The sequence below is a fragment of the Promicromonospora sp. NPDC050880 genome, from assembly GCF_044456525.1.
GTDB lineage: Bacteria > Actinomycetota > Actinomycetes > Actinomycetales > Cellulomonadaceae > Promicromonospora.
The window spans coordinates 223,200-279,821 of sequence record NZ_JBITFV010000001.1; the positions used below are offsets into that span (position 1 = coordinate 223,200).

A 56,622-nucleotide genomic window follows, 5' to 3' on the forward strand; every position below is an offset into this window, starting at 1 on the left:
GCACTACCGGGGCTACCAGGGCGAGGGCAGCCTGAGCAACGACTACAACTGGTTCGACGCGGGCGGCTTCTGCGACGGCGCGCCCTGCGACGTCGATGCCCACGGCACCCACGTCATGGGCACCATGGTGGGCGACGACGGCGCGGGCAACCAGATCGGCGTCGCCCCGGACGCCGACTGGATCGCGGCCAACGGCTGCGCGAGCTGCTCCGACGCCGACCTGCTGGCCTCCGGCCAGTGGATCCTGGCGCCGACGCGCGCCGACGGCTCCGACCCGGACCCGTCCCAGCGACCCCACGTCGTGAACAACTCGTGGGGCCAGCAGGCGCCGGGCGCCATCGACGACTTCATGTCCGAGGAGATCGCCGCCTGGGAGGCCGCGGGCATCTTCGGGGCGTGGGCCGCCGGCAACGCGGGCGAGGCGGGCTGCCAGTCGACGTCGTCCCCCGGCGCGAACGTGGCCACCTACGCGGCGGGTGCGTTCGGCGAGGACGGCGAGATCGCTGTGTTCTCCTCGCGCGGCCCGGGTGCCGACGGGGAGACGAAGCCGAACCTCTCGGCCCCCGGCGACCTCGTGCGGTCGTCGGTCCCCGGTGGTGACTACGCCGAGTTCAGCGGTACCTCGATGGCGTCGCCGCACCTCGCGGGTGCCGTGGCGCTGCTGTGGAGCGCCGCCCCGGCGCTGGTCGGCGACATCGAGGGCACCAAGCAGCTCCTCGACCAGACCTCCGTCGACGTCGACGACGACTCCTGCGGCGGCACCGCCGAGGACAACAACGTGTGGGGCGAGGGCAAGCTCGACGTGGCGGCGCTGGTGCAGAACGCGCCGATCGACGGCTACGGCTTCCTGACCGGCACGGTCACGGGCCCGGACGGCGAGCCGGTCGCCGGCGCGCGCGTCGTCGCCGGCGAGCGGGCCGACACCACCGACGCTGCCGGCGCGTACCGCCTCGGCCTGGAGGAGGGTTCCTACGAGGTGAGCGTCTCCGCGTTCGGCTTCCTCGACGCGACCGGCACGGCCGACGTCGTGGAGGGCGAGGAGGTCACGCTGGACCTCACCCTGGAGGCCGCGCCCACCAGCACCGTGACCGGTACCGTCACCGACGGTGGCGGGCACGGCTGGCCCCTGGACGCGCGGGTCACGGTGCAGGGTGCGCCGAGCAGCGTCGTGGCGTGGACCGACCCGTTCACGGGCGAGTACTCGATCGAGCTGCCCCAGTCCACGACGCACACGCTCGTGGTGCGGCCGTCCCTGACGGGGTACGCGACCTTCACGCGGGACGTCGAGGTCGGCACCGGTCCGACGACGGCGGACGCCGCGCTGGACGTGCTCGCCGAGTGCACGGCGCCCGGGTACGCCCTGACCGGGGCAGGCGCTGTCGAGGAGTTCGAGTCGGGCGAGGTGCCCGAGGGCTGGACGGTCGAGGACCTGGCCGGCACCGAGCAGGTCTGGACGTTCGACGACCGCTTCGACGCGTCCAACCAGACCGGCGGCGAGGGCCTGTTCGCCGAGGTGAACAGCGACGCCTACGGCGAGGACGGCGCGCAGGACACCACGCTCACGTCGCCGTCCTACGACCTGACCGGGCTGGACGCGCCGCTGCTGACGTTCGACCAGGCGTACGGCGCCTGGGGGGACGACTTCGCCGACGTGGACCTCAGCCTCGACGGCGGCGAGACCTGGGAGACGGTGCTGCACCAGACGTCCGACGCGCTCGGGCACACGGCCGTGGCCCTGCCGGGTGCGGGCGGCCAGTCCGACGTGCGGGTCCGGTTCCACTACGGCGACGCCGTGTGGGCCCTGTTCTGGCAGGTCGACAACGTGGCGATCGGCTCGTGCGAGCCGGTCGACGGCGGCCTCGTGTCCGGGTTCGTCCAGGACCTCAACACCGGTGACGGCGTGGACCGCGCCACGGTGACCGCGGGCGAGGTGAGCACGACGAGTGCCGACCCCGAGAACCCGACGGTCGGCGCCGGGTACTACTCCCTGTTCACGGCACCCGGCGAGCAGCAGGTCGCCTACGCGGCCAAGGACTACGCCGGCCAGGAGGCCGCCGTGACGGTGACCGCCGACGCGGTGACGCGCCAGGACGTGGAGCTCGCCGCCCCGCTCCTGACGGTCTCGCCCGGTGAGCTGAACCGGGAGGTGCGGCTGGGCGGGACCAGGTCCGGCCGGTTCACGGTGACGAACGAGGGCACGGCGCCCGCGGACGTCGAGGTGGCGCCCGGGTCCTCGGACTTCGAGATCCTGGGTTCGGCGAACCGTACCGGCGTGATCCGGGGGGCCACCGCTGGGGTGACGGAGGTGAGCACCGTGGAGTCCGGCACGGCGTCGGGCACGGCGTCCGGCCGCTCGACGGCGGCCGCCGCCGACGACGGGTTCGCCCGGCACGGCAAGCCTGGCCGCGCGGTGACGCCGGCGGCCCCGCCGGCGCTCCTCGCGGAGGGGACCACCCTCACCCACTCCTCGTCGCAGGACGTCACCCCGGGCAACTCCGTGGGGTGCGTGGGTACCCAGACCCAGTGGCTGCGCACGTTCACGCTGGAGGACTTCGACATCCAGGGCGAGTTCGCCGTGACCGACGTGTCCTTCGGCGTGGAGACGGCCGCGGCCGGCTCCGCGGTCACGGTCAACCTGTACGAGCTCGACGGGGACTTCACCTACGCGAACATGACCCCGCTGGGCTCGGCCGACGTGACCCTGGAGGCACAGGAGCTCACGATGGTCGACGTGCCGGTCACGGGGACGGCGTCCGCGGGCAGCACGCTCGTGGTCGAGGTGGTCAGCGCCGACGAGTTCTTCATCGGCTCCAACGCCGAGCCGGAGACGGCGCCGTCGTACATCGCCTCGGACGACTGCGGTACGCCCGAGCCGAGCACGGTCGCGGACCTCGGGTTCCCCGACATGCACACGGTGCTCAACGTGACCGGCGAGACCACGGTGGACGTGCCGTGGCTCGACGTCCAGCCGCCGGCGTTCACGCTGGAGCCGGGCGAGTCGGCCACGGTGCTGCTGGACATGGACAGCAGCCGGGTGGACCAGCCGGGCACCTACACCTCCGCGGTGGTCGCCGACGGCGGCACGCCGTACGGCGAGCCGCGGGTGCAGGTGTCGCTGTCGGTCACGCCGCCGCCGAGCTGGGGCAAGATCACCGGCACGGTCACGGGCGCCACCTGTGACGGCGAGACCGTCCCGCTGGAGGGGGCGTTCGTCGTGATCGACGGGTCCGAGTACGACGTCACGCTCGTCACCGGGCCCGACGGCGGCTACGCCCGCTGGATGGGCGTGTCCAACAACCGGCTGAACCTGCTCAGCTCGGCGACGGGCTATCCGCCGGAGTCGAAGTCCGCGCGCATCATCAAGGGCCAGACGGTGGTGCACGACTTCGAGCTGGACGAGTACTGCGGCTGATCCTCGTGCTAGGCGTGCTGCCTGGTCTGGTCACCTTGACCAGACCAGGCAGCACCCGCGATGATCGGGACATGACTGTAGTGAACGTCCAGGAGGCGAAGACACACCTCTCCCGTCTGATCGCCCGTGCTCAGCACGGCGAGGAGGTCGTGGTCGCGCGCTCCGGGCGGCCTGCGGTCCGTCTGGTCCCGGTAGAACCGGTGGCCGAGCGCACGTTCGGCACGGTGCCGCTCTCCGTCCCCGACGGTTTCTTCTTCGACGAGCTCGACGAGGCGGAGCTCGCCACGTGGGAGTGACCTACCTTCTCGACACCCATGCGTTCGTCTGGCTGCTCAGCTCGCCCGAGCGCATGACGGAGACGCTCCGCGCACAGCTCGGGTCGACCGCGAACAGGCTCCTGGTCTCGGCCGTCTCGGCGATGGAGGTCGCCACCAAGGTGCGCCTCGGCAAGCTCGATGCGGCCGCCAGCCTGGTGAGCACCTGGGAACGCCGGGTCGATGATCTCGACGCGGAGACCCTGGACCTCACGACCGCGCACACGCTGCATGCCGGATCCATGCCGTGGGCTCACCGAGACCCGTTCGACCGGTTGCTCGCTGCTCAGGCGATCGTCGAGAACGTCGTACTCGTCACGACCGACGCCGCGTTCGACACGCTCCCGGACGTTCGCACCGCCTGGTAGAAGCCACGCCGGAGCGGTCCTTCCGAAGGGTTCAGACCGCGTCCCACGGCACCGCAGCGAGACGGTCCACGAGGGGCGTGAGCAGCGGGGACGCGTCGGGCAGCGGGACGTCGTCGATCGAGGCGACGGCGACCACGCCGATCGAGTTGACCAGGAAGGCGCCCGCGAACCCGCCGACCTCGGCGAGCGGGACGGGCCGGCTGACCGACGGCGTGGTCGCCTCGACCAGGCGCATCGCCGTGCCGTGGAGCTGCGGGGCGTCGGGCCACACGACTGAACCGTCCGGCTCCAGGAACCCGATGTTGGCGATCGACGACTCCGCGACGGCACCGTCCGGGGTGGTGAGCACGGCGTCGTCGTACCCCTGGCGCCGCACGCGGCGGGCCCACTCGATCTGGGCGAACCCGCCCAGGTGCTTGAGGTGCGCGAACGGGCGCACGTAGGGGACCGACCGCAGCCGTTGCGGCTGTGCCGGAGGACGGTTCGGGTCGGCCACGGACACCACCACGTGCTCCGCGTCGCGGAGCGTCACGCGCACGGAGGCGTCGGCGGTCCCGGCCAGGGCGTGGCGCACCAGGTCGCGGACCCGTTCGCCCGGCAGAGGCCGGTCGAACAGCTCCCGGTGCGCGGCATCGAGCCGGCCGAGGTGGTGCTCCAGCCCCTGGACGCCGCCGTCGCGCACCTGCATGGCGGTGAAGTGGCCGTACGTGCTGAACAGGTCGGACGGCGCGGCGGGGTGGCCATCGGTCTCGATACGCACCGTGCGACCTTATCCGGCGGCGCGGTGGCTCAGCCGGCCAGGTCCGCCAGCAGCGTGCGGGGCGGCACGAAGAAGGTGCTGCCGGTCAGCGGCGTCGAGAAGTCGAGGATGCGGTCGTGCAGGCCGGGCGGGTCCCCGACGAACATGCGCTCCAGCATCCGCTCGATCACCCACAGGCGTCGCGAGTACCCGATGAAGTAGGTGCCGAACTCACCGGCGCCGGGGCGGCCGAACGGCATGTTGTCGCGCAGGATCTCGTACTCGCTGCCGTCGTCGGCCGTGATCGTGGTCAGCGTCTTGTGCGACTTCTGCCCCGCGGTCGCGTCGTCCAGCTCGACGCCGTCGGCCTTGGTGCGCCCCACGATCTGCTCCTGCTGCTCGGTGCTCAGCGCCTGCCACGCCGCGAGCGGGTGCACGTACTTCTGCACCACCACGTAGCTGCCGCCCGCGAACTCCGGGTCCTCGTCGCCCACCAGCGTGGCCTCGGGAAGCTCGGCGCCCACGGGGTTGGCCGTGCCGTCCACGAAGCCGAGGAGGTCCCGCGTGTCGAAGTAGCGGAACCCCGACACCTCGTCGGCGGTGGTGACGGCGGTGCCGAGCGCGTCGAGCAGCAGGCGCTCCAGCTCGAAGCAGAGGTCCTGGCGGTCGGACCAGATGTGGAACAGCAGGTCACCGGGGGTGGCGACGGCGGTGTGCGCAGCGCCGGCGAACTCCCGGAACGGGTGGAGCTCCGCCGGGCGCCCGCGTCCGGTCAGCTCCGTCCAGACCCGGCTGCCGATGCCGGCCGTGCACGAGACCGGATGCTGCAGGTCGCGGAAGCCGACGGTCTTGACCAGGTCGTCGAGCCCGGCGAGGACCTCCCGGACGGTGCGCCGAGCCTCGTCGTCGTCGCGAACCTCCAGGACGAGGAAGACGGCGGACCGGGCCAGCGGCGCACCGACGGCCTGGGGTGCGACCGGCGCGCCGTGCGCGGCTGGTCGGTGGGGTGTGCTGTCCGGCATGTGCCGAACATTAACCGAGGATCCCCAGGTGGAGAGCGCGCAGGACGGCGTTGGTCCGGTCGCGCGCCGAGAGCTTGAGCAGGATCGCGGAGACGTGGTTCTTCACGGTGCCCTCGACCACGGACAGCCCTCGGGAGATCTCGCGGTTGGTCCAGCCCTCGGCCATCAGGCGAAGCACCTCCAGCTCCCGCTCGGTCAGCGGCTGAGCCGGTGGGGTGTCCGGACCGGCGACGTCCGGAACCGAGCGGATGCCGCGCAGCATGCGGCTCGTGATCGACGGCGCGACCAGGGTGCCGCCGTCGGCCAGGGTCCGCACCGCCCGCGTGAGCTGCTCCACGGTGACGTCCTTGAGGAGGTACCCGCGTGCGCCCGACCGCAGCGCGTCGAGGACCAGGGTGTCGTCGTCGAACGTCGTGAGCACGAGCACGGGGACCTCGATGCCCTGCTCACGCAGTGTGCGGAGCGTCCAGAGGCCGTCGTACCGGGGCATGCGCAGGTCGAGCAGGACCACGTCCGGTGCGGTGTCCGTGACGACCGCCAGTGCTGCCTGTCCGTCGTCGGCCTCGCCCACCACATCCACGTCGGCGATCTCCAGGAGCGAGCGGATGCCGTGCCGCACCAGGGTGTGGTCGTCGACGATCACCACCCGCGTCACGTGGGCACCCGCGCGGTGACCCGGAAGCCGTCGGCGCCGTCCAGCTCCACGTCGCCGCCCAGGGCCGCGAACCGTTCGGTCATGCCCCGCAGCCCGTTCCCGGGGACGAGCTCGTGGAACCCGCGACCGTCGTCCGCCGCGGTCAGGACGAGGCCCGGCGGCCGGGCGGCCACCTCGATCCGCAGCGCGCGGGCGTCCGCGTGCCGGAGGGTGTTGGTCACGATCTCCTGCACGGCGCGGACCACGGCGGAGGCCTGCTCCTCGTCGACCCGCACCCCGGGCTCCACCTCCACGCTCACCTCCAGGTCGGGCAGATCGCGCACCACGTCCCGCAACGCCTCGCTCAGGTCCGACGAGGCCGTGCGCAGCTCGCTGACCGTGCGCCGGACGTCGGTCAGGAGGTCACGCGCCACCTGGTTCGCCCGGTCCACGTGCTCGCGTGCCTGCTCCCCGTCCCGGTGCCGGGCGGCCTCCAGCTCCAGGGTGAGCACCGTGAGCTGGTGGCCGATCAGGTCGTGCAGATCGCGCGAGATGCGCAGCCGTTCCGCGGCACGGGCCGATTCCGCGAGCAGTACTGACGCTGCCCGCAGGTCGGCGTGTGCCTGGCTCAGCTCCCGCCGCAGCCGCTGCTCCCGGATGAGCGTGACGGAGCTCAGCATCGTCGCCACCTGGATGAGCAGGTAGAAGCCGACGGTGACCAGGATGTCGGCGGTTCCGCGGTCCTGCAGGACCATGGCCGTCGCGATGACCACCGTGTTCAGCGCCGCCAGCACGAAGCCGGCGCGCAGCGGCATGACGTACACGCTCAGCGCCGCGGTGATCACGAGCAGGATCGGCAGCAGGCCCACGCCCCGTGTCGTGAGCAGCACGGCCCAGGACGTCACGACGCCCGACGCGAAGACGACGTACCGCGCCCGGCCCGGCTCGAACACCAAGGCGACCAGCAGCGCGAGGATCAGCGCGGCGAACAGCACGACCCACCAGCCGCGCGGGATCGCGAGGTCCACCGCGCCGAACAGCGCCGGCGCGCCGACCCCGACCGAGACGGCGAGCATGGCCAGTCCCGACCACTCGTCCGTACCCAGTCGTCGCATACGAACCACCCTACGGTTGGTGGCGGCGCGGCGAAGGTGCCAGAAGTCATGGTCCACAACCCTGACGATCGGCACGCGCGGGTGTGCCTCCGTCGCGCCTAGCGTCGCTGCCATGAGTCCACGACCAGCACCGCACCAGTCCCGGAGCCGCCCTGCCCCGAGCCGGCCGCGGGCCGCGATAGTCGCCGAGCACCTGCACAAGCGGTACCGCAGCACCACTGCCCTCGCCGACGTGAGCCTGCACGTGGAGCAGGGCGAGGTGGTCGGGGTGCTCGGCGTCAACGGCGCGGGCAAGACCACCACCGTCGAGATGATCGCAGGCCTGCGGCGCCCGGACCGGGGAACCGTCCGGGTGCTGGGCCTGGACCCGCAGCGGGACAGGGGCCGCGTACGCCAGCTCCTGGGCGTGCAGCTCCAGGATGCCTTCCTGCACGGGGCGCTGACCGTCGCCGAGCTGGTCGGGCTCTACCGCAGCTTCTACCCCGACCCTCGGCCGGCCGGCGAGCTGCTGGACCTGGTCGGCCTGGCCGGGCAGCGTGACGTGCGGTTCGAGAGGCTGTCCGGCGGCCAGCAGCAGCGGCTCTCGATCGCCCTGGCGCTCGCCGGACGTCCGCGGGTGGTGGTCCTGGACGAGCTGACGACCGGCCTCGACCCCCGGGCCCGCCGCCGGATGTGGGCCACCGTGGAAGGCCTGCGGGACCACGGCGTCGCCGTCCTGCTGGTCAGCCACACGATGGAGGAGGTCGAACGCCTCTGCGACCGCGTGGTGCTCCTGGACGCAGGGCGGGTGGTCGCGGTCGACACGCCTGCCGGCCTGGTCGCGACCGCGGGCACGGACACGCTCGACGACGCGTTCGTCGCACTCACCGGAAAGCAGCTGGAGGCCGCCGAATGAGCACCCTCGTCGTCCCGGCCGTCCGCCGCCCGGGCGTCCGGTCCTGGCTGGTCCTGGTCGCGTGCGAGGGAAAGATGGTCGTGCGCGACACGGCCGGTCTCGTGGTCCCCATCGTGCTGCCGCTGCTGATCCTGGTGATGAGTGCCGGGTCGGCGGGCGACCAGCCCGTGGGCAACGGGTACACGGCACTGGACGTGTTCGTGCTTCCCCTCGTCCTGACCGTGGTGCTGGGCACGATCGGCGTCATCAACATGCCGAGCTTCCTGGCGTACTACCGGCGCACCGGGATCCTGCGGCGGCTCGCGGCCACCCCCGCATCTCCGGCGATGGTTCTGGTCGCCCAGGTGGTCGTGAGCGTGGCACAGGCCATGATCGGGCTCACCGGGGCGTTGGCTGTGGCGTTCGGGCTGTTCGATGCCCGGGTCCCCGCCGACCTCGGTGCGGCCGTCGGCGTGTACGCCCTGGCACTGGCGGCCATGTACGCCGTCGGCATGGTGGTCGCCGCCGTCGCTCCCACGCCGAACTCGGCCGTGGCGATCGGCCTGATCGCGTTCTTCGTCCTCGGTGCGCTGGGTGGCATGTTCGGCGGCCTCTCGACGGTGCCCGGCGTGCTCGCGACGGTCGGGGAGTGGCTGCCGTTCGGCGCCGCCGTGGCCGCGATGTCGGCGGCGTGGGTGGGAGCCGCGGTGGACCCGCTGCACCTGCTGGCCCTGGCGGCTGCCGTCATGGTGGGTGCGACCTTGTCGGCACTCTTCTTCCGCTGGACATGACGACGGGGCGTCGCCACGTGACGAGGTGTCGGAACGCTTCCCCCGAGCCGGTGGGAAGTAGGGTCTGGACCCATGGCCCGTCTGCCGCACCGCGTCGCTCGTGCTCGTGCCGTCCGGCAGCGCGGGCCGGTGGTGGGGTTGCCCGCGCAGCCGTTCGGCTACGCGATGCTCGCCACCCTCGGCGTCGGTGCCGGGCTCGGCGTTCTCGGCGCCCTGGCCGCGGTGGCGACGGTGCTCGTGTACGTCGGGCTCGCACTGTTCCTGGCGCTGGCCCTGGAGCCGGCCATCCGGTTCGTCGCGAGCCGTGGGCTGCCCCGCTGGGCCGCGGCGACCGTGGCGATCATCGGGTTCGTGCTGGTCATCGCGCTCTTCGTCGTCGCGGTGCTCCCGCTGGCCGTCCAGCAGGTCGGCATCTTCGTGGACCTGCTCGTGGATGCGCTCCGCGACCTGCCGAACCAGGCCTGGTACACGTGGACCACGCAGAACCTCGTGGCGCTGGACCTCAACGGCCTGCTGTCGTCCCTGACCGAGCTGCTCACCGACCCCCAGCAGCTCACGGCCATCGCGGGCGGCGTGCTGCAGGTCGGTACCGGGCTGGTCAACGGTGTCACGGCTGTCGTCGTCGTGACCGCGCTGACCATCTACTTCGCCGTCACGCTGCCGACGATGATCGCGGCGCTGCTCCGGCTCGTGCCGCGCTCCCGGCGGGCGCTGACGGGATCGCTGCTGACCGAGGTGCTCGACTCCGTGGGTCGGTACGTCTCCGGGCAGCTCGTCCTGGCGACGGTCAACGCCACCTTCACCCTGATCCTGACGTTGTTCGCGGGCAGCCCCGCGCCGATCCTGCTCGCCGTCATGGCCTTCGTCGCCGCCCTCATCCCGGTGGTCGGCACGGTGATCGGCTCGACCCTCGTGGTGCTGGCCACGCTGACGGTCAGCCCGTTCGCCGCCGTGGTCGTGGCGGTGCTCCTGCTCGTCTACATGCAGGTGGAGGCGTACGTGCTGGCGCCGCGGGTGATGAGCCGCGCCGTGGCACTGCCCGGCGCGCTGGTCATCGTGGCCGCCCTGGCCGGGGCGGCGCTCGGCGGGATCCTGGGCGCGCTGGTCGCCGTGCCGGTCGCGGCGGCCGGGCTGCTGATCGTGAACCGGGTGGTGCTCCCGTACCAGGAGGCTCGCTGAGCGAGCCCCCTGGAACGGCACGCCGTCACCCCTCGCCGGGGGTTCGCGCGGGGTCGGCGTCCGGTGCGGGCGGGGTCGCAGTCGGAGCCGACGCCGCAGGTGACCGGGTCGGTGCCGCGGGCGACGGGGACTGACCGGCGGGCGCCGACCGGGACGGAGCCGGCGACGACGGCGACGGGGCTGCCGTGGGTGCCGTAGAGGACGGGGACGGTGCCGGTGCGGACGTCGACGGTGTCGGTGTCGGTGCCGGTGCCGGTGAGGTCGGCGTGGGCGAAGGAGCAGGCAGGCTCGGCGTCGGCGTCGGCGTCGGCGTCGGCGTCGGGGACGGCTCGGGCGACGGCGACGGCGACGGGCCGGCCGCCGGCGGTGTCGGGTCCGGTTCCTCCGGCGTCGGCCTGGGAGCCGGCCTCACTGTGGGGTCGGCCGGCTTCGCCGCCGGGCCGCTCGGCGTGGGCGGGGCCGCGGGATCGCTCGGCCGCGGCCCGGGGGCGGGCCTGGCCGGCTGCGGCGCCCGCGGCGTCTCGCGCGCCTCGTCGGGCGCACCGGTCGCGGGGCGGCGCGCCTCGTGACCGTCCGGTCGGAGCTGTCGTACGGGCTCGGCGCCGCCGTCGGCGGAGACCGGTGCGCCGCCGTCCGCGGGGGACGGCGCCTCGTCCGCCGGGTCGCCCGGGGTCCCGGTGCCCACGTCGGACGGGTCGATCGCCCGCTGCGGGATCGCTCCCGCCGCGAAGAACTCGAAGTGCCACGGCTCCGGCTTCGTACCGTCCGGGCGCGCCCATGACGGGTTGTCCCAGCCGTACCGCGGGCCGTGCACCCGCAGCCACACGTACTCCGGCGAGGCGCCGCCTGAGATGGGCCGGCCCAGGTCGACCGCCAGGCCCCAGCCGTGGTTGGAGGTGCCGGGAACCGCCGCCAGGTGCGGCTTGGCGGCGGCCACGGCGATCTGCGCCGCGAACGACCGGTAGGAGTCCGTGATGGGGATCGGGTAGCCGAACTCCCGCTCGAACTCGTCGCTCAGTGCCATGAGCCGCTCCGCGGCGTCACAGCGCAGCAGGTGGCCGGGCGCGAAGTCCAGGGGGCACAGCACCGAGGCCGGGATCCGCCCGTTGGCGTACTCGACGGTGGACTCCCCGAAGGACGAGACCACGTCGAGCAGACTCTGCCGCAGGGTGAGGCCGGCGCCCGCTGTGTCGGCCCGCAGCAGCGCCGACTGGTCCCGGCTCTCGCCCGGCGCTCGCACCTCGACCGGCGCGCCTCCGAGCGCCAGGTCGAGCAGGCTCGCCAGCCGGACCGTGGCCAGCACGACCTGCCGGTACGTGACGGGCTCGGTGTCGTCCGCCGCCTCGTCCGACCCGAGATCGTGCGCGACCAGCCTGGTCGGCACCTCGTCGTCCTCGACCGACCCGTCCGCGACCGACCCGTCCGCGACCACCTCGGCCCGGCCCTCGCCGTCCCCCGCCCCGCGCGCGACCGGCGCGTCCTCGACCCGCAGCCCGCCGTTCCGCTCGCCGGTCACCAGCCGCTGCGTCCGGTACGTGGTGTACAGCATCCCGAGCTCGGCGGCCGCCTGTGCCACCGCCGGCCGGAGGTCCGGGCCGAGCTCCGGCACCTGCCGCTCGGCACGGGCCAGCACCGCTGTGACCTGCTCGAACGTCACGTCCCAGGGCGCGGACGACGTCTGTACGACCACCCTGTCACCCGAGGACCCGGCAAGGCTGTCTCCGCCGGACGACCCGGCGCTCCCCACCGCGCCGAACGCCCCGCGCGACATCCCCGCGAGCGGTGCCGTCCGGTCTCGTTCGGCACCGGCCAGGTGCATGCCCGGTGCCGCGGTGAACAACAGACCGCCTGCCGTCACCGTGGCGACGGCGCCCGCCCAGGCGGTGCGCAGCAACCTGCGGTTGCCGGGTCGGGTCGGGGGTGTCACGAGCTCGTTCGCCTGGTCCTGCACGCGTCGCTCCTTCTGTCGGTCCTGGTTTCGCGATGTGCGCTGCGGTGATCCGGATCGTTGGTTTGGTCAAGAAGTCCTTCGCGGCAGACAAAGGAGTATCACGAGTCGCTCCCGCCCACGCGCCGAGCGGAGCGTCGCGGGTGCGGTCGCGGGTGTTTCCGGCGGCGCACGCCTCCTTGTCGGGCGTCGGCGCCTCAGAGGCGCCATGGCCGACCGGCCGCTCACCTCGTCGTTTGGGCGCCGGACTGCTCGAAGGGGGTGAAAAACGTCCGGAAGTTGATGATCTAGTTGGTGATTTCTTGGGTCCTGGCTGGTGATCGGGCGCGAAGTGGATGGCATTGATTACGCCGTACTGGATGCGGACCGTTCGGTTCGCGAGCGAGGGGACAGCAGATGCGCGTACCAAGGCCGACGACGACGAAGACCCGCCGCGGGTTCTCTCTCGGTCGATACAGACGAGGCCCGGCGATCCTGATGACGCTCAGCCTGCTCGGGGCGGGCCTGGTGGCCACGTCGTTGACGTCGGGGACGTCGAGCGCGGTGGCCGCGCCGGGCAACCCGGGGGTGCCGGGTGACCCGCAGGTGCTCTTCGTCGAGGACTTCGAGAACCGGGCTGCCGGCTCGAACGTGCTCCTGACGGACTACACGGGCGCGGACGGCACCACCTACACGGCCGATCCGTTCTGGGTGGACCGCAACGACTGCAACGGCTTCATCATCAACCAGACCAGTACCCGCGTGGCCGGGGACTGCAGCGGGACGCAGCCCGACGCCTTCGGCGCAGCGACGTTCACCTCGCTGACGGCTCTGCCCTACACGCTCGGCGTCATCAACGGCACCGACCCGGCGGGCAACGCCGCGGCGTCGTCGTACACGTCGGGCAGCTCCGCGGACAACCAGGTCCAGTTCCGGACGGCCAGCCCGCTGGCGCTGACGACCGAGGGCCGGTTCGTCACGTTCTCGGTGGACGCGGTCGCGCAGAACTGTCAGGCCACGCACCCCGAGCTGCGGTTCTACCTCGTCGACGGCGAGGGGACGGAGATCCCGGTGTCCAGCACGGCGATCGACCCGTGCATCGATCCGCGGGGCACGCAGTACACCTCCCCGACCCAGGACGGCACGACCCGCGTGGTCACCGGCGGCCGCTTCCCGGCCGACGGCTCGACGCTCGTCACCGGCGGAGAGTTCGGCATCGTGATGCGCAACGAGAACGGCGACGGGACCGGCAACGACGGCGCGTACGACAACATCCGCGTGCTCGACGTGACGCCGCAGCTCGACAAGGCGTTCAGCCCGACCTCGGTCGCCACGGGCGGTGTCTCCACCCTGACGCTGACGATCACCAACACGAGCGACCTGGCCGCCAAGAACGGCTGGTCGTTCACCGACGACCTCCCCGCCGGCCTGGTCGTCGCCGACCCGTCCGCCGTCGCCACCACCTGCCCGGCCGGTGACGTGACCGCCGTGGCCGGGGCCGCGTCGGTCGCCGCCACGGGCAACCTGGACGCGGGCATGGCGTCGTGCACCATCACGGTGGACGTCACCGCCGACGAGGCGGGCAGCTACACCAACGGTCCCGACAACATCTCGGCGATCGGCCTCGACTACCCGGACCCCTCGACCGTCACGTTCGGCGACCCCAGCCTGGCGCTCGTCAAGACCGCGGGCGAGCCCGTGGACGTCAACGAGAACGGCATCACGGACACCGGTGACACCATCGCCTACACCTTCGAGGTGACCAACACGGGCGACGTCGCGATCGACGACCTGGCGATCGACGACCCCATGGTGGGCGCGATCACCTGCGAGGCGACCTCGGTCGAGCCGGGCGACACCGTCACCTGCACCACCGACGAGCCCTACGTGGTCACCGACGAGGACGTCGAGGCGGGTTCCGTCGACAACTCGGCGACCGCCACGGGCACCCCGCCCGGCACGGACACCCCGATCAGCTCGCCGCCCTCGGAGACGAGCACGCCCGTCGAGGCGCCGGACCCCGCCCTCACCGTCGTGAAGTCGGCGTCGCCGTCCGGCCCGGAGGCCTTCACGGTGGGGCAGGAGATCACGTACTCCTTCGAGGTGACCAACACCGGCAACCTGTCGCTGAGCGACATCACGATCGACGAGACGGAGTTCTCGGGCACGGGCGAGGTTCCGGTCGCGACCTGCCCGGCGGACGTCCTCGCCCCGGGTGACTCGCTGACCTGCACGGCCACCTACACGCTCACGCAGGCCGACGTCGACTCGGGCGAGGTGGCCAACACGGCCACGGCCACGGGCACGCCGCCGGGGGACACCCCGCCGCCCACGTCGCCGCCGTCGACCGTCGAGGTCCCCAGCACCCCGGCGCCCGGGCTCGAGGTGGTCAAGACCTCGGACACCGAGAAGATCACCGAGGTGGGCCAGGAGGTGGTCTACTCGTTCGAGGTGACCAACACCGGCAACGTCACGCTGACCGACGTCGAGGTCGACGACTCCGACTTCTCCGGCTCGGGGGAGCTGTCGCCGGTCGAGTGTCCCCAGGAGGCCGGCAGCCTCGCGCCGGGGGCGACGGTGACCTGCACCGCGAGCTACGTGGTCACCCAGGCCGACCTCGACTCCGGGGAGCTGACCAACACGGCCACGGCCACCGGCACCCCGCCGGGGGACACCCCGCCGCCCACGTCGCCGCCGTCGACCGTCGACATCCCCGGGACCCCGAAGCCCGGCCTCGAGGTGGTCAAGACCTCGGACACCGAGAAGATCACCGAGGTGGGCCAGGAGATCACCTACAGCTTCGAGGTGACCAACACCGGCAACGTGTCGCTGGCCGACGTCACGGTCGACGACTCCGACTTCTCCGGGACGGGTGAGCTGTCACCGGTGGAGTGCCCGCAGGAGGCGGCCGACCTGGCGCCGGGGGCGTCCGTGACCTGCACGGCGACCTACGAGGTGACCCGGGCCGATCTCGAGACCGGTGAGCTGACCAACACGGCCACGGCCACCGGCACCCCGCCGGGCGGCACGCCGCCGCCCACCTCGCCGCCCTCGACCGCGACGGTCCCGGTCACCCCGGACGACGCCGGCCCTCCGGCGCCCCCGGCACCCGGCCCGGCCGACGGTCCGGCCGACGGCCCGGACGGCGCGCTGGCCTCGACCGGTGCCGACATCGCCGGGGTGACCGGCCTGGCGGTGCTGTTCCTGCTGACCGGCGTGGCGGCCCTCGTGATCGCCCGACGCCGCACGGTGGGCTGACCCGCACCGTCCCCTCGCGCCGCCGTCGTACGTGGCGGCGCGAGGGGACGCCGGCGTGGCGCGCGACGGGGAGAAGAAACGGTCAATTGCCATCTGTGCGGCATATCTTGACCGCCGTTTCGAACGCCCTGTGAATCGGTTTATCGAATGTCTTATAGTGCCGTCGAATGGTTCGTCGGAAACGACGGACCACTCCTGCAGCACCCGTGCCGGTGCGCCCTTGAACAGGGAAGACGCCGGAGACGCCGCTCGTTCCGCCCCCGCCCGCGGGTCGTGGGGCCACACGGCGTCCCGGCGCCCGCACCCGGCATCGCGGAAGCGCGCCGACGGCACGGTGGAAAGGGGATGCACCCACTTTGTCCGACGATGTTGCGTGGGCGGAGCCGTCCGCACCGGTGTTCCGGGCAGGGACCGGCCGGACTCTTGACGACGGCGCTCTGCGGGCCTTCTCCGCGGGAGACCTGGACACGCTGGAGGACCTGGCGGACCGCTGGTGGTTCGAGCTGCCCGCCCGCTACGGCACGGAGCTGCTCGGCCTGCTCGAACGGCTGCCCGCCACGGTGACTGCCCGGCGTCCCCGGCTGCTCATGGCCGGCGTGCTGGCCTACCAGCTCGCCGAGGCGGGTGACGACGTCCGGCTCCGGGCCGCGATGCGCCTGTTCGAGCTGCACGGCGTGCGTCTGTCGAAGCGGCTCCGCTCGTTCACGCGCCCCGGCGACGCGGTCGCCGCCGGGGTGCTCGCGATGCACGCGGCGCGGGCCCGCGGCCAGTACCGCACGGCGGAGGGGATCGGCGCCTGGCTCGAGGAGCACCTGCTCCGGACGGACGCCACCGGTGCGCTGCCCTGGAGCGCGGACCGCCGCGTGGGGCGTCCGGGGCTGATCGCCCTGAACCGGGGCGTGACAGAGATGCTCGCGGGACGTCCCGCCGACGCGGTCGGGCACCTTCGGCGCGCCCACGAGCAGGCAGGCCCGCCCCCGTTCCAGCACTTCGCGGGCGCCTCGGCTGCCGCGAACCTCGCGCTGCTGGCCGCCGTGCGCGGGCACCACGGGATGGCCGGGGCCTGGCTGGAGCGCATCCGGCGCAGCGGGCCGGTGCCGGCCTGGCTCGAGGGGCACCTGCTCCTGGGTGCGACCATCGCCCAGGCCCTCCTGGCGATCGACCGGCTGGACCTCTCCACCGCGCGGCAGGCGCTCGACCGGGCGGGTTCCGCCGAGGAGCAGGGCGACCTGTGGCCGTTCCTCGCGGCCGCCCGGGCGGCGTACGCGGTGGCCTCCGGGGAGCCGGTGAGCGGTCTGCTCGGGCTGGACGCGGCCTGCTTCGCGCACGGGATGGCGGCCCGCCCGGGCCCTGGCGCGCACCCCGTGCTGCTGCGCGCGCACGCCGACCTGCTGGCCGCGAGCGGGGAGGGCAACCGGGTGGTGGCGCTTGCCGAGAGCGCCGGTGCCGGCGACCTGCTGCCGCCCGTCGCCCGGGTGCGGCTCCTGGCCGGCGACACGGACGGTGCGCTGGCGGTGGCCGGGCGGGCGGCGCGCGACGCCGCGGTGACCCCGCGCGACGCGCTGGAGCTCCAGCTCGTCATCGCCCTGGCGCACCTGCGCACGGGAGATCTCGACGGGGCCCGCGCGCGCTTCGAGCACGCGGTCGAGGTCGGGCGGCAGGGGCTGTACGCCCCGTTCGCGCTGTTCCCCCGCTCCGAGATGCTGGAGCTGTGCCGGCTGACCGGCACGGACCCCCGCGACGTGGGGGCCATGCGTTCCGCCGACGACGACCGGCACCCCACCTCCGGACCGATCGTGCTGCTCACCCGGCGGGAACGCGCGGTGCTGGCCGGGCTGGCCGCCGGTGACAGCGCTGTACGCATGGCGGCGGCCCACGGCGTCTCGGTCAACACCGTGCGCACCCAGGTGCGCAAGGTCTACCGCAAGCTCAACGCGTCGAGCCGCACCAGCGCCCTCGCGCGCGCCGGCCAGCTCGGCCTGATCCCGCCGGAGACACCCCGGAGCGCCTGACCGCGCGGGGCCGTGCGGCCCCGCGCGGCCCGGACCGTGTCAGCCCCAGAGCTCGCCCAGCCGCTCGGCGAGGGCCTTGCCCTGGTCCCGGCCGGCCCGGGCGGCGAGCGGCCGCAGGGTCCCGTCCATCGCGTTGACGCCGAACAGGTGCTCCGCACCGGGGCCCGGGACAACCGTCTCGACCCGGCTGCCGCCCGCCCGCAGTGCCTCGACCTGGGTGGCGAGGTCGAGCCCCCAGGCGGCCGGCGTGAGCGTCCGGCCGCCCAGTGGCGACAGCACGAGCACGCGCGCGTACCCGGCGGCCAGGTCGGCGTTCTCGGCGTTGGTGCGGTAGCCGCCGTCGATGTACCGGCCGTCGCCGATCGCGTAGGCGGCGCCGCTGGAGCAGCTCGCGGCCACGGCGTCGGCCAGGTCCACGCCGCTGGACCGGTCGAACACGACCGGGGCGCCCGTGCGGGCGTCCACGGCGGTGAGCAGCACCGTCCGCCGGGGCCAGGTCTGCACGGGCAGCCGGGCGGCGACGGTCGCCCGCCACCGCTCCTGCCGGTGCTCGCCCTGCGTCGCGGCCAGGTCGAGGGCCGCCGCGCCCACCCTGCGGCGCAGGTCGGCCGGGTCCGCGGCGGCGTCGATGATCGCGCGCATCCGCGCCAGGTGGTCGGTCACCAGCGCCGCGGGGTCGGTCCTGCCGGACGCCGCTGGGGCGGTCCGCCCGGGGCTCGCCGGAGCGGTCCGGGGCGGCGGGGCCGTCAGGGCGCCGTCGAGCAGCTCGGCCGGGCTCGCGCCCGCGAGCTGGGCCGCGGCGGTCGAGCCGGCCGACGTACCGACGGTGAGGTCGGCGGTGGTCACGTCCAGCCCGGCCTCGGCCAGACCGGCGACGACGCCGATCAGCCACGCGTTGCCGGTGGATCCGCCACCGCCCAGGACGAGCGCACGCTCGCCGGCGGGTATGCGCCCGGTGGCGTCGACGGACGGCACGGCGGGCAGGGCTGAAGAAGGTGTGGTGCTCATGGGAGTCGCCTCTCGCGTGGTGCGTGGGCGGGTGCTCCCGGAGGCGGCTAGCGCCGCCGCGCGATCGTGGGCTGCGGGGGAGCGCCCGGTACGGTCACTGCGTCCACGGGTCTCACCTCCTCGGCTCGGATCACGATCAGCGGCGACGCTAGCACACGTCGTCAGGCGCCGGTCTCGTCCGCCACCACCAGGGCGACCTCGCAGAACATCGAGTCGGCCCACGAGAACCACGGGCGGGAGTACGCGGTCGGGTCCGAGGCGTCGAACGACTCGTGCATGCGCCCCGTGCCGCCGTCGGTCCGGGCGAGGACGTCGAGGATCCGGACCCGGTCCTCGGGCGTCCCCGTGAGCGCCTCGACGGCCAGCGCGATGGGCCACACGCGGCCCGGCAGGGTGTGCGGGCTGCCGACGCCGCTCGCCGCCGTGCCCGTCATGTAGTACGGGTTGGCCGGGCTCAGCACGAACTCCCGGGTCGCGCGCCAGACGTCCGCGTCGAGCACGTCGGGGGCGATCAGCGGCAGCGACAGCAGCGACGGCGTGTTCGCGTCGTCCATCCGCAGCACCCCGCCGAGCCCGTCCACCTCGTAGGCGTACGTGCGGACGCCGGGTTCGTCGCCTGACGGACCGGGCTCCGTGACGATGCCGAACTGCTCGACACCCGTCACGAGCTCGCCCGACAGCGTCCGCGCGTCGTCGGCCAGCTCCTCGTCGCCGAGCACCCCGGCGGCGAGGTCGGCCACGGCGAGCAGGGCCTGTGCCGCGAACAGGTTCGCCGGGACGTTGTAGCCGTAGGTGCAGGCGTCGTCGGACGGGCGGAACCCGCTCCACGTCATGCCCGTGCGCCCGACCGCGGTGCCGCGTCCCTCGCGGGCCAGCGTCTCCGTCGGGATGGTGGTGTCGCGCTGGAACCGGTAGGCCGACGCGTCGTGGTCCTGCTCGGTCCGGAGCTGGTCCACGATCGTGCGCAGCACCCGGTGGGCCCGCTCGTCGAGAAAGTCCGTGCGGCCCGTGGCCCGCCACAGGGTGTGGGCGAGCGTCACGGGGTAGGCGAGGCTGTCGATCTCGTACTTCTGCTCCCAGACGTGCGGGTCGTCGCACACGTCCTCGGGGTCGTAGTGGGCGCCCGTCGGCCCGTCGTTGAACGCGTTCGCGTACGGGTCGTGGTCCAGGCAGGCGAGCTGACGGCGCACGACGGCGGCCACCAGGTCGGCCAGCGGCGGGCACGAGCCGAGGAACCGCAGGTAGGGCGTGAGCTGGGTCGTCGAGTCACGCAGCCACATCGCGGGGATGTCGCCGGTGATGACGAACGCGCTGCCGTCCTCGCCGAGGGTGATCGTGTCGGTGAGGGTACGCAGCAGCGCGGCCTCGACCATGTCCCCGACCCGGGCGCCCGAGGTGGCGCGGACCCGGTCGGCGGCGTCCCGCAGCGTCGTCGTGATCGCGGGGTCGAGGTGGGTGGACGTCATCGTTCCCAAGGAGTGGCTCCGTTCTCGTCGGTGACCCGGACCGTGACGGCGTCGGCCGGCGGGTCGGGCTCCGGTGTGCACCAGATGCTGAGCGTGACCGGGTCGGCCACGGGCTCGCCGCCCGCCCACGACCCGAGCTGGTCGAGGCCCAGGTCGAACGGCACCGTGGTGGTGCCGCCCGCGGGGACGACGGTACGCCGCACGGCGAGGAGCTGCCGACGCCGCGGCCGCACACCCGGCTCGTGCCGGCGGCCGTAGAGCGGCACGGAGAGGGACCGTTCGGCCGCGGCGGTGCTCGTGACCTCGACGGTCAGCCGCACCGCGCCGCCGTCGGCCAGGCCAGCCGCCGTGATCGCCGGCCCGTCCGCGGTCCCGGCCAGACGCGACGTCGTGCCGTCCACGTGCGCGGTGCCGAAGGGCAGCGCCCGGAGCACGTCCGTGTCGACGTAGCCCCGTGCGGTCTCGCGCCGCTCGTCGTGCGCCACGGGCAGCACCCCGTCGTCGGCGGGGAACGTCGCGGGCAGCCGGCCGGAGGCCGTCCCGCCGCACAGCGCGGCGGCGACCGCCTCCCCGCCGGCCGGGCCGGGGAACGGCACCACGAGCAGCGCGTCCACCAGGTCCCGGAGGGCGGTCAGCGCGCGGGGCCGTCCGTCGATCACGACGCCGACCACCGGCACCCCGGACTCGCGCGCGGCGCGGGCCACGGCGAGCTGCGCCTCGGGCAGCGCCACCGACGACAGGTCGACGCCCTCGCCGTTCGTCGTGTCACGGGCGGGGCCCGCGACGGCGCCGTTGTCGGCGAACTCGTCGTCGTAGGTGCGCCGGCTGGTGCCGCCGAGCACGACGACGCAGACGTCGGCGCCCGCGCAGGCGGCCCGCACGGCGTCGAGCGCGCCGGGATCGTCGAGCGGCCCGCGCAGGCGGCTGCCCTCGGCGTGCCGCACGCGCCCGGCGCCGAACCGGGCCGTGAGCGCGGAGCGCACGGTCGAGGCAGCGGGATCGGGCACGGGGCGCGGCGGCGTGTAGTCGCCGAGCTGCGCCTCCAGGTCGTCCGCGTTCGGCCCGACGACGGCCACCGTCGCGCCCGGGTGCAGGGGGAGCAGCCCGCCGTCGTCGACGAGGACCACGGACTGCCGGGCGGCCCGCTCCACGAGCGCCACCACGTCACGGCCGGCGGTCCCGTCGGCCTGCCCCGGGGCGTCGCGAGGTGCGTCGCCGAGCAGGCCCAGCCGCCGCTTCAGGCCGAGCACCCGGTCGACCGCGCGGTCCAGCGTCGCCTCCGCGACGAGCCCGCGGTCGATCGCGGTCTCCAGGTGCGTGAACGCCTCGTCCCACAGGCTCAGGTCGACGCCGGCCCGCAGGGCGAGGGCCGCGGCGGAGGCGGGGTCGGGCGAGCTGTCGCGGAGCCGGTCGACGGCGGTGCCGTCGGCCATGACGACGCCCTCCCAGCCCCACCGCTCACGGAGGGTGCCCGTGAGCAGGTCCTCGTTCGCGCTGCACGGCACCCCGTCGATGTCGTTGTAGGCAGCCATGAAGCCGGCGACGCCCACGCGTGCGGCGGCGTGCGCGGGCCGCAGGTGGATCTCGCCGAGCTCGCGCCGGCCGATCGGCGCACCCGAGCCGTTGCGCCCGCCCATGCCGGCCCCCTGGGCGGCGAGGTGCTTGGCCACGACGGCCACGTGCGCGCCGTCGATCGGGTCGCCGGCCGAGGCGGTGCCCTGCATGCCCCGCACCGTGGCCGTGACCAGCAGGGCGGCCAGCGCCGGGTCCTCCGAGAAGCACTCCTCGGCGCGGCCCCAGCGTGGGTCGCGCAGCACGTCCAGCCCGGAGACCAGCGCGACGTGGGTGCCGCGGGCCCGGGCCTCGGCGGCGACGGCGGCCGCGAGCTCCTCGGTCAGGTCGGCGTCCATGCCGGCGCCGAGCGCGAGGTTCACGGGCAGCGTGGTGCCGCCCAGCGCCATGAGGCCGTGGGGTGCCTCCTCGACGAACAGCACCGGGATGCCGTCGCCGTAGGCGGTCACGTGCTCCTGCACGGCGGCGTAGGCCTCGGCGCTGCGCTCGGGCGGTACGCCGTTGTCCCAGCGCACCGCGGACCACGGGTCCGCGCGGAGCACGCCGTAGACCGCGCCGAGCCCGCCCCAGCGGTCCACCTCGCGGCGCAGCACGTCGGTGACGCGGGGTGCGCCGTCGACCCAGCGGACCGCCTCCCAGCCCTTGAGACGCTGGTTGACCTGGCCGATCCGGGTGACGAGCGGCAGCGACGCCGCGCTCGTGCCGGACGTGCGGGTCACCGGGGTGGCCCGCACGTCCGACAGGTGGGGGTGCGTCATCCCTTGACCGCCCCCGACAGCAGCGCGCGCTGCATCTGGCGCTGGAGCACGGTGTAGACGAGGTACACGGGCAACAGTGTGAACAGGGTGCCGGCCATGAGCACGCCGTAGTCGGTGCCGGCGTCGACCTTGAGCGTGGGCAGCGCCACCTGGATGGTGCGCTGCGCGGTGTCGGGGCCGATCAGGATCAGCGGGTACAGGTACGCGTTCCAGAACGACAGGAAGTTCAGCAGCAGCACGGTCGCGATGCCCGGCACGCAGATGGGCAGGTAGACCTGCCGCAGCACCTGGAGCGACGACGCGCCGTCCATCGAGGCCGCCTCCTCCAGCTCACGCGGGATGGTGCGCATGAACGAGGTGAGGATGACGATCGACAGCGGCAGTGCCGTCGCCGGCAGCAGGAAGACCACGAACGTGCGGGTGTGGAACAGGCCGAGCGCGGCGGCCAGCAGGAACGTGGGGAACAGCGCCGCGAACGACGGGATGAGGAACCCGAGAGCGAAGACGCTCTCGACGATCTTGCCGGCCCGCCCGCGCGCCCGCGCCAGCGCGAACGACGCCGGCAGGGCGAGCAGCAGGGTCAGCACGAGCGCGGCGACCGTGGTCAGGGCGGAGTTGGCGACGGCGAGGCCGAGGTCGGCCTGCTGGATCGCCGTCGTGAAGTTGGAGAGGTCGAACGTCGTCGGCCACGCCAGCGGCGACTCGAAGATCTCCTCGTTCGTCTTGAAGGAGGAGACGATGAAGTAGTAGAAGGGGATGACCAGCAGTGCGGCATAGATCCACGCGAGCGTGCCGCTCGTGATCGAGCCGATGCGGTCGCGCAGGGGGAGTCGCCGGGCGACGGTGGCGCGCTGAGCCATGAGGGTCTCCAGGGCAGGTCGTGAGGCAGATCGGGCGGGGATCAGTGCGTGGCGCGGAGCGTGCGGCGGATCGCCCACATCCCGAGCAGCCCGATCACGAAGAGGACGACGCCGACGGCCTGGCTGTAGCCCAGGTCGGTCTCGACGAACGCCTTGCGGTAGATGAGGTACGCGAGCGTGGTGGTCGCGTTCTCGGGGCCGCCCTGCGTGAGCAGCAGCACGGTCTGCGCCGAGTTGAACAGCATGGACAGGAACTGGAGCATCGCGACCACTCCGATGAAGTCCTGGGCGATGGGCCAGTACATGCGCCAGGCCAGCCGCCAGTCGCCCGCTCCGTCCAGGCGCGCGGCCTGCACGATCTCGCTCTCGACGCCGTCGAGCCGCGACGCGATGAGCACCGCCGAGTAGCCGATGCCGCTCCACAGCTCGACGGCGATGATGGCGCCGAGCGCCGTGGCCGGGTCGGCGAGCCACTCGTTGCCCTCCAGGCCCAGCGGGCGCAGGAACCCGTTGACCAGGCCGTCCGGGTTGAGCATCGCGTAGAAGACCATCGCCGTCGCCGGGGCGGAGATGAGCGCCGGGATGAACAGCAGGTACCGCAGCACGCGGTGGCCGCGCGGCTTCTGCACCACGTAGAAGGCGAGCAGGAACGCGAGGCCGATCATGATCGGCAGGCCGACGACGATCTGCACCGCCGAGTTCGCGGTCGCCGTCCAGAAGGTCTCGTCGGCGAAGACGCGGGCGAAGTTGTCGAGGCCTGCGGGGGTGGGCGTGGTGAGCATGCCCGGCCACGAGAGGAACGCGATGACGAACATCGCGACCACGGGGCCGATCATGAACACCGCGTACCAGATCAGCGCGGGCAGGGCGAGGCCGGGGAACCGGTCGCGGAGCGTCCCGCGGCGGCGGGCGGGCGTGACGGCGGCGGTGCCGTCACCGGTGGTGTCGGGGCGGCCGGCGTCGAGGAGCGCGGTCATGGGTGGGGTCCTTTCCCAGCTCGAGCGGTCAGACCGCCTGGTACGACTTCTCGAAGGCGTCGATGATGCGGTCGGCCGGGGCGGACCCGTAGGCGAGCGCGGTCGCCTGGATCATCGGCTCGAACACGGCGTCGGGGATGAGCAGGTCGGGCAGCATCACGGGAGTCACGTCGTCGTCGGTGAGCCGCGAGCCCTGGGCGACCAGCGGGAAGTCCTGGCTGACCGTGTCGGTGATGCGGCTCATGTCGCGGCCGGACCCGAGGATGAACTGGTCCGTGACCTCGGGGGTGTACAGGTTCTGCACGAACGGCTTGATCAGGTCGAGCTTCTCGAGGCCGTTCTCGCTGATCCAGATGCCGTGGCCGTTGAAGCTCTTGATGACGCTCGGGCGCTCCAGCACGCCGCCGCTGGACGGCACGGGCCAGCCGCCCACGGTCACCTCGGCCGCGCGCTCGTTCGGCACCAGCGCGAGGGCCGACGACATCGCCGGGACGATGGCGGCCTTGCGGGTGTTGAACTGCGTGAGCTCGGAGTCGGACGTGTAGCCCTGGACGTTGTCGACGAAGACGCCGGCGTCGCGCAGCTCGACGAAGTGCTCGACGCCCTTGATCGCGCCCGGGCTCTCGGAGATCTTGCCGGTGGAGAACACGGTGCGTGCCTCGTCCTGGGTGATGAAGCCCTGGAGGATCTGCAGGAACATCTTCTGGCCGCTCCAGTCGGAGCCGCCCACGGTCACGGGGCCGATGCCCTTGGACCGCAGGGCGTCCGCGGCGGCGATCAGCTCGTCCGACGTCGTCGGGATCGCGCCGACGCCCGCCTCCTCCAGCAGCCCGGTGTTGAACGACACCGGCCAGTTGGTGCGGGTGAACGGGAAGGCGCGCAGGCGGCCCTCCTCGTCGGTCCACTCCGTCAGCGCCTCGGGGATGATCAGGTCCCGCAGGCCCCAGTCGTCGAGGTAGTCGTTCACCGGCACGGTGGCGCCCAGGCGGGTCCAGGACAGCGTGCGGCCCATCATGTTCACGATGGCGACGTCCGCCTCCTTGCCCGCCAGGGTGCTCGTCTCGAAGACGATCGGCAGGTCGGAGCCGTTCTTCAGCAGCGCGACCTGGCGCGCGGTGGCGCGCTGGTAGGCGGCGACGACGTCGGAGAACACCTGCGCGCCGGCGACGGCGCCACTGATCTGGGTGTGCACGGTCAGGGCGTTCGGGCCGCTGGACGCGGGCACGAGCGCCCCGCACCCGGACAGCAGCGGCGCGATGATGCCGCCGCTGAGCGCTGCACCGAGCAGCGTGCGTCTGGTGATGCCCTGTGTCACGGGACCTCCTGGAGCTTCGATCCGGAACTGCGATGTATCGGCCGAGACGGCGGGGCACGTCCGCGTGCCGGGCCTTGTAAAGCGGTACACAATCTGGCTGGCCGCGAATGTATACCGCTTTACTTTGGAGGGTCAACCCCCGTAGTGTCTGGCACGTGACCGAAACACCCCCGAAACGAGCAACGATCGCCGCGGTGGCCCGCCGTGCCGGCGTGTCGCCGTCCGCGGTGTCCCACGTCTTCAACGGGCGGCCCAACGTCTCGGCCGCCACCGCCGAGCGCATCCGGCAGGCCGCCGACGAGCTCAACTGGCGCCCCAACTACGCCAGCCGCAAGGTGTCCGGCCAGGGTGGGCGCAGCCTGGGGCTGGTGATCGCCCGCGCGAGCGACACCTTCGGTCGCGACCCCTTCTTCATGAGGCTGGTTGCCGGGCTCACCCAGCCCCTGGCCGACATCGGCTGGTCGCTCAGCCTCACGCTCGTCGGGGCGGACGACGAGGCGCGCGTCTACCGCGAGTGGTGGGCCGAGCAGCGCGTCGACGCGTTCCTGCTCGTCGACGCCCGCACCGACGACCCGCGGCTCGACCTCGTGGGGCAGCTCGGCGCGCCCGCCGTGGTGCTCGGTGCCCCCGTGGACGCCGCGGTCCCCGCGGTCACGGTGCGCGACGACGCCGCGTTCGCGGACGTGCTCGCCCACCTGACCGGCCTGGGGCACCGTCGCGTCGCGCGGATCAACGACGCGCCCGGCCTGGCGCACACCCAGGCCCGCGACCGGCGGTTCGCGGCCGCCGCCGCCGACCACGGCGTCGAGCCGTCCTACGCGGTCTGGGACGCCGAGGCGCCCGACCCCGTGGCCGACCTGCTCGGCCGCATCGGCGACGTCACGGCGATCATCGTCGACAGCGAGGTGATCGCCGCCGAGATCGTCGCGCACGCCCCCGAGCTCGGGGTGAGCGTGCCGGACCGGCTCTCCGTGGTCGCGTGGGAGGACTCCTGGGTGTCCACCCTCGTGCGGCCCCGCCTGACCGCGCTCGACGCGCCGGTCGAGGAGAGCGCCCGCACCGCCGTCGCCCTCCTGGAACGGCTGGTGCGCGGCGAGGACGTCACGTCGCAGATGGTCGGCGGCCGCCGGCTGATGGTGCGCGAGTCGACGTCCGCGGCCCCCGGCACCCGTGCCTGAGCTACCCCGCCCGGGCTGCTTGCGCCCGGGAATCCTGAGTCACCTGAGAGGCAGGCCCTTGACCACCACCCCGCGTTTCGGCGTCAACTACACCCCGTCGAAGGACTGGATGTTCCAGTGGATGGCGATCGACCCCGCAGTCGTGCGCGCCGACTTCGAGGCGATCGCGGCGCTCGGCGTCGACCACGTCCGGGTCTTCCCGCTCTGGCCGGTGCTGCAGCCCAACCGCACCCTGATCCGGCAGCGGGCGCTGGACGACATCGCGCTCGTGGCCGACCTCGCCGCCGAGCACGGCCTGGACATCGCGGTGGACGTGATCCAGGGCCACATGTCGGGCTTCGACTTCGTGCCGGCCTGGCTCGTGAACTGGCACGACGGCAACATGTTCACCGACCAGCCGGCCATCGAGGCGCAGGCGGCGCTCGTCGCGGCGGTCTACGACGCCGTCCGCGACAAGCCCAACTTCCTGGGGCTCACGCTCGGCAACGAGCTCAACCAGTTCCAGCGACCCAACCCGGCCGCGATGCCCGCCAAGCGGGACGAGGTGACGCACTGGCTGACGTCGCTCCTGCAGGCGCCGCGCGACCGGGACCCTCGCCACGTGGTGACCCACAGCGAGAACGACCACCTCTGGTACCGCGACGAGCACCCGTTCGTGCCGGTGCACGCCGCCCGCCAGGGCGACATGACCACGGTGCACTCCTGGATCTTCAACGGCACCGCCGCGACCTACGGCGCGCTGTCGCCGCAGTCGGTGCGCCACGCCGAGTGGATGATCGAGCTGTCCAAGGCGTTCGCCACGGACCCGAACCGGCAGGTGTGGCTCCAGGAGGTCGGGGCACCGTCGATGAACCTCGCCGAGGCGGAGATGCCGGAGTTCTGCGCGCGCACGATCGAGGCGGCGCTGACCACGGACGACCTGTACGCGGTCACCTGGTGGTGCTCGCACGACGTGACCCGTGAGCTGGGCGACTACAAGGACCTGGAGTACTCCCTCGGCCTGCTCGACACCGAGAACCGGGTCAAGCCGCTGGGCCGGCGCTTCGCGGAGCTCGTGGCGGACGCCCGGCGCGCCGGGTCCGCGGCCACGCCCGGGCGGACCGTCGCGGTGGTGGTCGACGTCGACGCCGACGACCTGCCCGTCTCCCGCCCCGCGCTCGGCCCGGGCGGCGCGGTCTTCGAGCGCTGGCACGCGCTGCGCGAGGACGGCGTGGCCGTGGCCGTGGTGACCAGCGCGACGGCTGCGGACGGCGCTGCGCTCGACGCCCGTGGGATCCGGGACCTGGTCCGTGTCGACCCGCGCTGAGATCCCCAGGAAGCGCGCGGTGGCTGCGGCCGGTGCGGGACGCCCCGTGGCGGCGGGGCCGGCCACGGGAGCGGTGAACCGATGACCGGCGACCTGCTCCTGCGCGGCGGCCTGGTCGTCGACGGCAGCGGCGCCCCGCCCGTGACCGGCGACGTGCTGGTTCGCGACGGGAGCATCGCCGCCGTCGGCGGACGGATCGACGCCCCGGGCGCGCGCGTGATCGACGCCGACGGCCTGGCCGTCGCGCCTGGCTTCGTCGACATGCACGCGCACTCCGACCTCGCGGTCCTGGCCGACGGCGCGCACCTGGCGAAGGTGACCCAGGGCGTGACCACGGAGGTGATCGGGCAGGACGGGCTCTCGTACGCACCGGTCACCGACGAGACGATGGCGACCGTGCGCGAGCAGATCGCGGGCTGGAACGGCATCCCGGACGGCGTGGACTTCGCATGGCGCTCCGTGGCGGAGTACCTCGCCGAGGTGGACCGGCGGGGGAGCGCCACCAACGTCGCGTACCTGCTGCCGCAGGGGACCATCCGGATGAACGTGGTGGGCACGGGCGACCGGCGGGCCACGCCGGGCGAGATCGCCGCGATGCGCGCGCAGGTGGACCAGGGGATGCGCGAGGGGGCGTTCGGCATGTCGTCGGGGCTCACCTACGTGCCCGGCATCTTCGCCGACACGGACGAGCTGGTCGCGCTGGCCGAGGTGGTCGCGCGGCACGGCGGGTTCTACGCCCCGCACCAGCGCTCCTACGGCGCGGGCGCCCTGGACGCGTACGCCGAGATGGTCGACGTCGCGCACCGGGCCGGGTGCGCGCTGCACCTGACGCACGCCACGATGAACTTCCCGGAGAACCGCGGGCGGGCCGGTGAGCTGCTCGCGCTCGTGGACCGGGCGATCGAGGCGGGCGTCGACGTCACGCTCGACTCCTACCCCTACCTTCCCGGGTCGACCACGCTGTCCGCGCTGCTGCCGAGCCGCGCCGCCGTCGGTGGTCCGGAGCGCACGCTCGCGCGGCTGCGCGACCCCGGCGAGCGGGCGTGGATCGCGCACGAGGTCGAGGTCGTGGGCAGTGACGGCTGCCACGGCGTGCCCGTGGACTGGGACAGCATCGAGATCGCGGGCGTGCGCGACGCCGCGCTCGGCGACCGGGTGGGCCGCACCGTGGCCCGCATCGCGCTGGACGAGGGACGCGCGCCCGCCGAGGTGTTCTTCGACCTGCTGCTCGCCGACCGGCTCGGCACGAGCATCCTGCAGCACGTGGGCGACGAGCAGAACGTGCGCGAGATCATGCGGCACCGCCGGCACACCGGGGGCAGCGACGGCATCCTGGTCGGCGCCAAGCCGCACCCGCGAGGTTCGGGCACGTTCCCGCGGTACCTCGGGCGGTACGTGCGGGAGGAGGGTGTGCTGTCGCTCGCGGAGATGGTCGTGCACCTCTCCGCCCGGCCCGCGGCGCGGCTCGGACTGACCGACCGTGGGCGGATCGTGGAGGGGTACGTGGCCGACGTCGTGGTCTTCGACCCGGCCACGGTGGCCGACCGGGCGACGCCGGACGAGCCGCGTCTCACTGCCGCCGGCATCCCGTGGGTGCTGGTGGGTGGTACCCCTGTGGTCGAGGACGGCATCCGCACGACGGCCCGGCCGGGGCGGGCGCTGCGGCACGGTTCGGGTTTGGTGGTCGGGGTGTAGGTGTTTGATGGTGGGTGTTTGGTTATGGGTGTTTGGTTATGGGTGTTTGGTTCGGTGGTTCGACGTTGGTGGCTGGTTGGTTCGGCTGGTTGGTTCGGCTGGTTGGTTCGGCTGGTTGGTTCGGCTGGTTGGTTCGGCTGGTTGGTTCGGCTGGTTGGTTGGGCTGGTTGGTTGGGCTACGTGGTTGGGCTGGTTGGTTGGGCTACGTGGTTCGCTGCCTGGTGGTGGCTGTCTGGCTCGGGTGTTCGGCGGTGACCTGCTGTGGTGGCTGCTCGGCCTCGCGTGCGTGACCCGTCCGGCCCCCGGCCCCGGACCTGACTTCGGTCACTTGAGGGGCGGCAGACCGCGGCATCGGTCGCTTGCTCCGAGATCGGTCCATCGGAGGGCCGATCTCGCGGCAATTGACCGATGTCACGCGTGAGGTAAGAGCAAGGGACCGAAGTCGTGCGCCGGACCGGGGCACGACGCCGGTCTCGCCGGGAGCCAGCCGGTGCCGGGCGCGTCAGTCGGCCGGCGAGGTCGGCCGGCGAGGTCGGCCGGCGAGGTCGGCCGGCGAGGTCGGCCAGCCAGGACAGCCAGCCAGGACAGCCAGCCAGGACAGCCAGCCAGGACAGCCAGCCAGGACAGCCAGCCAGGACAGCCAGCCAGGACAGCCAGCCAGGACGCCGCCGCCGGGACAGTCAGCGGGGTGGGCGCGGGCCCACCCGGCTCTTGCCAGGACGGTTCATCTGGTATGCAATATATTGCATGCCCATTCCAGTGAGCGTCCCTGCCATCGGCCGTCGTCTCCTGCGCGACGACGTCTACGGTCGTCTCCGCGACGCCATCGTCGACGGCAGCTTCGCCCCGGGAGAGCAGCTGCGGGACGGCGAGCTCGCGGCCTGGCTCGGCGTCAGTCGCACGCCGGTGCGCGAGGCGCTGCTCCGCCTGGCGGAGGCGGGGCTGGTCGTGGCCAGGCCGGGCAGCTCCACGACGGTCGCCTCGCTGGACCTGCGCGAGGTGCGTGGTGCGCGCGACGTCGTCGCCGCGATGCACCAGGTGGCCGTGCGTGACGCCGTGCCCGCCCTCACCGACGGTGACCTCGCCAGCATGCGCGACGCCGCCCGCGAGTTCCGCGCGGCGATCGAGCGGGGCGACGTCGACGGGGCGCTGCGTGCCGACGACGTCCTGCACCACGTGCCCGTCGCCGTGGCGGCGAACCGGGCGCTGGCCTCGGTGCTCGACCAGTTCACGCCCGTGCTGCGCCGGGCCGAACGGCTGCGCTTCTCGTCGCTGGGCGGGCGGGCGTCCTTCGCCCGGCACGACGACCTGATCCGGCTGTGCGCCGCCGGCGACGCGGAGGCAGCGGCCGCCGTCGCCTTCGACACCTGGTACACCCTGCCGACCGACGAGGCCGCCGCCTCGCCCGCAGCCGCGCCTGCCGCCTCGCCCGCAGCCGCGCCCGCAGCCGCGCCCGCCGACCCACCCGCGGCCGTCCCCGCCGACCCGCCCGCTGACCCGCCCACCCGCTGACGAGGAGTAACCCATGCCCCTGTCCGACTTCCCCCGCCACCCCCTCACCTTCGGCCCGAGCCCGGTGCACCCGATGCCGCGCCTCACGGCCCACCTCGGCGGTGCCGAGATCTGGGCCAAGCGCGAGGACTGCAACGCGGGCCTCGCCTACGGCGGCAACAAGACCCGCAAGCTGGAGTACCTGGTGCCGGACGCTCTCGCCCAGGGTGCGGACACCCTGGTGTCGATCGGTGGCTACCAGTCCAACCACACGCGCCAGGTGGCGGCCGTCGCGGCCTCACTGGGGCTGAAGGCGGTGCTGGTCCAGGAGAACTGGGTGAACTGGCCGGACTCGGTCGCCGACCGCGTCGGCAACATCATGCTCAGCCGGATCATGGGCGCCGAGGTGCGGCTCGACCCGGCCGGGTTCGGCATCGGCTTCAAGGACTCCTGGGCCCGCGCGATCGACGACGTCACCGAGCGCGGCGGCACCCCGTACGCGATCCCGGCCGGAGCCTCCGACCACCGGCTGGGCGGCCTCGGGTTCGCGCGCTGGGCCTACGAGGTCGAGGAGCAGGAGCGCGAGCTGGGCGTCTTCTTCGACACGGTGGTCGTGTGCGCGGTCACCGGGTCCACATTGGCGGGCATGATCGCCGGGTTCGCGGCGCTGGAGGAGGCGGGCGGCCGTCCGCGGCGCGTGATCGGCATCGACGCCAGCGCGAAGCTCGACGAGACCCGCGACCAGGTGGCTCGGATCGCCCGCTCCACGGCGGAGCTCATCGGGGTGGGCCGCCCGCTGCGCGAGGACGAGATCATCGTGCTGCCGGGGTGGGCCGGCGACGAGTACGGGATCCCCGTGGAGTCCACGCTGGAGGCGATCCGGCTGACCGGGCGTCTGGAGGGCGTGATCATCGACCCCGTCTACGAGGGCAAGTCGATGGCCGGCCTGGTCGACCTCGTGACCGGCGGCGACATTCCCGCCGACAGCACCGTGCTCTACGCCCACCTGGGCGGCCAGCCGGCCCTGAACGCGTACGGCGGCCTCTTCGCCGACCACTGAGCGCTCGCCCGCCCCGGCGTCGGTCGGGGCGGGCGGCATGCCGGGGCTCGGGGGATGTGCTGCCACCGTCGAACGAGACTCCGTGGCGGCCTAGAATTCCGGCAGGCGCGCGCGATGCTGCCGCGCCGGGAGCCGGCCGATCGACGTGAGGACGAGACCATGAGCACCGACTGCACGCACCTGGACCAGGTCGCCGTCCTCGAGCCCGCCGAGCGGGCGGGCTGCCCGGAGTGTCTCGCCCTGGGTGGCACGTGGGTGCACCTGCGCAGCTGCCTCGTGTGCGGGCAGGTCGGCTGCTGCGACTCCTCGCCGGCCAAGCATGCCACGGCGCACTTCGAGGCCACGGGGCACCCGCTCATGCGGTCGATCGAGCCGGGCGAGGGCTGGGGCTGGTGCTACGTGGACGAGGCGTCGGTGCCGACGGCGGTCCTGGCCTCGCTGCGCTAGGCAGGTTGCTGGGCAGGGTGCCGGGCAGGGTTTCCGCCTGCCAGGCCGCGCAGCTCGCTCAGCACGGTCCGGGATATCTCCGTGAGCGAGCGGTCCTCGCCCTCGCGGATCCACTGGATGAACGCGATGCCGAACACCGTGCTCGCGGACTCCGCGGCGAGGGTCGCCGCAGGCTCGCCGACGCCGCGGGCCCGTAGCGCGTCGCCGATCGTCGCCGCCAGGTGGGACATCTTGTGCCGTTCCCGTTCCTGCAGGGCGGGGTTCTGCTCGATCACCGACTGCCGCAAGCGGGAGTGCGGTCGGCGCTCGTCGGGGAAGATCGCCGTTCCGGAGTCCAGCCCGGCGGCCACGACGTCCATCGGCGCGGCATCGTCAGGCGCCGCCGTGATGCCCCGGAGGAACGCGTCGGTCAGCTGTTCCTGCCCCCGGAACAACACCTCACGCTTGTCGCTGAAGTGCCGGAAGAAGGTTCGCTCGGTGAGGCCCACCGCCTGGGCGATCTCGGCGGCCGTCGTCTGCTCGTAGCCGCGGCTGGCGAACAGCTCCAGGGCGGCAGCCTGCAGTCGTCCGCTCGTACCGGGTTGCCATCGGGCCATGCGCACAGTCTAGGTGATGACAGCAACTGACTTCAGGCGTACGGTGATGTCGGTGGCTGACATCAGTCACTGACATCACTGGAAGGACTCCACCATGCAGGTATTCGTCACCGGAGCATCCGGCTGGATCGGTTCTGCCGCCGTCGACGAGCTGCTCGCCGACGGTCACACGGTCACGGCGCTGGCCCGGTCCGACGCGTCGGCGTCCGCCCTGGCCGCCAAGGGCGTCAGCGTGCAGCGCGGCGACCTGGACGACCTCGACGGCATCCGGCGCGGGGCCGCGGCCGCCGACGCCGTGCTGCACCTCGCGAACAAGCACGACTTCGCGAACCCGGCCGTGTCGAACGCGGCCGAGCGTGCCGCCGTCGAGACCATCGGCGAGGCGCTGTCCGGCACGGGCCGGCCGTTCCTGCTCGCGGCGGGCGTCGCGGGGCTGACGGACGGCCGCCCGGCCACCGAGGACGACCCGTCCCCGGCCCACGGCCCCGACTCACCGCGCGGCGGCGCGGAGAACCTGGCGCTCGGCCTCGTCGACCGCGACGTGCACGCGGTGGCCCTCCGGTTCGCGCCCACGGTCCACGGCGCGGGCGACCACGGGTTCGTCGCCGCGGTCGTCGAGGCGGCCCGACGCCGCGGCGTCTCCGGGTACCCGGGCGACGGCACCAACCGCTGGGCGGCGGTCCACCGGTCCGACGCCGCCCGGCTCGTCGCGCTCGCCCTGGCCAAGGCCCCGGCCGGCGTACGCCTGCACGCGACCGCCGAGGAGGGCGTCCCCACGCGGGAGATCGCCGAGGCCGTCGGGCAGGCGCTCGACCTTCCGGTCACGTCGATCGACCCGGACGACGCCGCCGAGCACTTCGGCTGGATCGGCCGCTGGTTCGGCATGGAGGGCTCGGCGACCAGCACCCGGACGCGGGAGTGGCTCGGCTGGGAGCCGACCGGCCCCACGCTGGTCGAGGACATCGCGGCGGGCGCGTACACGGCGCCGGTGGAGTGACCCCGCGGGGGTGTGTTGCTCCGTGTCGACAATGTCTACGCAGAGCGAACCTGCCCTCGTGGAGGGCCTCGCTGTGGGCGCGCTGACTCGCCGGGTGGGTCGACCCTCCCGCGAAGGTGTGTTGCTCCGCGTCGACAATGTCTACGCGGAGCAACACACCTTCGGCAGAGGGACCCACCCTGGAGCACCCGCCGTCCGCGCGGCAGAGGGGCCGACCCTGGAGCACCTGCCGCCCGCGCGGCAGAGGGGCCGACCCTGGAGCACCCGCCGCCCGCGCGGCAGGCGTCCGGGCCTGGCTGCCCGTCCCGGCGGGGCGCATCCGGTGTGCTGGTCGTAACCTGACGAGGTGGCGCGTAACCCCGACATCCCGGACGCGTTCGACGTCCTGACGGTCGTCGTCCTGCGCCGTCCGGACGATGCGCCCGAGCTGCCGGACGACGAGCTCGACGCGCTCCAGGCGCGCCACCTCGCCTACCGTGCCGAGCTGGCCCGGCGCGGTCTGATCGTCGCCAACGGTCCGTTCGGCGAGCAGACCGACCCGGCCTACCGCGGCATGTCCGTCTTCGCCTGCGACCGCGCCGAGGCGGCCCGCCTGTCGGACGGCGACCCGTCCGTCGTCGCCGGGCGGCTCACGTACGACGTCATGGAGTGGTGGGTCGCGGCAGGCTCCCTCGCCTTCCCGCGCGCGACAGGCCCGGTCGGCCCCCGCCGCTCGATGCCGGACGACTGACCCGCTTGACCTTGCCCCTGCGGCAACCCTGCACGCTGCGGTCATGACCACAGCAGACAGCACCACCGTGACCCCCGCGATCGAGGTCGCCGGGCTCCGCAAGTCGTTCGGCGACCATCGTGTGCTCCACGGAGTGGACCTCGTCGTCGCCGCCGGCTCCGTGTACGCGCTCCTGGGGCCGAACGGCGCCGGCAAGACGACGATGGTCAACATCCTGTCCACGCTCTTGGCCGCCGACGCGGGCGTGGTGCGGGTCGGCGGCCACGACGTCCGGCGGTCGGCCGCGCTGGTCCGGGCGCGGATCGGCGTCACCGGCCAGTTCTCCGCGATCGACCCGTTCCTCACCGGCCGGGAGAACCTGCGGCTCATGGCCGACCTCGCCCACCTCGGCCGGGCCGACGCCGCACGCGACGTCGCGGCGCTGCTCGACCGGTTCGACCTGGTGGACGCCGCCGACCGGCGCGTCCTGACCTGGTCCGGCGGCATGCAGCGCCGGCTGGACCTGGCGATGACCCTGATCACCCGGCCGCGGCTCATCTTCCTGGACGAGCCCACCACCGGGCTCGACCCCCGCAGCCGCCGGGAGGTCTGGCAGGTGGTCCGGGACCAGGTGGCCGACGGCGTCACCGTGCTCCTGACCACCCAGTACCTGGACGAGGCGGACGCGCTGGCCGACCGGGTCGGAGTCCTGGACGGCGGGCGGCTCGTCGCCGAGGGGACGCCGGCCGAGCTCAAGGCGCAGGTCCCCGGCGAGAGCACGAACCTCGACGACGTCTTCCTCGCGTTGACCGGGCGCGCGCCGACGGGCGACGAGGCCGGCGTCCAGGGGGTGACCGCACGGTGAGCGCCACGTACGTCCTCCGCGACTCGCTGACCATGCTGCGCCGTAACCTGCGACACCTGAGCCGGTACCCGTCGCTGGCCCTCATGCTGGTCGCGATCCCGGTCGTGTTCCTGCTGCTGTTCGTCTACGTGTTCGGCGGCACCCTCGGTGCCGGCCTCCCGGTCGACGGCGGCGGCTCGCGCGCCGACTACCTGGCCTACCTGGTGCCCGGGATCTGGGTCATGACGGTGTCCAGCGTGGCGAACGGCACCGCCGTCGCCGTCGCGATCGACCGGACCGGCGGGATGTTCGACCGGTTCCGGACCATGGACATCGCCCGGACGTCGGTGCTTGCCGGACACGTCCTGGGCGCGGTGGTCCGCACGCTGCTCGCGCTCTCGGTGATGGTCGGGTTCGCGCTGCTGCTCGGGTTCCGGCCGGACGCCGGGCCGGCCGGCTGGCTCGCTGCCGCCGGGCTCGTGCTGCTCCTGGCGTTCTCGTTCACGTGGCTGACCGTTGCGATGGGGCTGGCCGCGGGCAGCGTCGAGACGGCGAGCAACACCCCGCTGGTGCTGATGGTGCTGCCGATCGTCAGCAGCGGGTTCGTCCCCACGGACCAGATGCCCGCGGGGCTGCGCCAGTTCGCGGAGCATCAGCCGTTCACGCCCGTCATCGAGACGCTCCGGGCACTGGTCGCCGGCACCCCGGCCGGGGCGGACGGCTGGCTCGCCGTCGGCTGGTGCGTGGTGATCGGGCTGGGCGGATACCTCTGGGCGCGGCGGCAGTTCGCTGTCGTGCCGGTTCGGTAGTCCGGGCGGCAGGCTCGGGAGAGGAGACTGGGCACATGCTGACGATCAGCCAGCTCGCGTCGTACGCCGGGGTGACGACGCGCGCAGTGCGGCACTACCACGCCAAGGGTCTGCTCCCGGAGCCCGCCCGCGACCACTCGGGTTACCGGCGCTACGGTGCCCAGGCTGCCGTCGACCTGATCCGGATCAAGATCCTCGCGGACGCCGGGGTGCCGTTGGCGCGGGTGCAGGAGCTGCTGCGGGCCGACGAGGCCGAGCTCGCGGCAGCCGTCGCCGAGATCGACACGCGGCTCCGCGCGGAGATCGAGGAACGGGAACGGCACCGGGACCGGATCGCCCGGCTCGCGGCGGGGGACAGCCTGGCCCTTCCGCCGGAGGGCGCCGCCTACCTCGACCGGTGGCGTGAGCTCGGAATCCCCGAGCGGGTCGTCGAGATCGAGCGGGACAGCTGGATCCTCTCGCTGGCCGTCCTGACCCCCGGGCAGGTGGCGCAGGCGATGGCGGCCAAGAGCCGCCTGCTCGACGACGAGGAGTTCGTCGCCGTGCTCCAGGCGATCGGGGAAGGGGTCGACTGGGCGCCCGACGACCCCCGGCTGCCCGGTGTGGCAGACAAGGTGGCGGCCCTGCTCGACCGGCACGCGGACTGGGCGGACGAGTCCGCGCGCGGGATGGAGGAGGGGCTCGTCGAGCTCTTCGACTCGATCGCGCTCGACTCCGTGCCCGGGGGCCGTCGTCTGGAGGCGCTGCTCGCGGAGCGCGGGTGGTCCGGCTGGACCCGGCAGGAACGGGTGAGCTGAGTGCATCCTGCCGGAGGCGGAGCCGGCCCTACCCTGGTGCCATGGCGATCACGACGCGCACGACGCCGTCCGGCGCGCCGCCCGCCGGCCTGGCGCAGGCCCGCGCGACTGCCGCGCGCGAGGCCGACAACCGGCGTCTGCTGCGGGCGCGCGACGCCATCGACCGTTCCTTCGCGGAGCCGCTCGACGTCGCGGCGCTCGCCGCCGTCGCCCACGTGTCGCCGTCGCACTTCATCCGCGCGTTCAAGGCGGCGTTCGGCGAGACCCCGCACCGGTATCTCCAGCGGCGCCGGATCGAGCGGGCGATGGCGCTGCTGCGGGACACCGCGACGCCCGTGACCGAGGTGTCGGTCGCCGTCGGGTTCCAGAGCCTCGGCACGTTCAGCCGCACGTTCCACGACATCGTCGGCTCGTCCCCGACCTCCTACCGGCGGACCGCGGCGCCGCTGCTCGCGCCCGGCTGCTTCACGCGGGCGTGGACCCGGCCTGCCGGCGCGCGCTGATCGAGCGATTTCGGAGAAGCGGGCGCGGCAAGGCCGACCCTAGATTGGCGGCATGCTCACATCCATCGCCATCACCGCCGTCCGTGTCCTCGACCAGCAGGAGGCCCTCGACTTCTACGTCGGCACCCTCGGTTTCGAGGTGAGCGCCGACGTCGACATGGGTTTCATGCGCTGGCTCACCGTCGCGCTGCCCGCCGACCCCGACCGGCACCTGCTGCTGGAGGTTCCCGCGCCGCCCGCGCTGAGCGAGGAGTCGGCCGCCCAGGTGCGCGACCTGCTCACGAAGGGCGCGCTCGGCGTCGCCTGCATCCTCAACACCGACGACTGCCAGGCGGAGTACGAGCGGCTCAGCGCCCTCGGCGTCGAGTTCACGGAGCTGCCGACCCAGCAGCCCTACGGCGTCGACGCGGCGTTCCGGGACCCGTTCGGCAACCACATCCGCATGACCCAGCCAGCACGGGGTCCCGTCACCGTGACGGAGGAGGACATCGCGCGCTGGGGCGGCGACGCACCGCACGCCTGAGCCGCGCGCCGGGGCGGCCACGCGGCCGTGTGGACCAGGGTCGCGGGCAGGGGCTCCCGCCCGGCGAGCCGTGTGCTCGCCGGGCGTCGGCGCGTTCGTGGCCGGGACCATCAGGTCCGGCCTCAGGCGCCCTCGGCCGCCACGTCGAGGATCCAGGTGACGCCGAACCGGTCCGTCAGCATGCCGAAGGCCGGCGCCCACGGCGACGGCCCGTACGGCTCGACGACCGTGGCGCCGTCGGCCAGCCGCTCCCAGAGGGCGCCGACCTCCTCCGCGGTCTCGCCCCGCACCGACACGAAGAACGGTTCCTCGGTGAGCGTGGTGCCGTTCTCCCGGCGCGTGGTGCCGGCCGCGACCGGCCGCTCCTCGCCGGGCACGTCGTAGGCCATGACCCGGAAGCCGCTGTCGGCCACGACCTGGCCGAACACCACGTGGGCGGCGCCCGGCAGCTCGGCCGGCATCCCGAAGTCGCCGTAGGTGGTGACGGTGATCTGCCCGCCGAACACCGAGTGGTAGAACTCGAGGGCCGCGAGGGCCTGGCCGTGGAAGTTCAGGTGGGTGACAGTGCTGATCGACATGGTGCTCGGTCCTTCACAGAGGGGATCGGTCGCCGGGGATCCCCGACGGTGCTCCTCAATCTGTCACCGGTTCCGGACAGGGAACGTCCGGTACTCGTGCCAGTCTGGATCTTGTGCCGATCGCTTCCTCGACCACCACGTCGTCCCGCCTCCTGGCCCTGCTGTCGCTGCTGCAGGCGCGCCGCGACTGGCCGGGGGAGCGGCTCGCGGAACGGCTGGGCGTCAGCGAACGCACCGTGCGGCGCGACGTCGACCGCCTGCGCGAGCTGGGTTACCCGGTCCAGGCGGTCCGCGGACCTGAGGGCGGCTACCGGCTGGAGGCGGGCAGCGCGCTGCCGCCCCTCCTGTTCGACGACGAGCAGGCGGTGGCGCTCGCCGTCGCCCTGCGCACCGCGGTGGTGACCGGTGCCGGGATCGAGGAGGCCGCGGCGCGTGCCCTCGCGACGGTGCGGCAGGTGCTGCCCTCCCGGCTGCGGCAGCGGGTCGACGCGCTCGACGTCACGGCGGTGGAGCCCGCCGGGAACGCCCACGTCGGCGCCGACGTGCTGCTGGCGCTGAGCGCTGCCGTCCGGTCCGCCGAGGAGCTGCGGTTCGACTACCGCTCGCCCGGACGCGCGGACGAGGACGCCCGCCCGGCCCGCCGCGTGCAACCACACCACCTCGTCGTGCGGCACGGGCACTGGTACCTCGTGGGGTGGTCGGCGGAGCACGAGGACTGGCGCGTCCTCCGCGTCGACCGGATTGCCCTCCGCGTGCCGAACGGCCCCCGGTTCACGCCCCGGCCGGTGCCGGGCGGGGACGTGACGGCCTTCCTCTCGGCGCGCTTCAAGGGTTCCGAGGTTCCGGACCGGTGGCCCTGCCAGGGCGAGGTGATCCTGGCGTTGCCGGCGGAACGGGTGGCGCCGTTCGTCGCCGACGGCGTGGTCGAGCCGCTCGGCCGCGACCGGACCAGGCTGGTGGCCGGGTCGTGGACCTGGGCCGCACTGGCGGCGACGCTGGCCCGGTTCGACGCCGAGATCGAGGTGGTCGGCCCGGCCGAGCTGCGGCATGCCTTCGCTGACCTGTCCCGTCGCGCGGCCCGCGCGGCGGGGCTGCAACGGCCTGACGCGGGCTCGCCGGTGGGCTGACGGGCGTCCTGGAGCGCGGTGTCGGTCGCTTGCTAGGACTCTGTGCGCGGTGTCGGTTGGCTGCTTGGACTCTGTGCGCGGTGTCGGTTGGCTGCTTGGACTCTGTGCGCGGTGTCGGTTGGCTGCTTGGACTCTGTGCGCGGTGTCGGTTGGCTGCTCGGACCGTGCGCGCGGTGTCGGTCGCTTGCTCGGACCGTGCGCGCGGCGTCGGTCCCTTGCTCCGACCCTCCATGCGACGTCGGTCCCTTGCCGCGAGATCGGCCCTTTGATGGACCGATCTCGCGGCAAGGGACCGACAACGTGGTCTGCCGCGGTTCAAGTGACCGAAGCCGGCTCGCTCAGGACAGCAGGGCCTGGGGGTGTGCGAGCAGCGGCCCGAGCTACCGCGCCGGGGCGAGGGGTCAGGCGACCGTGGCGTCGATCGTCACGGGGATGTTGCCGCGGGTGGCGTTCGAGTAGGGGCACACCTTGTGCGCGGCCTCGACCAGGCTGTCGGCCGTGGCCTGGTCCACGCCGGCGAGCTCCACGTGCAGGGCGGCGCTCAGCCCGTACGCGCCGTCCTCGGTCGGCTGGATGCCCACCTCGGCGATCACGGCGGAGTCGCTGAACGTGATCTTCTGCGCTGCGGCCACACCCTTGAGGGCGCTGTGGAAGCAGGATGCCCAGCCGGCGGCGAAGAGCTGCTCGGGGTTGGTGCCCCCGCCCGGTCCGCCCATGGCCGTGGGGACGGCGAGGGTGAGGTCGAGCACGCCGTCGTCGGACGCCGCACGGCCTCCGGCGCGGCCGTCGCCGGTGGAGGTCGCGACGGCGGTGTAGATGCTGTCAGCCATGTTCCTGCTCCTTGTCATGGATGGTGCGGTAGCCCGGCCCGGTGGGACCGGCTGCCCGCGTCCGCATGTAGACGAACTAGTACGTCTACCGTAGGTCGGAATCTGCGCACACACAAGTCCGCCGGGGTGAAATACCCAGGTTGCGCGCTGAGTTGGGCTCTGCGTGAGGCGCCGGTCGCCGTGCCCCGGCGCGGCGCGGCGTGGCCGACGACGAGAGGTGACCCGTGCCCGACATCGTGCAGAACCCGTTCGCCATCGAACCCGGGACGGTCCAGCGTGGCCTGACCCGGATCCGCGCCCTGAGCGCCGGCGAGGTGGTCGCCGACGCCGCCGTACCGCTGCTGGTGTGGGAGTACTCGTACGCCCCGCGGTACTTCTTCTCGCCGGGCCACGTCAGGGCCCAGCTGCGTCCGGCGGGACCGGGCAAGCCCTCGCGGGTGCTGGGGCGCAGCGAGCTGTTCGACGTGGTGCTCGGTGACCGCGTGCTCGCGGGCGCCGCCCAGCGGTACCCCGAGGCGCCGGTCGAGGGCATGCGCGGGTCGTACACGCTGACCTGGTCGGCCATGGACACCTGGCTCGAGGAGGACGAGGTGATCCACTTCCATGCCCGCAGCCCGTACGTCCGGGTCGACACGCTGCACTCCAGCCGGCACGTGCGGGTGGTGGTGCGGGGTGAGGTGGTCGCCGACTCGCACCGGCCCGTCGTCCTGACCGAGACCGGTCTGGCGCCCCGCTACTACCTGCCGCGCGTGGACGTGCGGATGGACCTCCTGAGCCCGACCGACGCCGTGAGCTACTGCCCGTACAAGGGGACGGCGCGGTACTGGGCCCTGACCGTGGGCGGGGTCCGGGTGCCCGACGTGGTCTGGGGGTACGAGACACCGCTGCGCGAGGCGGCGGGCGTCACGGGCCTGGTCTGCTTCTGGCCGGAGAAGAGCGCTGACGTCGAGGTCTACGTCGACGGCGAACGGATCGGGCAGCCGTAGCCCGCAGCCGCGTCATGCCCCCGGCCGGGGGCGTCAGCCCAGGTCCTCGCCGTCGAGCGCCTTCGCCGCCAGGCGCTCCTCCTCGCTGACCTCCCAGACCTCGTGGGCGGCGTGCAGGGCGAGCAGGATGATCACGCAGCCCAGCACGAGGTCGGGCCACCCGGACGCCGTCCACGCGGTGACCAGCGCCATGGCGATGATCGCGACGTTCACCAGCACGTCGTTCCGGGCGGACAGGAACGCCGCGCGACCGAGCGCCCCGCCGTGGTGGTGCGCCCGCGCCAGCAGCCAGGCGCTGGTGCCGTTCACGACGATCGCGCCGAGGGATGCCACCACGAGCGGCACGACGTCGGGCGGCGTCGGCGCGGCGAACCGCTGCACCGCCTCCCAGGCCGCCACCGCGGCCGGACCGAGGATGACCAGGGCCATGGCCTTGCCCATGAGAGCGCGCCGGGCCAGCGGCCAGCTCAGCGCCACGAGCACGAGCAGGTTGATGGCCGTGTCCTCCAGGAAGTCGACACTGTCGGCGAGGAGGGAGACCGAGCCGATGGACAGCGCGACGGAGAACTCGACGAAGAAGTAGGCGAGGTTCAGGAGGGCGACGACCAGGACCGTCCGGCGCAGGCCGATGGCGCGGGGGTCGGGGGTGCTGGTCACGGCCACCTATTGTGCCGGGTGAAGGGTTCGATCGAGAGGTGTCAGAACAGCAGTTCGCGATATTGCGTGCGTGCCTGAGGTGACGCATGCCGTCCACGCCGTAGACGCCGGGGCCGACGGTCGCCATACTCGCACCACATTTCACCCGACGACCCCTGGAGGTTCCTGTGGCGGGTACGGCGACACAGCCGCTCAGCGGCACGCAGAAGCGCACCATCGCGGGCGGTGCCATCGGCACGCTCATGGAGTACTACGACTACTACCTCTACGGTCTTGCGTCGGCGGCGGTCTTCCCCGCGGTGTTCTTCACGGGTGAGGACCCGATCGTCGCGCAGCTCTCGTCCTTCGCGACGTTCGCCGTGGGGTTCTTCCTGCGCCCGGTCGGCGGCCTGGTCTTCGGCCACGTCGGTGACCGGGTCGGCCGCAAGGCGACGCTGATGATCACGGTGGTCGGCATGGGCATCGCCACGGCGGGCATCGGGCTCATCCCGCCGGAGGCGTCGATCGGCATCGCCGCGCCGCTGCTGCTGATCTTCTTCCGCATGTGCCAGGGCTTCTTCGTCGGCGGCGAGATGGGCGGCGCGGCGACGATGGTCGTCGAGCACGCCCCCGTGGGCCGGCGCGGCATGTACGGCGCGTTCCTCATCAGCGGCGCGGGGATCGCGAACGTCGCCTCCGCCGGGCTCATGGCGGGTCTCGGCCTCGGCCCGCAGTCCTGGTTCATGACGTGGGGCTGGCGCATCCCGTTCGTGCTCGGGCTCGTGCTGGCCATCGTCGCGATCGTGCTGCGCAGCAGGCTCGAGGAGTCCGACGAGTTCAAGGAGACCAGGAAGGCCCAGGAGGACGCCGGGGTGCGCACCAACCCGGTCGCCGAGGTGTTTCGGCACCCCAGGAACGCGATCATGGGCGTGCTCATCGGCCTGCCGCAGAGCATCGCCGGGTACGTGGTGCTCACGTTCGGTATCGCCTACCTGGTCAACGAGAACGACATCCCGCCCTGGCAGGGGTTCGCCGGTACGATGATCGTCGGCGTCCTGCAGGTCTTCGTGGCGCCCGCGTACGGCGCGCTGTCCGACCGGGTCGGACGGCGGGCCGTGTACATCGCGGGCTGCGTCGGGTTCGCCGTGCTGGTCTGGCCGGCTTTCCTGCTGTTCGACACGAGCAACCTGGTGCTGATCTGGGTGGGCATGATCGTCGGCTTCGTGATTCCCGGCGTGGCGATGCAGGCCACCCTGCAGACGATGCTGGCCGAGATGTTCGATCCCGAGGCCCGCACGACCGGCGTGAACATCGGGTACCAGATCTCCAACACGCTGGGCGGCGGCCTCGCCCCGTTCGTCTGCACGGGACTGGTCGCCCTCGTGGGCGGGCAGATCTGGCCCGTCGTCGTGTACTGCGCGGTGATCTGCCTGATCGGTGCGGCCGCCACGGCCACCGCCACCATCAGCACCGACGGTTCGCGCCTGCACGAGCTGCGGGCCGCGCCGGGCGCTGCCGACGCCTGACCTGGACACGGGCGGGCCTCCCCGTGAGGCCCGCCCGCTCCGGGCGAGCACGTCCGCCGGCTCCCACCGCCCTGCCGTCCTCCCGGTGCGCCGCGCCCGCCGACGTTCACACACCCGCGCCGCACCGGACATGCAGCCGAAACAGGCCACCCCTAGCGTTCTGAATGTTCCTCTGATCAACATTCTGCTCCCGTGAGCGCAGGAGGGAGGCAGTGTGCAGCACCAGACCGAGCCCGGGTACGTTCCCGTCGGCCTGCCCGACGGCGCCACGCGGCTCGCCGGAACGCGCGTCGCCGCGCTGCGCGGTGTCCGGACGCCGGCAGGCACGCTCGTCGACGTCGAGATCGCCGACGGCCGGGTCGTCGCGACATCGGCGACCGGCACCGGCGTCTCCACCGGCACCGGCGCCTCCACCGGCACCGGCCCAGCCGGTCCGCCCCGCCCGGGCAGCCCGGCCGGCACCTTCCGGTCCTCCGCGGACGACGGCGCCGTCCGTCTCGACGCCACCGGCTGGCGGGTGCTGCCCGCCGCGTGCGAGCCGCACGCCCACCTCGACAAGGCGCTCACCGCCGACCGCGTGCCGCCGGGCACGGGGGAGGACCTGGTGGGGGCCGTCGCCCGCTGGCGCGAGCTCGCGCCGGGCATCGACGGTGCCGACGTGCTGCGCCGCGCCCGGACCGCCGTCGAACGGTACGCCGCGCGCGGCATCACGACCGTCCGGACCCACGTCGACGCGCCCGCCGAGGGCGACCCGCTGCGCATGCTGGACGCGCTGCTCGGGCTGCGCGAGGAGCTCGCGGGGTCCGTGACGCTCCAGGTGTGCCTGCTCGGCGGGTCGCACACGCCGGACGCCGTCTTCGCCGAGGCCGCCGCGCGCGGCGTGGACGTGCTGGGCGGCTGCCCGCACCTGGCCCCCGATCCGCGGGCGGAGGTCACGCGCGTGCTCGACCTCGCCGAGCGCACCGGGCTCCCGGTGGACCTGCACGCCGACGAGCAGACGGCGCTGCCCGCCGACGACACGCTCGACGTGATCGAGCTGGCCCGGCAGGTGATCGCGCGCGGGCTGACCCAGCGCGTGACGGCGAGCCACGTGGTCCGGCTCGGCTCGCTGCCGCCCGACCGGCTCGCCCCCGTGGTGGACCTGCTGGCGCGTGCCGGCCTCGGCGTGGTGACGCTGCCGATCACCAACCTCTATCTCCAGGGCCGCGACGCCACGCACCTCCCGCCGCGCGGGCTGACCGCCGTGCGGGCCCTGCTGGACGCGGGCGTGCCGCTGGCTGCGGGCGCCGACAACCTCCGCGACCCGTTCAACCCGGCCGGTACGGGCGACCCGTTCGAGACGACGTCGCTGCTCATGACCGCGGGCCACCTGACGGCCGCCGAGGCCCTGGACGCCGTGACGGCCGGGGCGCGCACGGTGCTCGGGCTGCCGCCGGCGGGTCTGTCCGCGGGGGACCGCGCCGATCTGGTCCTCGTGCCCGACGTGCCGCTCGGCGACGTGCTGGCGGGCGGGGAGCACGCACGCGTCGTCCTGACGGGCGGTCGCGTGGTGGCAGACACCCGCGTCCACCGCGCCCTCGCCCTCGCCGCGCCCACCCGGTCCGCGGACCGGCCCGCCGCGACCGAGACCCCCGATCCCGACCTGCTCGTGAGGTGACACCAGTGAGCACAGTGACCACGACGACCCCACGGCCGAAGTCCATGACGCGCACGCTCGTGCTCGACGACGTGACCAAGGCGTTCCCCACCGGCACCGTCGCGCTGGAGGGGGTGAGCCTGTCCGTCACGGCCGGCGAGTTCGTCTCCGTCGTCGGCCCGTCCGGGTGCGGCAAGTCCACCCTGCTGCGCCTGGCCTCCGGGCTGGACCACGTGACCGGCGGCAGCATCGAGGTGAACGCCACCTCGACGTCCTACGTCTTCCAGGAACCGACGCTCCTGGAGTGGCGCAGCGCGTTGCGCAACGTCGAGCTGGTCGGCGAGCTGCGCGGCGCCGCGAAGCCCGACCGGCGGCGCCGCGCGCAGGAGGCCCTCGACCTCGTGGGGCTGTCCGGCTTCGAGAAGCAGCACCCGCGCCAGCTCTCCGGTGGCATGCGGATGCGGGTGTCGATCGCCCGCGCGCTGGTCGCCGAGCCGGACCTCGCGCTGTTCGACGAGCCGTTCGGCGCCCTCGACGAGATCACCCGGCTGCGCATGCAGACCGAGCTGCAGAGCCTCTTCCAGCTCAAGAGCTTCGCCGGCCTGTTCATCACGCACTCGGTGTCGGAGGCGGTCTACCTGTCCACGCGCGTCGTCGTGATGAGCGGGCGACCCGGCCGGGTGGTGGCCGACATCCCCGTGCCCTGGTCCTACCCCCGCCCGCCCGAGCTCCGGTACGACGCCGACTTCGCCGCGCTCACCGGTGAGGTCTCCGCGGCCCTCGGGGAGCACTCGTGAGCGCCGCGACGGTGCAGGAGAGCACCGCGCGCCCCCGGGACGAGGCCGCACCGCGCCCGGTCGCCCGGACGTCGTCGGCCCGGCGGCGGCTGCTCGCCGCCGGGAGCCGGGTCGGGCCGCTGCTCGCTGCCGTCGGAGGCATCGTCGCCGTCTGGTATGCCGTGACCTACCTGGTGCTCAGCCCCGAACGCCGGTTCCTGCTGCCCCCGCTGCACCAGGTGCTCGGCACCACGCTCGGCAACCCGAACGTCATGGTGCCCATGCTCGACGCGCTGTGGCAGACCGTCGGCGTGGCGCTGTCCGGGCTCGGGATCGCCGTCGTGCTCGGCATCGGGTACGCCGTCGTCATGGCGCAGGCGGGCTGGGTCGAGAAGGTGCTCTACCCGTACGCGGTGATCCTGCAGACCATCCCCATCCTCGCCCTCACGCCGCTCATCGGGATCTGGATGGGCTACGGGTTCAGCGCCCGCATCGTGGTGTGCGTGATCATCGCCCTGTTCCCGATGATCGCGAACACCCTGTTCGGGCTCCAGTCCGCCTCGGCGGCCGCGCACGACCTGTTCACCCTGAACCGCGCCACCCGTGCGCAGCGGCTCCTCAAGCTCCAGTTCCCGGCGGCGCTGCCGTCGATCTTCACGGGCCTGCGCAACGCGGCGGGCCTGAGCGTGATCGGCGCGATCGTCGGCGACTTCTTCTTCCAGCAGGGCTCGCCCGGCATCGGCGGCCTGCTGCGCACCTACACGCTGCGGCTGAACATGGACGCGCTGTTCATGGCCATCATCCTGACCGCCCTGTTCGGCGTCGTGGTGTTCTCCGTCTTCGCCGCCCTCGACCGGGCCGTCATCGGCCGCTGGTACGGACGCGGGGCCTGACACCGACCCGCGCCCGCCCGTCACGACCCCCGCCCGGTGCGTCCCCCACGCACCGGGTGGTCCCACCGCGCCCCCACGCCCCACCCAACCCAGGAGTCCCCATGTTCCTCGCCAGACCCCGACACCTCGCCATGGTCGCGCTGTCCGCCGTCCCGCTCCTCGTCCTGACCGCGTGCGGCGGCGCCGGCACCGCCGACCAGGCGGGCGGCGCGGCCCCGATCGACGTGCCCGCCGCCGAGGCCGACGGGCCGCTCGACCTGTCCGGCGTGTGCCCCGAGACCGTCGTGCTGCAGCAGGACTGGCAGCCCGAGGCCGAGCACGGCGCGATGTACTCCCTGGTCGGTCCTGACAGCACCGTGGACACGGAGGCCAAGTCGGTCACCGGCTCCCTCGTCGCCCAGGGCGTCGACACGGGGGTGGACGTCGAGGTGCGCCCCGGCGGACCGAACGTCAACTTCCAGCCCGTGCCGTCGCTCATGTACCTGGACGACTCGATCATGCTCGGCGCCGTCACCACCGACGCCCAGATCACCGCCCTGGCCGACAACCCCGTCGTCACCGTGGCCTCCCAGCTCACCGTGAGCCCGCAGATCGTCATGTGGGACCCGGCTAGCCACGACGGCGCGACCACCATCGAGGAGGCGGCCGCGGGCGGCGACCCGCTCGTGTCGGCGGGCGACGTCTTCCCGCGTCTGCTGGCCTCGCAGGACATCATCGAGGACGCACAGATCGACCTCAGCTACGAGGGCACGCCCCAGCGGTTCGTCTCCGACCCCGCGATCCTGCAGCAGGGGTTCGCCACGGCGGAGCCCTACATCTACGAGAACGAGATCCCGCAGTGGGGCAAGCCCGTGGGGTACCAGCTCCTGTCCGACGTCGGCTACTCGGTCTACCCCGAGGCGCTCGCCGTGCGCGCCGACAAGGTCGAGGAGAACGCCGACTGCCTCGCCAAGCTGGTGCCGATCATGCAGCAGGCGCAGCTCGACTACCTCGACGACCCGGAGGCCACGAACGAGCTGATCGTCGACCTCGTGGACCAGTACCAGACGGGCTGGACCTACTCGCTCGGGGTGGCGGACTACTCGGTGCAGACGATGAAGGACCTCGACCTCGTCACCGACGACCCGGCCTCCGGCGTGTTCGGCCGCATCGACCCCGACCGCATGGCCGAGATCGTGGACACCTTCGGCCCGATCCTCGTCGACGCCGGCCAGATCGACTCCGCCGACATCGACCCGGAGTCGCTGTACACCAACGAGTTCACCGACGACTCGATCTCGATGGGGAGCTGACCATGACGACCACCACCCCCGCCGGCACTCCGGCCGGCCCCGAGCGGGCGGCGCGCGCCGCGGACGAGATCGCCGCCCGGCTCGGCCCCGACCTCGTCTCCACCGACCCCGAGCTGCTGCTCAAGACGTCCTCCGACTGGTCCCGCATGTCACCCGTGCTCCAGGAGAAGGTGCCGGCCGGGCGGTACCTGCCCGACGCCGTCGTCCGCCCCCGCTCGGCGGCGGAGGTCGCCGAGGTGCTGCGGATCGCCTACGAGCACGACGTCCCGGTGACGCCCCGCGGCTCGGGCACCGGCAACTACGGCCAGGCGACGCCGTTCGACGGCGGCTTCGTGCTGGACCTGCGCGGCCTGGACACCATCCGGGTCAACGACTCGGGCACGGTGACCGCAGGGGCGGGCGCGAAGATCACCGCGATCGACGTCGCGGCGCGCGCGGCCGGCCGCGACATCTGGATCTACCCGTCCACCAAGGGCTCGACCATCGGCGGGTTCGTCGGCGGGGGATCGGCCGGCACCGGCACGATCGAGCACGGGTCCACCTCCGACGGCTTCGTGCTGTCGGTCACGGTGGCACCCATGGACGGCAGCGGGACCACCTTCACGGTGTCGGGCCCGGACGTGACGCCGTACGTGCACGTGTACGGCGTGACGGGCGTGATCGTGGAGCTGGAGATCGCCACGGACCCGGCCCGCGACTGGGTGGCCGTCTACGCCGCCTTCGACGACTGGGCGTCGATGACGAGCGTGCACCGTTCGCTGCTCGACCTGCCCGTGCTGCCCCGGCTGGCGTCGGCGGACCCGCCGGCCCTCGTGCCGAGCCTGCCCGCGCCCGTGCCGCTCGACGCCGCACGGCACAGCCTGCGCGTGATCGCCGAGGCGTCGACCGCGGCGGAGATCGAGGCGCGCGTGGTCGCCGCCGGCGGCGACGTCGTGGCCACGCTCGCGGACTACGCGGAGACGGACAAGCTCTCCTCGATGTCCTACAACCACCCCGTGTACTACCTGCAGAAGGCGCACCCCGAGCACACGTGGTTCCACATGGAGACCGGCGGCCTCGCCCACTGGGAGCGCCCGGACGACGTCCGCGCGGTCTACGACGGCGACGTGCACCTCCACCTGGAGCTCATGGGCAGGGCGCCCCTGGCGATGGTCGTCGCCGACTACGTCTCCGAGGAGCACACGCTCGCGGGGATCGAGCGCCTGGAGGCGCTGGGTCTCGGCGTGCACTCGCCGCACCAGTGGTACGTGGACCGCAACGTCGACCTCGCCCGCGAGACCGCCCGGACCATGGACCCGAAGGGCCTGCTCAACCCCGGCAAGCTGGTCGACGCCCCGCCCGTGGACACCCGCGTCAACATCGGGGTGCGCTGATGACCGCCCCCCGCTTCGCCGACCTCACCTGGCGGCAGATCGAGGCCCTGCCCCCCGACACCGTCGCGGTGCTGCCGCTCGGGGCGATCGAGCAGCACGGGCCCCACCTGCCGGTCTCGACCGACCTGGTGACGGCCACCGAGGCCGCCTCGGCCGCCGTCGAGTCGGTCGCCGCCTCCGGCGCGGCGTCCGTCGTGCTGCTGGAGCCGCTCGCGTACACGAAGTCGGACGAGCACGCCGGGTTCCCCGGCACGGTCTGGCTCTCGTGGGACACGCTCATGCGCGTCCTGGTCGACGTCGGCCGCTCGCTCGCCGCGTCGGGCATCACACGGCTGATGTTCGTCAACGGGCACGGCGGCAACTCCGCGCTCGGCCAGGTCGCCAACCGGGAGCTGCGGCGCCGGTTCGGGCTGCGCACGTTCTTCGCGCACGTCTCGATGCCGCGCGACCAGGGCGGCGTCCCGGCCTCCGGCGACGAGCACGGCCTCGGCGTGCACGGCGGCCACGGCGAGACCTCCCTCATGCTGCACCTGCGCCCCGGACTGGTCCACCTGGACCTCGCGGAACGCCGGGTGCCCGAGGACCTGCTCGCCTACGAGCAGATCGGCTTCGGCCGGCCCACGTCGTTCGGCTGGCTGTCGAGCGACTTCGGCCCCGACGGCCACGTGGGCGACCCGACCACCGCCACCGCCGAGGCCGGCAAGGAGCTGTTCGAGCGTGCGGTCGCGCAGCTCGCGCGGACGCTCGTCGAGGCGTCCCGGTTCACGACGCCGGCCGACGGCGCGAGCGCGCTCGGCGCCCGGGACCGCGGGTGAGCGAGACCGGTGCGGGGTCGCCGCCGGACGAGAGCGGGACCGTGTCGCGTCCGGTCACGGACGGGGCCGCCCCGCGCCTGGTCGCGGACCGTGCCGTGCCGCGCCTGGTCGTGCGCGGGGCGCTCGCGGTGCGCACGGGTCCGGGTGCCCGGGCGGACAGGTCGGACGGGTCGGGCACCCCCGCACACGGGTCGGATGCCAGGCCCGGCGGACCGGGCACCCCCGCACACGGGCCGTGGCCTGGTGCGGAGGAGCCCGGGGGCGACGTCGTGATCGGCGCGGACGGGCGGGTGCTGGAGATCCGCACCGGTGCGGACGGTGCCGGTGCCCCGCAGGCATCCGGCGCGTCGTCCGACACCGGCGTCGAGGTGCTCGACGCGACCGGCTGCGTGGTCACGCCGGGGCTGGTGAACGCGCACCACCACCTGCTCCAGACGGCGTTCCGGACGCTGCCCGGCACCCGCGGCGTCCCGATGCGCGACTGGCTCGCCCTGATGGCTGCCGCCTACCGGCGCGCCGGGGTCGACGCGGGGCTCGTGGGCGCGGCGGCCCGTGCAGGGCTGGCGGAGGCCCTGCTCAGCGGGGTCACGACCGTCGCCGACCATCACCTCACGTGGCCGGCGGGACTCGACCCGGCCGCCACCGCCGACCTCGCGCGCGCGACGGCCGCCGCGGCGGACGACCTCGGGGCGCGCCTCGTCCTGGTGCGAGGCACCGCGGGCGACGACGCCGAGACGGCGGCGCTGAGCGCGGACGCCGTCGCCGACGCGCTGGTGGGTGACGCGCCGGGCGGCGTGCGCGCCGACGGCCGCGTGCAGGTCGCCGTCGGCCCGGCCGGCGTGCACAGCGACGGCGAGGCGACGTTCCGGCTGCTCGCGGAGGTGGCGCGGCGGCGCGGGCTGCGGCGGCGTACGCAGGCCAACGAGCAGGTCGACGTCGCGGTCGCGCTGGAGCGGTACGGCCGGCGGCCGCTCGACCTGCTGGACGAGTGGGGCTGGCTCGCGCCCGACGTGACGGTGGCGCACCTGTGCGACGTCACTGACGAGGAGATCGACCGGGTGGCGGCGTCCGGGGCGTCCGCGACGCACGCCCCCGGGTGCGACGTGCCGATGGGCTGGGGCGTCGCGCCGGTCGCACGGCTGCTGGCGGCCGGGGTCACCGTGGGCCTCGGCACGAGCGGCGGCGGCTCGAACGACGCCGGCCACCTGCTCGCGGACGCCCGCCTGGCGATGCAGGTCTCGGCGCTGGTGGGCCGCCAGCTCGCGGCGCGCGAGGTGCTGGACGCCGCCACGGCGGGCGCGGCGGACGGGCTCGGCAGGCCCGAGCTCGGCCGGATCGCGCCGGGGTCCGCCGGCGACCTGTGCGTGTGGGACGTCTCCGGCGTGGCCGACGCCGGCGTGGCCGACCCGGTCGCGGGCCTGCTCTGGGCCGCGCCCGGCCGTCGGCCGCGGCACGTCGTCGTGGGCGGGCGCGTCGTGGTGCGGGACGGCCGGCTGGTGACCGCCGACGAGCGCGCGGTGGCGCGCGGGCTCAGCCGGCGTCTGGCGCGAGTCGCTGCTTGACCACCAGCAGCCGGTAGGCGCCGCCGTCGGCGCTGGCCCAGCGGTGGCGGGTCCCGGCGCGGTAGAAGGCCGAGTCGCCGGGGCCCACCTGCTCCAGCGTGCCGTCGAGGTCGAGCAGCACCTCGCCCTCGACCACGTAGACGAACTCGTCCTCGTCGTGGGCCCAGTACGGCCCCGGTTCGCGTGACGTGCCCGTGTACTCCATGGGGTCGAACGGGCGGTCCCCGGCGGGGGCGAGGGCACGGACCGTGCCCCCGCCCGCCGACGCCGCCGACCCCTCGTCGGTGCGCCGCACGACCGGCGTGCTGCCCGCGGGCGGTGCCGTGCCCTCGGCGAGCAGGAGCTGCTGGGTGGTGCCGAGGGTCGTCGCGACGCGGAACAGGGACGACATGCTCAGCCGTGCCCGCCCCCGCTCCACCTGGCTGAGGAACGAGTGCGAGAGCCCGGTGGCCTCGGCGAGCTGGACGAGCGTCAGACGCTGCGAGTGCCGGAGCGCGCGGATCCGCTGCCCCAGCCGGGCGACCGAGCGGCCGAGCGGATCGGTCTCCTGGTCGGCGCGCGCGTCCGTGCCCTGATGCATGCCTTGATGCTAGGCGATTGCGCCGGTCGGAGGGGGTTTACCGAGGTCGGCGACAGACGTAACAGAACGCGGCCGCCGGAGTGATCCACGCGAAACATCGACCACCGACGATGGACGTATGTTGATGTCATCAACATCGCGCGGGGAGTCCGTCGCCGACGGGTTCCGGGACGCGATGGCCGGGCTGGCGAGCGGCGTGTGCGTGGTCACGACGGCGGCGGGCGGAGTCCCCGCGGGGCTGACGACCACCGCCGTGATGAGCGTGAGCCTCGACCCGCCGCTGGTCGCCGTCGGGGTGGGCCGGACCAGCCGTACCCTGGCGCCGCTGCGCGCGGCGCGGCGGTTCGCGGTGCACGTGCTGGCGCACGACCGTGAGGACGTCGCCGCCGCGTTCGCCTCCAAGGCCCCGGACAAGTTCATCGGCCGGGTCGTGGGCGCGGGCCGGGCCGGCGTCCCCCTGCTGACCGAGGACGCGCGGCACGTGCTGGAGTGCGAGACCTGGACCGAGGTCGAGGCGGGTGACCACGTGCTGCTCGTCGGCCGGGTCGTCGCCGTGCACGCGTCCGCCCGGGACGGCGGGCGCGCCCTGGTGCACTTCGACCGGGCGTTCCATCAGCTCGGCGCCGCGGACGGCCGGGCCTGACCCGCGCCGGGGCCGTGCGCCCCCGGTCGGCCCGGGGTCAGTCCACCGGGTCCGGTGCCGGACGGCGCTCGCGCAGCCACACCTCGCTCTGCGTGACGTGCGCCGCCGCGGCCACCGACGCCGCGACGGGGTCGCGCGCCGTCAGCGCGCGCAGGATCGCGCGGTGGCCCGCGTCGGAGACCCGCTTGGTGTCCGGGGTGAGCACCGGGTAGGCGCGCGACCGGGACCGGAGCACCGACACCAGGGACGCCAGCGACTCGTTGCCGCACAGCCGCACGACGCCCATGTGGAACTCGTGGTCGAGCGCCGACTGCTCGTCGACGTCCTCGCTCGCCTCCAGCTGGTCGAGGAGGTCCGCCAGCCGGGTCAGCGTGGCGTCGTCGCAGCGCGCCGCCGACAGGGCGACGGCATGCGCCTCCAGCACGCGGCGCAGCTCGTAGAGCTCGAGGATCGACTCCAGCGGCAGCAGGCCGACCGTGAGGGTGAGCGTCCGGATCATGTCGGCGGCGCGCAGCTCGCCCACGAACGTTCCGGCCCCGCGGCGCGTCTCGACCACGCCCAGGGCCGAGAGCGTGCGGATCGCCTCGCGGATCGATCCGCGCGAGACGCCGAGCCGCTCGCTCAGCTCGCCCTCGCTGGGCAGCCGGTCGCCCGGCTGGAGGGAGCCGTCGGCGATCAGGGTGCGGACCCCGTGCAGTGCCGTCTCGACCGCGCTCACCTCGTGCATCCCTCCAGCATGTCAGGTTCTCCCTGGCGCCGCGGACATTTCGCCCCCGTAAAACCTGTCCTACAGATCTGTGTCATTCACGAGGAATCTCTGGTCTTGAGTCGCTTCGGCTGCCATGGTTGTCCGACAACCACCCGAGGGAGGGTCGATGGACCAGGTGCACACCACCACCGCACCGGTGCCCGTCCGGCTCGCGTCCGGCCGGCCGGCCCGGGACGCGTGGCCGCTGGACGACACCGTCGTGCACCTCAACCACGGCTCCTACGGCGCCGTCCCCATCGAGGTGGGGCGCCACCAGGAGGAGCTGCGGCGGCAGGCCGACCTCAGCCCTGTCGCCTGGTTCCCCCGGACGCCCGAGCTCATCGCCGCCGCCCGCCACGAGATCGCGCCGTTCGTGGGTGCCCGCGCCGAGGACACGGCGTTCGTGCCCAACGCCTCGGCGGCCGCGACCGTGGTGCTCAACTCCCTGCGGCTCGCGCCCGGCGACGAGATCCTGGTCACCGACCACGGCTACGGCGCCGTCACCATGGGCGCCCACCGGCTCGCCCGGCGCACCGGTGCCCGCGTCCGCACGGTCGCCGTGCCGCTCGCGGCGACGGAGGACGAGGTCGTCGAGCGGTTCCGGGCCGAGCTCACCGGCACGGTGCGCCTCGTCGTCGTCGACCAGATCACCTCGCCCACCGCCCGTCTGCTCCCGACCGCCCGGATCACGCAGGTCGCCCACGAACGCGGCGCCCGCGTGCTCGTGGACGGCGCGCACGCGCCCGGCCTCGTCCCCGACGCGGCCGCCGCCGCGGGCGGCGACTGGTGGTTCGGCAACCTGCACAAGTGGCCCTGCGCGCCGCGCGGGTCCGCGCTGCTCGTCACCCGCGCCGCCGACCGTGACGACCTCTGGCCGCTCATCGACTCCTGGGGCGCCGAGGAGCCCTACCCGGAGCGGTTCGACTCCCAGGGCACCCTGGACGCGACCGCCTACCTCGCCTCCCCGCACGCCGTCCGGTTCGTCGAGCGGGAGCACGGCTGGGCCCGGGCGCGCGAGACCATCGCGGCGCTCGCCGACCACGGCGTGGACGTCATCGGCGCGGCCCTCCAGCCCCATGTCGACGGGCCCGTGGCCACCGACGTCGGCATGCCCGTGCCCGCGATGCGCCTGATCCGGCTCCCGGACGGTCTCGGACGGGACCGGACGGACGCCGACGAGCTGCGCCTGCGGCTGCTCGACCTGGCCGGCGTCGAGTCGGCCTTCACGAGCTTCGGCGGCGTGGGCTACCTGCGCCTCTCGGCGCACCTGTACACCGAGCCGCGCGACTTCGAGGCGTTCGTCGAGCGCGCCGTACCCCAGATCCTGGCGTTCGCCGACGAACGCCGGGGCCAGTGACACCACACCGACCGAGAAGAAGGAGAGGTGCGCCCGTGCACCGCACCCGAGCTGCCGTCACCGCGAGCCTGGCCACGATCGGCCTGCTCGCCCTCACCGCGTGTTCCGGAGGCGGGTCCGCCGCCGACGGGACCGTCCGCCTGCAGATGGTCGAGAGCCTGACCAACCCGGCCCGTACCGCGCTCATCCGCGAGCTGCTGGACGAGTTCGAGGCGGAGAACCCGGGCGTCACCGTCGACCTGGTGTCCCCGCCCACCGACCAGGCCGACCAGAAGCTCCAGCAGATGCTCCAGTCCGGCCGCGGCGTGGACGTGCTGGAGGTCCGCGACAGCACCGTCGGGGCGTTCAGCAACAACGGCTGGCTGCACGACCTGTCCGACGAGGCCCCGCAGTGGGCGGGCTGGGACGACCTGACCGACAACGCGCAGGCCGTGACCGCGCCCGACGGCGCCCGCTACTACGTGCCGTACGGCTTCTACGGGCTGTCGCTGTTCTACCGCACCGACCTCGTCGAGGAGGCGGGCTTCGACGGGCCGCCGGCGTCGTGGGAGGACCTGCTGGAGCAGGCCACCGCCATCCAGGACCCGGGACAGAACACCTACGGCTACGCGTTCCGCGGCGGCCAGAACGGGTTCAGCAACGTGGTGGCCGCCGTGGAGGCGTACACGATCGACGACCTCGACGTGGAGAACGCCTACCTGCTGCAGG

At 73.5% G+C, this 56,622-nt stretch carries 51 protein-coding genes (2 of these 51 running past the window's edge); 34 read left to right on the top strand and 17 right to left on the bottom strand.

From position 1 onward, the window contains the following. From ACIBBF_RS01090 to ACIBBF_RS01100, 3 genes are all read left to right on the top strand, one after another. On the top strand, positions 1 to 3,412 hold the 3' portion of the coding sequence (locus tag ACIBBF_RS01090) for a S8 family serine peptidase (RefSeq protein ID WP_397409596.1). It extends 647 nt beyond the left edge of the window; the window shows 3,412 of its 4,059 coding nt (coding positions 648-4,059); its start codon lies beyond the left edge, outside the window; its stop codon occupies positions 3,410 to 3,412. 71 nt (positions 3,413 to 3,483) lie between these two features. Then, complete coding sequence (locus ACIBBF_RS01095; RefSeq protein ID WP_397409598.1) at positions 3,484 to 3,708, top strand: type II toxin-antitoxin system Phd/YefM family antitoxin; 225 nt, start codon at positions 3,484 to 3,486, stop codon at positions 3,706 to 3,708. Beyond that, on the top strand, positions 3,699 to 4,094 hold the full coding sequence (locus ACIBBF_RS01100; RefSeq protein ID WP_397409600.1) for a type II toxin-antitoxin system VapC family toxin: 396 nt from the start codon (positions 3,699 to 3,701) through the stop codon (positions 4,092 to 4,094). The genes ACIBBF_RS01095 and ACIBBF_RS01100 overlap by 10 nt, the downstream gene beginning before the upstream one ends. A gap of 31 nt (positions 4,095 to 4,125) precedes the next feature. Here the strand turns inward: ACIBBF_RS01100 and ACIBBF_RS01105 are convergent, their stop codons facing one another. The 4 genes from ACIBBF_RS01105 to ACIBBF_RS01120 are packed head-to-tail and all read right to left on the bottom strand — an operon-like array spanning position 4,126 to position 7,604. Continuing rightward, positions 4,126 to 4,854 carry an aminotransferase class IV gene (locus tag ACIBBF_RS01105; protein WP_397409602.1) on the bottom strand — a complete coding sequence of 243 codons (729 nt, stop codon included), beginning with the start codon at positions 4,852 to 4,854 and terminating at the stop codon, positions 4,126 to 4,128. 29 nt (positions 4,855 to 4,883) lie between these two features. Further along, positions 4,884 to 5,855, bottom strand: a complete 972-nt coding sequence (locus tag ACIBBF_RS01110; protein WP_397409604.1) for a Dyp-type peroxidase — start codon at positions 5,853 to 5,855, stop codon at positions 4,884 to 4,886. 10 nt (positions 5,856 to 5,865) lie between these two features. Further along, a complete protein-coding gene (locus ACIBBF_RS01115) occupies positions 5,866 to 6,510 on the bottom strand; it encodes a response regulator (protein ID WP_397409606.1) in 645 nt (214 codons plus the stop codon). Further along, a complete protein-coding gene (locus ACIBBF_RS01120; RefSeq protein ID WP_397409607.1) occupies positions 6,507 to 7,604 on the bottom strand; it encodes a sensor histidine kinase in 1,098 nt (365 codons plus the stop codon). Before ACIBBF_RS01120 ends, ACIBBF_RS01115 begins: the two co-directional genes overlap by 4 nt. A gap of 112 nt (positions 7,605 to 7,716) precedes the next feature. Here ACIBBF_RS01120 and ACIBBF_RS01125 point away from each other — a divergent pair, with 112 nt between their 5' ends. The 3 genes from ACIBBF_RS01125 to ACIBBF_RS01135 all read left to right on the top strand — a co-directional run bounded on the left by ACIBBF_RS01125 (position 7,717) and on the right by ACIBBF_RS01135 (position 10,448). Beyond that, a complete protein-coding gene (locus ACIBBF_RS01125; protein ID WP_397409609.1) occupies positions 7,717 to 8,499 on the top strand; it encodes an ABC transporter ATP-binding protein in 783 nt (260 codons plus the stop codon). Continuing rightward, entirely contained in the window at positions 8,496 to 9,269 is a 774-nt protein-coding gene (locus ACIBBF_RS01130) for an ABC transporter permease (protein ID WP_397409610.1), read from the top strand. Before ACIBBF_RS01125 ends, ACIBBF_RS01130 begins: the two co-directional genes overlap by 4 nt. A 72-nt stretch (positions 9,270 to 9,341) precedes the next feature. Continuing rightward, positions 9,342 to 10,448: an AI-2E family transporter gene (locus tag ACIBBF_RS01135; RefSeq protein WP_397409612.1), complete on the top strand. Its 1,107-nt coding sequence runs from the start codon at positions 9,342 to 9,344 to the stop codon at positions 10,446 to 10,448. A 25-nt stretch (positions 10,449 to 10,473) separates the two neighbouring features. Here ACIBBF_RS01135 and ACIBBF_RS01140 read toward each other — a convergent pair whose 3' ends face one another. Further along, a complete protein-coding gene (locus ACIBBF_RS01140) occupies positions 10,474 to 12,399 on the bottom strand; it encodes a D-alanyl-D-alanine carboxypeptidase family protein (RefSeq protein ID WP_397409614.1) in 1,926 nt (641 codons plus the stop codon). 474 nt (positions 12,400 to 12,873) lie between these two features. On the opposite strand from ACIBBF_RS01140, the gene ACIBBF_RS01145 reads away from it, so the two are divergent. Next, complete coding sequence (locus ACIBBF_RS01145) at positions 12,874 to 15,633, top strand: hypothetical protein (RefSeq protein WP_397409616.1); 2,760 nt, start codon at positions 12,874 to 12,876, stop codon at positions 15,631 to 15,633. 356 nt (positions 15,634 to 15,989) lie between these two features. After that, on the top strand, positions 15,990 to 17,645 hold the full coding sequence (locus ACIBBF_RS01150) for a LuxR C-terminal-related transcriptional regulator (RefSeq protein WP_397409618.1): 1,656 nt from the start codon (positions 15,990 to 15,992) through the stop codon (positions 17,643 to 17,645). A gap of 39 nt (positions 17,646 to 17,684) precedes the next feature. On the opposite strand, the gene ACIBBF_RS01155 is transcribed toward ACIBBF_RS01150, so the two are convergent. From ACIBBF_RS01155 to ACIBBF_RS01180, 6 genes are all read right to left on the bottom strand, one after another. Then, entirely contained in the window at positions 17,685 to 18,653 is a 969-nt protein-coding gene (locus ACIBBF_RS01155; RefSeq protein ID WP_397409620.1) for a patatin-like phospholipase family protein, read from the bottom strand. Between the two features lie 161 nt (positions 18,654 to 18,814). Then, complete coding sequence (locus ACIBBF_RS01160) at positions 18,815 to 20,119, bottom strand: glycoside hydrolase family 125 protein (RefSeq protein ID WP_397409622.1); 1,305 nt, start codon at positions 20,117 to 20,119, stop codon at positions 18,815 to 18,817. Further along, positions 20,116 to 22,449, bottom strand: a complete 2,334-nt coding sequence (locus ACIBBF_RS01165) for a glycoside hydrolase family 3 N-terminal domain-containing protein (RefSeq protein WP_397409624.1) — start codon at positions 22,447 to 22,449, stop codon at positions 20,116 to 20,118. The genes ACIBBF_RS01160 and ACIBBF_RS01165 overlap by 4 nt, the downstream gene beginning before the upstream one ends. After that, on the bottom strand, positions 22,446 to 23,309 hold the full coding sequence (locus tag ACIBBF_RS01170) for a carbohydrate ABC transporter permease (protein WP_397409626.1): 864 nt from the start codon (positions 23,307 to 23,309) through the stop codon (positions 22,446 to 22,448). Before ACIBBF_RS01170 ends, ACIBBF_RS01165 begins: the two co-directional genes overlap by 4 nt. Before the next feature lie 41 nt (positions 23,310 to 23,350). Continuing rightward, a complete protein-coding gene (locus ACIBBF_RS01175; protein ID WP_397409628.1) occupies positions 23,351 to 24,286 on the bottom strand; it encodes a carbohydrate ABC transporter permease in 936 nt (311 codons plus the stop codon). Positions 24,287 to 24,314: 28 nt separating this feature from the next. After that, positions 24,315 to 25,601 carry an ABC transporter substrate-binding protein gene (locus ACIBBF_RS01180; RefSeq protein WP_397409630.1) on the bottom strand — a complete coding sequence of 429 codons (1,287 nt, stop codon included), beginning with the start codon at positions 25,599 to 25,601 and terminating at the stop codon, positions 24,315 to 24,317. Positions 25,602 to 25,756: 155 nt separating this feature from the next. Here ACIBBF_RS01180 and ACIBBF_RS01185 point away from each other — a divergent pair, with 155 nt between their 5' ends. From ACIBBF_RS01185 to ACIBBF_RS01210, 6 genes are all read left to right on the top strand, one after another. Beyond that, positions 25,757 to 26,779, top strand: a complete 1,023-nt coding sequence (locus tag ACIBBF_RS01185; protein WP_397409632.1) for a LacI family DNA-binding transcriptional regulator — start codon at positions 25,757 to 25,759, stop codon at positions 26,777 to 26,779. Between the two features lie 58 nt (positions 26,780 to 26,837). After that, positions 26,838 to 28,085 (top strand): glycosyl hydrolase, encoded by a 1,248-nt coding sequence (locus ACIBBF_RS01190; RefSeq protein WP_397409634.1) that lies wholly within the window; start codon positions 26,838 to 26,840, stop codon positions 28,083 to 28,085. 81 nt (positions 28,086 to 28,166) lie between these two features. Beyond that, positions 28,167 to 29,780: an amidohydrolase family protein gene (locus tag ACIBBF_RS01195; protein WP_397409636.1), complete on the top strand. Its 1,614-nt coding sequence runs from the start codon at positions 28,167 to 28,169 to the stop codon at positions 29,778 to 29,780. Positions 29,781 to 30,527: 747 nt separating this feature from the next. Further along, positions 30,528 to 31,292, top strand: coding sequence for a GntR family transcriptional regulator (locus ACIBBF_RS01200; RefSeq protein ID WP_397409638.1), 765 nt, complete (start codon positions 30,528 to 30,530; stop codon positions 31,290 to 31,292). A gap of 13 nt (positions 31,293 to 31,305) precedes the next feature. Continuing rightward, positions 31,306 to 32,331, top strand: a complete 1,026-nt coding sequence (locus ACIBBF_RS01205; protein WP_397409640.1) for a 1-aminocyclopropane-1-carboxylate deaminase — start codon at positions 31,306 to 31,308, stop codon at positions 32,329 to 32,331. A gap of 159 nt (positions 32,332 to 32,490) precedes the next feature. Next, on the top strand, positions 32,491 to 32,778 hold the full coding sequence (locus ACIBBF_RS01210) for a UBP-type zinc finger domain-containing protein (RefSeq protein ID WP_397409642.1): 288 nt from the start codon (positions 32,491 to 32,493) through the stop codon (positions 32,776 to 32,778). Here the strand turns inward: ACIBBF_RS01210 and ACIBBF_RS01215 are convergent. Then, positions 32,775 to 33,374 (bottom strand): TetR/AcrR family transcriptional regulator, encoded by a 600-nt coding sequence (locus ACIBBF_RS01215; protein ID WP_397409644.1) that lies wholly within the window; start codon positions 33,372 to 33,374, stop codon positions 32,775 to 32,777. The genes ACIBBF_RS01210 and ACIBBF_RS01215 overlap by 4 nt on opposite strands. 94 nt (positions 33,375 to 33,468) lie before the next feature. Here ACIBBF_RS01215 and ACIBBF_RS01220 point away from each other — a divergent pair, with 94 nt between their 5' ends. The 7 genes from ACIBBF_RS01220 (at position 33,469) to ACIBBF_RS01250 (ending at position 38,556) form a co-directional block, all read left to right on the top strand. Next, positions 33,469 to 34,371 (top strand): SDR family oxidoreductase, encoded by a 903-nt coding sequence (locus ACIBBF_RS01220; protein ID WP_397409646.1) that lies wholly within the window; start codon positions 33,469 to 33,471, stop codon positions 34,369 to 34,371. Between the two features lie 346 nt (positions 34,372 to 34,717). Further along, positions 34,718 to 35,101, top strand: coding sequence for a YciI family protein (locus tag ACIBBF_RS01225; protein ID WP_397409648.1), 384 nt, complete (start codon positions 34,718 to 34,720; stop codon positions 35,099 to 35,101). Between the two features lie 43 nt (positions 35,102 to 35,144). After that, positions 35,145 to 35,945 (top strand): ABC transporter ATP-binding protein, encoded by an 801-nt coding sequence (locus tag ACIBBF_RS01230; protein WP_397409650.1) that lies wholly within the window; start codon positions 35,145 to 35,147, stop codon positions 35,943 to 35,945. After that, positions 35,942 to 36,733: an ABC transporter permease gene (locus tag ACIBBF_RS01235; RefSeq protein ID WP_397409652.1), complete on the top strand. Its 792-nt coding sequence runs from the start codon at positions 35,942 to 35,944 to the stop codon at positions 36,731 to 36,733. The genes ACIBBF_RS01230 and ACIBBF_RS01235 overlap by 4 nt, the downstream gene beginning before the upstream one ends. 35 nt (positions 36,734 to 36,768) lie before the next feature. Continuing rightward, on the top strand, positions 36,769 to 37,530 hold the full coding sequence (locus tag ACIBBF_RS01240; protein ID WP_397409654.1) for a MerR family transcriptional regulator: 762 nt from the start codon (positions 36,769 to 36,771) through the stop codon (positions 37,528 to 37,530). Between the two features lie 41 nt (positions 37,531 to 37,571). Further along, positions 37,572 to 38,033 carry a helix-turn-helix domain-containing protein gene (locus ACIBBF_RS01245; protein WP_397409656.1) on the top strand — a complete coding sequence of 154 codons (462 nt, stop codon included), beginning with the start codon at positions 37,572 to 37,574 and terminating at the stop codon, positions 38,031 to 38,033. A 52-nt stretch (positions 38,034 to 38,085) separates the two neighbouring features. Further along, entirely contained in the window at positions 38,086 to 38,556 is a 471-nt protein-coding gene (locus tag ACIBBF_RS01250; RefSeq protein WP_397409658.1) for a VOC family protein, read from the top strand. A gap of 122 nt (positions 38,557 to 38,678) precedes the next feature. Here the strand turns inward: ACIBBF_RS01250 and ACIBBF_RS01255 are convergent, their stop codons facing one another. Next, on the bottom strand, positions 38,679 to 39,134 hold the full coding sequence (locus tag ACIBBF_RS01255) for a VOC family protein (RefSeq protein ID WP_397409660.1): 456 nt from the start codon (positions 39,132 to 39,134) through the stop codon (positions 38,679 to 38,681). A gap of 113 nt (positions 39,135 to 39,247) precedes the next feature. Here ACIBBF_RS01255 and ACIBBF_RS01260 point away from each other — a divergent pair, with 113 nt between their 5' ends. Further along, positions 39,248 to 40,261, top strand: coding sequence for a helix-turn-helix transcriptional regulator (locus tag ACIBBF_RS01260; protein WP_397409662.1), 1,014 nt, complete (start codon positions 39,248 to 39,250; stop codon positions 40,259 to 40,261). A gap of 401 nt (positions 40,262 to 40,662) precedes the next feature. Here the strand turns inward: ACIBBF_RS01260 and ACIBBF_RS01265 are convergent, their stop codons facing one another. Further along, positions 40,663 to 41,091 (bottom strand): organic hydroperoxide resistance protein, encoded by a 429-nt coding sequence (locus ACIBBF_RS01265; protein ID WP_397409664.1) that lies wholly within the window; start codon positions 41,089 to 41,091, stop codon positions 40,663 to 40,665. Between the two features lie 224 nt (positions 41,092 to 41,315). Between ACIBBF_RS01265 and ACIBBF_RS01270 the strand changes: the two genes are divergently transcribed. Further along, positions 41,316 to 42,077, top strand: a complete 762-nt coding sequence (locus ACIBBF_RS01270; RefSeq protein ID WP_397409666.1) for a DUF427 domain-containing protein — start codon at positions 41,316 to 41,318, stop codon at positions 42,075 to 42,077. A gap of 33 nt (positions 42,078 to 42,110) precedes the next feature. Here the strand turns inward: ACIBBF_RS01270 and ACIBBF_RS01275 are convergent, their stop codons facing one another. After that, positions 42,111 to 42,734, bottom strand: a complete 624-nt coding sequence (locus ACIBBF_RS01275) for a cation transporter (RefSeq protein ID WP_397409668.1) — start codon at positions 42,732 to 42,734, stop codon at positions 42,111 to 42,113. Between the two features lie 167 nt (positions 42,735 to 42,901). Here ACIBBF_RS01275 and ACIBBF_RS01280 point away from each other — a divergent pair, with 167 nt between their 5' ends. The 8 genes from ACIBBF_RS01280 to ACIBBF_RS01315 all read left to right on the top strand — a co-directional run bounded on the left by ACIBBF_RS01280 (position 42,902) and on the right by ACIBBF_RS01315 (position 52,586). Next, positions 42,902 to 44,239, top strand: coding sequence for an MFS transporter (locus ACIBBF_RS01280; RefSeq protein ID WP_397409670.1), 1,338 nt, complete (start codon positions 42,902 to 42,904; stop codon positions 44,237 to 44,239). 214 nt (positions 44,240 to 44,453) lie between these two features. Further along, positions 44,454 to 45,896 carry an amidohydrolase family protein gene (locus ACIBBF_RS01285; RefSeq protein WP_397409672.1) on the top strand — a complete coding sequence of 481 codons (1,443 nt, stop codon included), beginning with the start codon at positions 44,454 to 44,456 and terminating at the stop codon, positions 45,894 to 45,896. A gap of 44 nt (positions 45,897 to 45,940) precedes the next feature. Then, positions 45,941 to 46,672: an ABC transporter ATP-binding protein gene (locus ACIBBF_RS01290; protein WP_397410659.1), complete on the top strand. Its 732-nt coding sequence runs from the start codon at positions 45,941 to 45,943 to the stop codon at positions 46,670 to 46,672. Further along, positions 46,669 to 47,544: an ABC transporter permease gene (locus ACIBBF_RS01295; protein ID WP_397409674.1), complete on the top strand. Its 876-nt coding sequence runs from the start codon at positions 46,669 to 46,671 to the stop codon at positions 47,542 to 47,544. The genes ACIBBF_RS01290 and ACIBBF_RS01295 overlap by 4 nt, the downstream gene beginning before the upstream one ends. A gap of 101 nt (positions 47,545 to 47,645) precedes the next feature. Continuing rightward, positions 47,646 to 48,836, top strand: coding sequence for a hypothetical protein (locus ACIBBF_RS01300; protein WP_397409676.1), 1,191 nt, complete (start codon positions 47,646 to 47,648; stop codon positions 48,834 to 48,836). A gap of 2 nt (positions 48,837 to 48,838) precedes the next feature. Further along, positions 48,839 to 50,209 (top strand): FAD-binding oxidoreductase, encoded by a 1,371-nt coding sequence (locus ACIBBF_RS01305; protein ID WP_397409678.1) that lies wholly within the window; start codon positions 48,839 to 48,841, stop codon positions 50,207 to 50,209. Continuing rightward, positions 50,209 to 51,024, top strand: a complete 816-nt coding sequence (locus ACIBBF_RS01310) for a creatininase family protein (RefSeq protein WP_397409680.1) — start codon at positions 50,209 to 50,211, stop codon at positions 51,022 to 51,024. Before ACIBBF_RS01305 ends, ACIBBF_RS01310 begins: the two co-directional genes overlap by 1 nt. Next, positions 51,021 to 52,586 carry an amidohydrolase family protein gene (locus tag ACIBBF_RS01315; RefSeq protein WP_397409683.1) on the top strand — a complete coding sequence of 522 codons (1,566 nt, stop codon included), beginning with the start codon at positions 51,021 to 51,023 and terminating at the stop codon, positions 52,584 to 52,586. Before ACIBBF_RS01310 ends, ACIBBF_RS01315 begins: the two co-directional genes overlap by 4 nt. On the opposite strand, the gene ACIBBF_RS01320 is transcribed toward ACIBBF_RS01315, so the two are convergent. Further along, positions 52,555 to 53,166, bottom strand: a complete 612-nt coding sequence (locus ACIBBF_RS01320) for a helix-turn-helix domain-containing protein (protein WP_397409685.1) — start codon at positions 53,164 to 53,166, stop codon at positions 52,555 to 52,557. The two genes, ACIBBF_RS01315 and ACIBBF_RS01320, sit on opposite strands and share 32 nt — an antisense overlap. A 124-nt stretch (positions 53,167 to 53,290) precedes the next feature. Here ACIBBF_RS01320 and ACIBBF_RS01325 point away from each other — a divergent pair, with 124 nt between their 5' ends. After that, positions 53,291 to 53,809 carry a flavin reductase family protein gene (locus tag ACIBBF_RS01325; protein WP_397409687.1) on the top strand — a complete coding sequence of 173 codons (519 nt, stop codon included), beginning with the start codon at positions 53,291 to 53,293 and terminating at the stop codon, positions 53,807 to 53,809. A gap of 37 nt (positions 53,810 to 53,846) precedes the next feature. Here the strand turns inward: ACIBBF_RS01325 and ACIBBF_RS01330 are convergent, their stop codons facing one another. Beyond that, complete coding sequence (locus tag ACIBBF_RS01330; protein WP_397409689.1) at positions 53,847 to 54,536, bottom strand: FadR/GntR family transcriptional regulator; 690 nt, start codon at positions 54,534 to 54,536, stop codon at positions 53,847 to 53,849. Between the two features lie 148 nt (positions 54,537 to 54,684). On the opposite strand from ACIBBF_RS01330, the gene ACIBBF_RS01335 reads away from it, so the two are divergent. Then, on the top strand, positions 54,685 to 55,914 hold the full coding sequence (locus ACIBBF_RS01335) for an aminotransferase class V-fold PLP-dependent enzyme (RefSeq protein ID WP_397409691.1): 1,230 nt from the start codon (positions 54,685 to 54,687) through the stop codon (positions 55,912 to 55,914). Between the two features lie 35 nt (positions 55,915 to 55,949). Continuing rightward, positions 55,950 to 56,622, top strand: the 5' portion of a protein-coding gene (locus tag ACIBBF_RS01340) for an ABC transporter substrate-binding protein (RefSeq protein ID WP_397409693.1). It continues 632 nt past the right edge of the window; only the first 673 of its 1,305 coding nucleotides appear in the window; its start codon is at positions 55,950 to 55,952; its stop codon lies beyond the right edge, outside the window.

Excerpts from the sequence above, each read along its gene's own strand:
- ACIBBF_RS01095 (WP_397409598.1), top strand. The coding sequence starts at position 3,484 with ATGACTGTAGTGAACGTCCAGGAGGCGAAGACACACCTCTCCCGTCTG.
- ACIBBF_RS01110 (WP_397409604.1), bottom strand. The coding sequence starts at position 5,855 with ATGCCGGACAGCACACCCCACCGACCAGCCGCGCACGGCGCGCCGGTC.
- ACIBBF_RS01120 (WP_397409607.1), bottom strand. The coding sequence starts at position 7,604 with ATGCGACGACTGGGTACGGACGAGTGGTCGGGACTGGCCATGCTCGCC.
- ACIBBF_RS01125 (WP_397409609.1), top strand. The coding sequence starts at position 7,717 with ATGAGTCCACGACCAGCACCGCACCAGTCCCGGAGCCGCCCTGCCCCG.
- ACIBBF_RS01130 (WP_397409610.1), top strand. The coding sequence starts at position 8,496 with ATGAGCACCCTCGTCGTCCCGGCCGTCCGCCGCCCGGGCGTCCGGTCC.
- ACIBBF_RS01135 (WP_397409612.1), top strand. The coding sequence starts at position 9,342 with ATGGCCCGTCTGCCGCACCGCGTCGCTCGTGCTCGTGCCGTCCGGCAG.
- ACIBBF_RS01145 (WP_397409616.1), top strand. The coding sequence starts at position 12,874 with ATGACGCTCAGCCTGCTCGGGGCGGGCCTGGTGGCCACGTCGTTGACG.
- ACIBBF_RS01155 (WP_397409620.1), bottom strand. The coding sequence starts at position 18,653 with ATGAGCACCACACCTTCTTCAGCCCTGCCCGCCGTGCCGTCCGTCGAC.
- ACIBBF_RS01160 (WP_397409622.1), bottom strand. The coding sequence starts at position 20,119 with ATGACGTCCACCCACCTCGACCCCGCGATCACGACGACGCTGCGGGAC.
- ACIBBF_RS01165 (WP_397409624.1), bottom strand. The coding sequence starts at position 22,449 with ATGACGCACCCCCACCTGTCGGACGTGCGGGCCACCCCGGTGACCCGC.
- ACIBBF_RS01170 (WP_397409626.1), bottom strand. The coding sequence starts at position 23,309 with ATGGCTCAGCGCGCCACCGTCGCCCGGCGACTCCCCCTGCGCGACCGC.
- ACIBBF_RS01175 (WP_397409628.1), bottom strand. The coding sequence starts at position 24,286 with ATGACCGCGCTCCTCGACGCCGGCCGCCCCGACACCACCGGTGACGGC.
- ACIBBF_RS01195 (WP_397409636.1), top strand. The coding sequence starts at position 28,167 with ATGACCGGCGACCTGCTCCTGCGCGGCGGCCTGGTCGTCGACGGCAGC.
- ACIBBF_RS01200 (WP_397409638.1), top strand. The coding sequence starts at position 30,528 with ATGCCCATTCCAGTGAGCGTCCCTGCCATCGGCCGTCGTCTCCTGCGC.
- ACIBBF_RS01205 (WP_397409640.1), top strand. The coding sequence starts at position 31,306 with ATGCCCCTGTCCGACTTCCCCCGCCACCCCCTCACCTTCGGCCCGAGC.
- ACIBBF_RS01210 (WP_397409642.1), top strand. The coding sequence starts at position 32,491 with ATGAGCACCGACTGCACGCACCTGGACCAGGTCGCCGTCCTCGAGCCC.
- ACIBBF_RS01215 (WP_397409644.1), bottom strand. The coding sequence starts at position 33,374 with ATGGCCCGATGGCAACCCGGTACGAGCGGACGACTGCAGGCTGCCGCC.
- ACIBBF_RS01220 (WP_397409646.1), top strand. The coding sequence starts at position 33,469 with ATGCAGGTATTCGTCACCGGAGCATCCGGCTGGATCGGTTCTGCCGCC.
- ACIBBF_RS01230 (WP_397409650.1), top strand. The coding sequence starts at position 35,145 with ATGACCACAGCAGACAGCACCACCGTGACCCCCGCGATCGAGGTCGCC.
- ACIBBF_RS01240 (WP_397409654.1), top strand. The coding sequence starts at position 36,769 with ATGCTGACGATCAGCCAGCTCGCGTCGTACGCCGGGGTGACGACGCGC.
- ACIBBF_RS01245 (WP_397409656.1), top strand. The coding sequence starts at position 37,572 with ATGGCGATCACGACGCGCACGACGCCGTCCGGCGCGCCGCCCGCCGGC.
- ACIBBF_RS01250 (WP_397409658.1), top strand. The coding sequence starts at position 38,086 with ATGCTCACATCCATCGCCATCACCGCCGTCCGTGTCCTCGACCAGCAG.
- ACIBBF_RS01255 (WP_397409660.1), bottom strand. The coding sequence starts at position 39,134 with ATGTCGATCAGCACTGTCACCCACCTGAACTTCCACGGCCAGGCCCTC.
- ACIBBF_RS01265 (WP_397409664.1), bottom strand. The coding sequence starts at position 41,091 with ATGGCTGACAGCATCTACACCGCCGTCGCGACCTCCACCGGCGACGGC.
- ACIBBF_RS01290 (WP_397410659.1), top strand. The coding sequence starts at position 45,941 with ATGACGCGCACGCTCGTGCTCGACGACGTGACCAAGGCGTTCCCCACC.
- ACIBBF_RS01300 (WP_397409676.1), top strand. The coding sequence starts at position 47,646 with ATGTTCCTCGCCAGACCCCGACACCTCGCCATGGTCGCGCTGTCCGCC.
- ACIBBF_RS01305 (WP_397409678.1), top strand. The coding sequence starts at position 48,839 with ATGACGACCACCACCCCCGCCGGCACTCCGGCCGGCCCCGAGCGGGCG.
- ACIBBF_RS01310 (WP_397409680.1), top strand. The coding sequence starts at position 50,209 with ATGACCGCCCCCCGCTTCGCCGACCTCACCTGGCGGCAGATCGAGGCC.
- ACIBBF_RS01320 (WP_397409685.1), bottom strand. The coding sequence starts at position 53,166 with ATGCATCAGGGCACGGACGCGCGCGCCGACCAGGAGACCGATCCGCTC.
- ACIBBF_RS01325 (WP_397409687.1), top strand. The coding sequence starts at position 53,291 with ATGTCATCAACATCGCGCGGGGAGTCCGTCGCCGACGGGTTCCGGGAC.
- ACIBBF_RS01330 (WP_397409689.1), bottom strand. The coding sequence starts at position 54,536 with ATGCACGAGGTGAGCGCGGTCGAGACGGCACTGCACGGGGTCCGCACC.
- ACIBBF_RS01335 (WP_397409691.1), top strand. The coding sequence starts at position 54,685 with ATGGACCAGGTGCACACCACCACCGCACCGGTGCCCGTCCGGCTCGCG.